58 protein-coding genes (1 of these 58 running past the window's edge) are annotated in these 57,194 nt (G+C 45.7%); 40 read left to right on the top strand and 18 right to left on the bottom strand.

Annotated features, from left to right (window positions below; all coding sequences use genetic code 11):
• The 3 genes from ABGU93_RS02720 to ABGU93_RS02710 all read left to right on the top strand — a co-directional run.
• Window positions 1–233: the end of an EAL domain-containing protein gene (locus ABGU93_RS02720; RefSeq protein ID WP_347411974.1), read on the top strand. 2,839 nt of this gene lie to the left of the window's left edge; 233 of the gene's 3,072 nt are visible here — the last part of the coding sequence; its start codon lies off the left edge, out of view; the stop codon is at window positions 231–233.
• A 27-nt stretch (window positions 234–260) separates the two neighbouring features.
• Window positions 261–827, top strand: a complete 567-nt coding sequence (locus ABGU93_RS02715; RefSeq protein WP_347411973.1) for a TetR/AcrR family transcriptional regulator C-terminal domain-containing protein — start codon at window positions 261–263, stop codon at window positions 825–827.
• Window positions 828–967: 140 nt separating this feature from the next.
• Window positions 968–2,932 carry an oleate hydratase gene (locus ABGU93_RS02710; RefSeq protein WP_347411972.1) on the top strand — a complete coding sequence of 655 codons (1,965 nt, stop codon included), beginning with the start codon at window positions 968–970 and terminating at the stop codon, window positions 2,930–2,932.
• A gap of 129 nt (window positions 2,933–3,061) precedes the next feature.
• On the opposite strand, the gene ABGU93_RS02705 is transcribed toward ABGU93_RS02710, so the two are convergent.
• A complete protein-coding gene (locus ABGU93_RS02705) occupies window positions 3,062–3,385 on the bottom strand; it encodes a hypothetical protein (protein WP_347411971.1) in 324 nt (107 codons plus the stop codon).
• Here ABGU93_RS02705 and ABGU93_RS02700 point away from each other — a divergent pair, their 5' ends adjacent.
• The 7 genes from ABGU93_RS02700 to ABGU93_RS02670 all read left to right on the top strand — a co-directional run bounded on the left by ABGU93_RS02700 (window position 3,386) and on the right by ABGU93_RS02670 (window position 8,602).
• Window positions 3,386–3,589: a hypothetical protein gene (locus ABGU93_RS02700; RefSeq protein ID WP_347411970.1), complete on the top strand. Its 204-nt coding sequence runs from the start codon at window positions 3,386–3,388 to the stop codon at window positions 3,587–3,589.
• A 193-nt stretch (window positions 3,590–3,782) separates the two neighbouring features.
• Entirely contained in the window at window positions 3,783–4,196 is a 414-nt protein-coding gene (locus ABGU93_RS02695; protein WP_347411969.1) for a DUF1810 domain-containing protein, read from the top strand.
• A gap of 216 nt (window positions 4,197–4,412) precedes the next feature.
• Entirely contained in the window at window positions 4,413–5,117 is a 705-nt protein-coding gene (locus tag ABGU93_RS02690) for a lantibiotic protection ABC transporter ATP-binding protein (protein ID WP_347411968.1), read from the top strand.
• Window positions 5,110–5,835, top strand: coding sequence for a lantibiotic immunity ABC transporter MutE/EpiE family permease subunit (locus ABGU93_RS02685; RefSeq protein ID WP_347411967.1), 726 nt, complete (start codon window positions 5,110–5,112; stop codon window positions 5,833–5,835). Before ABGU93_RS02690 ends, ABGU93_RS02685 begins: the two co-directional genes overlap by 8 nt.
• On the top strand, window positions 5,836–6,588 hold the full coding sequence (locus ABGU93_RS02680; RefSeq protein WP_347411966.1) for a lantibiotic immunity ABC transporter MutG family permease subunit: 753 nt from the start codon (window positions 5,836–5,838) through the stop codon (window positions 6,586–6,588).
• An 11-nt stretch (window positions 6,589–6,599) separates the two neighbouring features.
• A complete protein-coding gene (locus tag ABGU93_RS02675; protein ID WP_347411965.1) occupies window positions 6,600–7,259 on the top strand; it encodes a response regulator transcription factor in 660 nt (219 codons plus the stop codon).
• The gene (locus tag ABGU93_RS02670) at window positions 7,250–8,602 is read left to right on the top strand and encodes a HAMP domain-containing sensor histidine kinase (RefSeq protein ID WP_347411964.1); all 1,353 of its coding nucleotides are present in this window, start codon (window positions 7,250–7,252) and stop codon (window positions 8,600–8,602) included. The genes ABGU93_RS02675 and ABGU93_RS02670 overlap by 10 nt, the downstream gene beginning before the upstream one ends.
• On the opposite strand, the gene ABGU93_RS02665 is transcribed toward ABGU93_RS02670, so the two are convergent.
• A complete protein-coding gene (locus ABGU93_RS02665; RefSeq protein WP_347411963.1) occupies window positions 8,583–8,774 on the bottom strand; it encodes a hypothetical protein in 192 nt (63 codons plus the stop codon). The two genes, ABGU93_RS02670 and ABGU93_RS02665, sit on opposite strands and share 20 nt — an antisense overlap.
• Window positions 8,775–8,917: 143 nt before the next feature.
• Between ABGU93_RS02665 and ABGU93_RS02660 the strand changes: the two genes are divergently transcribed.
• Window positions 8,918–10,000: a hypothetical protein gene (locus ABGU93_RS02660; RefSeq protein ID WP_347411962.1), complete on the top strand. Its 1,083-nt coding sequence runs from the start codon at window positions 8,918–8,920 to the stop codon at window positions 9,998–10,000.
• Window positions 10,001–10,111: 111 nt separating this feature from the next.
• Entirely contained in the window at window positions 10,112–10,417 is a 306-nt protein-coding gene (locus ABGU93_RS02655) for an AAA family ATPase (protein WP_347411961.1), read from the top strand.
• A gap of 67 nt (window positions 10,418–10,484) precedes the next feature.
• Here ABGU93_RS02655 and rsgA read toward each other — a convergent pair whose 3' ends face one another.
• Both rsgA and ABGU93_RS02645 read right to left on the bottom strand, forming a co-directional pair.
• Complete coding sequence (gene rsgA / locus ABGU93_RS02650) at window positions 10,485–11,543, bottom strand: ribosome small subunit-dependent GTPase A (protein ID WP_347411960.1); 1,059 nt, start codon at window positions 11,541–11,543, stop codon at window positions 10,485–10,487.
• Complete coding sequence (locus tag ABGU93_RS02645) at window positions 11,530–11,946, bottom strand: RNHCP domain-containing protein (protein ID WP_347411959.1); 417 nt, start codon at window positions 11,944–11,946, stop codon at window positions 11,530–11,532. Before ABGU93_RS02645 ends, rsgA begins: the two co-directional genes overlap by 14 nt.
• 478 nt (window positions 11,947–12,424) lie before the next feature.
• Here ABGU93_RS02645 and ABGU93_RS02640 point away from each other — a divergent pair, with 478 nt between their 5' ends.
• Both ABGU93_RS02640 and ABGU93_RS02635 read left to right on the top strand, forming a co-directional pair.
• A complete protein-coding gene (locus tag ABGU93_RS02640) occupies window positions 12,425–12,916 on the top strand; it encodes a prolyl-tRNA synthetase associated domain-containing protein (protein WP_347411958.1) in 492 nt (163 codons plus the stop codon).
• 112 nt (window positions 12,917–13,028) lie between these two features.
• Window positions 13,029–13,877 (top strand): nitroreductase family protein, encoded by an 849-nt coding sequence (locus tag ABGU93_RS02635; RefSeq protein ID WP_347411957.1) that lies wholly within the window; start codon window positions 13,029–13,031, stop codon window positions 13,875–13,877.
• A gap of 135 nt (window positions 13,878–14,012) precedes the next feature.
• Here the strand turns inward: ABGU93_RS02635 and ABGU93_RS02630 are convergent, their stop codons facing one another.
• Window positions 14,013–15,002, bottom strand: coding sequence for a uroporphyrinogen decarboxylase family protein (locus ABGU93_RS02630; RefSeq protein ID WP_347411956.1), 990 nt, complete (start codon window positions 15,000–15,002; stop codon window positions 14,013–14,015).
• Between the two features lie 532 nt (window positions 15,003–15,534).
• Here ABGU93_RS02630 and ABGU93_RS02625 point away from each other — a divergent pair.
• Window positions 15,535–16,311, top strand: coding sequence for an epoxyqueuosine reductase (locus ABGU93_RS02625; protein WP_347411955.1), 777 nt, complete (start codon window positions 15,535–15,537; stop codon window positions 16,309–16,311).
• Between the two features lie 62 nt (window positions 16,312–16,373).
• Here the strand turns inward: ABGU93_RS02625 and ABGU93_RS02620 are convergent, their stop codons facing one another.
• On the bottom strand, window positions 16,374–17,288 hold the full coding sequence (locus tag ABGU93_RS02620; RefSeq protein WP_347411987.1) for an MFS transporter: 915 nt from the start codon (window positions 17,286–17,288) through the stop codon (window positions 16,374–16,376).
• A gap of 583 nt (window positions 17,289–17,871) precedes the next feature.
• On the opposite strand from ABGU93_RS02620, the gene ABGU93_RS02615 reads away from it, so the two are divergent.
• The 6 genes from ABGU93_RS02615 (at window position 17,872) to ABGU93_RS02590 (ending at window position 24,730) form a co-directional block, all read left to right on the top strand.
• Complete coding sequence (locus ABGU93_RS02615; RefSeq protein ID WP_347411954.1) at window positions 17,872–19,284, top strand: LuxR family transcriptional regulator; 1,413 nt, start codon at window positions 17,872–17,874, stop codon at window positions 19,282–19,284.
• Between the two features lie 141 nt (window positions 19,285–19,425).
• The gene (locus tag ABGU93_RS02610) at window positions 19,426–19,935 is read left to right on the top strand and encodes a hypothetical protein (RefSeq protein ID WP_347411953.1); all 510 of its coding nucleotides are present in this window, start codon (window positions 19,426–19,428) and stop codon (window positions 19,933–19,935) included.
• Between the two features lie 144 nt (window positions 19,936–20,079).
• Window positions 20,080–20,709: a hypothetical protein gene (locus ABGU93_RS02605; RefSeq protein WP_347411952.1), complete on the top strand. Its 630-nt coding sequence runs from the start codon at window positions 20,080–20,082 to the stop codon at window positions 20,707–20,709.
• Between the two features lie 12 nt (window positions 20,710–20,721).
• Window positions 20,722–23,010: a zinc-ribbon domain-containing protein gene (locus ABGU93_RS02600; RefSeq protein ID WP_347411951.1), complete on the top strand. Its 2,289-nt coding sequence runs from the start codon at window positions 20,722–20,724 to the stop codon at window positions 23,008–23,010.
• A gap of 17 nt (window positions 23,011–23,027) precedes the next feature.
• Complete coding sequence (locus ABGU93_RS02595; RefSeq protein WP_347411950.1) at window positions 23,028–24,356, top strand: zinc ribbon domain-containing protein; 1,329 nt, start codon at window positions 23,028–23,030, stop codon at window positions 24,354–24,356.
• A 14-nt stretch (window positions 24,357–24,370) separates the two neighbouring features.
• Window positions 24,371–24,730, top strand: a complete 360-nt coding sequence (locus ABGU93_RS02590; RefSeq protein ID WP_347411949.1) for a zinc ribbon domain-containing protein — start codon at window positions 24,371–24,373, stop codon at window positions 24,728–24,730.
• A gap of 179 nt (window positions 24,731–24,909) precedes the next feature.
• On the opposite strand, the gene ABGU93_RS02585 is transcribed toward ABGU93_RS02590, so the two are convergent.
• From ABGU93_RS02585 to ABGU93_RS02545, 9 genes are all read right to left on the bottom strand, one after another.
• Window positions 24,910–25,257: a phage holin family protein gene (locus ABGU93_RS02585; protein WP_347411948.1), complete on the bottom strand. Its 348-nt coding sequence runs from the start codon at window positions 25,255–25,257 to the stop codon at window positions 24,910–24,912.
• Window positions 25,258–25,276: 19 nt separating this feature from the next.
• The gene (locus tag ABGU93_RS02580) at window positions 25,277–25,591 is read right to left on the bottom strand and encodes a hypothetical protein (protein ID WP_347411947.1); all 315 of its coding nucleotides are present in this window, start codon (window positions 25,589–25,591) and stop codon (window positions 25,277–25,279) included.
• Entirely contained in the window at window positions 25,581–26,018 is a 438-nt protein-coding gene (locus tag ABGU93_RS02575; RefSeq protein ID WP_347411946.1) for a hypothetical protein, read from the bottom strand. The genes ABGU93_RS02580 and ABGU93_RS02575 overlap by 11 nt, the downstream gene beginning before the upstream one ends.
• A 19-nt stretch (window positions 26,019–26,037) precedes the next feature.
• A complete protein-coding gene (locus tag ABGU93_RS02570) occupies window positions 26,038–26,427 on the bottom strand; it encodes a DUF2089 domain-containing protein (protein ID WP_347411945.1) in 390 nt (129 codons plus the stop codon).
• Window positions 26,428–26,848: 421 nt separating this feature from the next.
• Window positions 26,849–27,691 carry a nitroreductase family protein gene (locus ABGU93_RS02565; RefSeq protein WP_347411944.1) on the bottom strand — a complete coding sequence of 281 codons (843 nt, stop codon included), beginning with the start codon at window positions 27,689–27,691 and terminating at the stop codon, window positions 26,849–26,851.
• A gap of 178 nt (window positions 27,692–27,869) precedes the next feature.
• Window positions 27,870–28,946, bottom strand: a complete 1,077-nt coding sequence (locus ABGU93_RS02560) for an alpha/beta hydrolase (RefSeq protein ID WP_347411943.1) — start codon at window positions 28,944–28,946, stop codon at window positions 27,870–27,872.
• Window positions 28,936–29,403, bottom strand: coding sequence for a helix-turn-helix domain-containing protein (locus ABGU93_RS02555; RefSeq protein ID WP_347411942.1), 468 nt, complete (start codon window positions 29,401–29,403; stop codon window positions 28,936–28,938). The genes ABGU93_RS02560 and ABGU93_RS02555 overlap by 11 nt, the downstream gene beginning before the upstream one ends.
• 130 nt (window positions 29,404–29,533) lie before the next feature.
• Entirely contained in the window at window positions 29,534–29,854 is a 321-nt protein-coding gene (locus tag ABGU93_RS02550) for a DUF1048 domain-containing protein (RefSeq protein WP_347411986.1), read from the bottom strand.
• Window positions 29,855–29,883: 29 nt separating this feature from the next.
• Window positions 29,884–30,225, bottom strand: coding sequence for a PadR family transcriptional regulator (locus tag ABGU93_RS02545; RefSeq protein WP_347411941.1), 342 nt, complete (start codon window positions 30,223–30,225; stop codon window positions 29,884–29,886).
• A 227-nt stretch (window positions 30,226–30,452) separates the two neighbouring features.
• On the opposite strand from ABGU93_RS02545, the gene ABGU93_RS02540 reads away from it, so the two are divergent.
• The 8 genes from ABGU93_RS02540 to ABGU93_RS02505 all read left to right on the top strand — a co-directional run bounded on the left by ABGU93_RS02540 (window position 30,453) and on the right by ABGU93_RS02505 (window position 41,089).
• Window positions 30,453–31,274: a pentapeptide repeat-containing protein gene (locus ABGU93_RS02540; RefSeq protein ID WP_347411940.1), complete on the top strand. Its 822-nt coding sequence runs from the start codon at window positions 30,453–30,455 to the stop codon at window positions 31,272–31,274.
• Between the two features lie 39 nt (window positions 31,275–31,313).
• Entirely contained in the window at window positions 31,314–31,880 is a 567-nt protein-coding gene (locus ABGU93_RS02535) for a DUF4256 domain-containing protein (protein ID WP_347411939.1), read from the top strand.
• Window positions 31,881–32,166: 286 nt separating this feature from the next.
• Window positions 32,167–33,054 (top strand): fructose bisphosphate aldolase, encoded by an 888-nt coding sequence (locus ABGU93_RS02530; RefSeq protein WP_347411938.1) that lies wholly within the window; start codon window positions 32,167–32,169, stop codon window positions 33,052–33,054.
• A 688-nt stretch (window positions 33,055–33,742) separates the two neighbouring features.
• Entirely contained in the window at window positions 33,743–34,195 is a 453-nt protein-coding gene (locus ABGU93_RS02525; protein WP_347411937.1) for a DUF3795 domain-containing protein, read from the top strand.
• A gap of 62 nt (window positions 34,196–34,257) precedes the next feature.
• The gene (locus tag ABGU93_RS02520) at window positions 34,258–35,184 is read left to right on the top strand and encodes an alpha/beta hydrolase (protein WP_347411936.1); all 927 of its coding nucleotides are present in this window, start codon (window positions 34,258–34,260) and stop codon (window positions 35,182–35,184) included.
• Between the two features lie 46 nt (window positions 35,185–35,230).
• On the top strand, window positions 35,231–35,851 hold the full coding sequence (locus ABGU93_RS02515) for a dienelactone hydrolase family protein (RefSeq protein ID WP_347411935.1): 621 nt from the start codon (window positions 35,231–35,233) through the stop codon (window positions 35,849–35,851).
• An 808-nt stretch (window positions 35,852–36,659) separates the two neighbouring features.
• On the top strand, window positions 36,660–38,120 hold the full coding sequence (locus tag ABGU93_RS02510; protein ID WP_347411934.1) for an extracellular solute-binding protein: 1,461 nt from the start codon (window positions 36,660–36,662) through the stop codon (window positions 38,118–38,120).
• A gap of 35 nt (window positions 38,121–38,155) precedes the next feature.
• The gene (locus ABGU93_RS02505) at window positions 38,156–41,089 is read left to right on the top strand and encodes a bifunctional diguanylate cyclase/phosphodiesterase (RefSeq protein WP_347411933.1); all 2,934 of its coding nucleotides are present in this window, start codon (window positions 38,156–38,158) and stop codon (window positions 41,087–41,089) included.
• Between the two features lie 73 nt (window positions 41,090–41,162).
• On the opposite strand, the gene ABGU93_RS02500 is transcribed toward ABGU93_RS02505, so the two are convergent.
• Window positions 41,163–42,392 carry a multidrug effflux MFS transporter gene (locus ABGU93_RS02500; RefSeq protein ID WP_347411932.1) on the bottom strand — a complete coding sequence of 410 codons (1,230 nt, stop codon included), beginning with the start codon at window positions 42,390–42,392 and terminating at the stop codon, window positions 41,163–41,165.
• 204 nt (window positions 42,393–42,596) lie between these two features.
• On the opposite strand from ABGU93_RS02500, the gene ABGU93_RS02495 reads away from it, so the two are divergent.
• From ABGU93_RS02495 to ABGU93_RS02460, 8 genes are all read left to right on the top strand, one after another.
• Complete coding sequence (locus ABGU93_RS02495; RefSeq protein ID WP_347411931.1) at window positions 42,597–43,220, top strand: TetR/AcrR family transcriptional regulator; 624 nt, start codon at window positions 42,597–42,599, stop codon at window positions 43,218–43,220.
• 118 nt (window positions 43,221–43,338) lie between these two features.
• The gene (locus ABGU93_RS02490; RefSeq protein ID WP_347411930.1) at window positions 43,339–44,496 is read left to right on the top strand and encodes an MFS transporter; all 1,158 of its coding nucleotides are present in this window, start codon (window positions 43,339–43,341) and stop codon (window positions 44,494–44,496) included.
• Window positions 44,459–46,789 (top strand): FtsX-like permease family protein, encoded by a 2,331-nt coding sequence (locus tag ABGU93_RS02485; protein ID WP_347411929.1) that lies wholly within the window; start codon window positions 44,459–44,461, stop codon window positions 46,787–46,789. Before ABGU93_RS02490 ends, ABGU93_RS02485 begins: the two co-directional genes overlap by 38 nt.
• A 10-nt stretch (window positions 46,790–46,799) precedes the next feature.
• The gene (locus ABGU93_RS02480; protein ID WP_347411928.1) at window positions 46,800–47,546 is read left to right on the top strand and encodes an ABC transporter ATP-binding protein; all 747 of its coding nucleotides are present in this window, start codon (window positions 46,800–46,802) and stop codon (window positions 47,544–47,546) included.
• Between the two features lie 103 nt (window positions 47,547–47,649).
• Complete coding sequence (locus ABGU93_RS02475) at window positions 47,650–48,294, top strand: TetR/AcrR family transcriptional regulator (protein WP_347411927.1); 645 nt, start codon at window positions 47,650–47,652, stop codon at window positions 48,292–48,294.
• Complete coding sequence (locus ABGU93_RS02470; RefSeq protein WP_347411926.1) at window positions 48,291–49,658, top strand: AMP-binding protein; 1,368 nt, start codon at window positions 48,291–48,293, stop codon at window positions 49,656–49,658. Before ABGU93_RS02475 ends, ABGU93_RS02470 begins: the two co-directional genes overlap by 4 nt.
• A 151-nt stretch (window positions 49,659–49,809) precedes the next feature.
• Entirely contained in the window at window positions 49,810–50,445 is a 636-nt protein-coding gene (locus ABGU93_RS02465) for a helix-turn-helix domain-containing protein (RefSeq protein ID WP_347411925.1), read from the top strand.
• On the top strand, window positions 50,445–51,518 hold the full coding sequence (locus ABGU93_RS02460) for a radical SAM/SPASM domain-containing protein (RefSeq protein ID WP_347411924.1): 1,074 nt from the start codon (window positions 50,445–50,447) through the stop codon (window positions 51,516–51,518). Before ABGU93_RS02465 ends, ABGU93_RS02460 begins: the two co-directional genes overlap by 1 nt.
• A 130-nt stretch (window positions 51,519–51,648) precedes the next feature.
• Here the strand turns inward: ABGU93_RS02460 and ABGU93_RS02455 are convergent, their stop codons facing one another.
• On the bottom strand, window positions 51,649–52,335 hold the full coding sequence (locus tag ABGU93_RS02455; protein ID WP_347411923.1) for a P-II family nitrogen regulator: 687 nt from the start codon (window positions 52,333–52,335) through the stop codon (window positions 51,649–51,651).
• A complete protein-coding gene (locus ABGU93_RS02450; RefSeq protein ID WP_347411922.1) occupies window positions 52,322–53,815 on the bottom strand; it encodes a DUF1538 domain-containing protein in 1,494 nt (497 codons plus the stop codon). Before ABGU93_RS02450 ends, ABGU93_RS02455 begins: the two co-directional genes overlap by 14 nt.
• A 287-nt stretch (window positions 53,816–54,102) precedes the next feature.
• Between ABGU93_RS02450 and ABGU93_RS02445 the strand changes: the two genes are divergently transcribed.
• From ABGU93_RS02445 to ABGU93_RS02435, 3 genes are all read left to right on the top strand, one after another.
• Complete coding sequence (locus ABGU93_RS02445) at window positions 54,103–55,254, top strand: GGDEF domain-containing protein (RefSeq protein ID WP_347411921.1); 1,152 nt, start codon at window positions 54,103–54,105, stop codon at window positions 55,252–55,254.
• A 106-nt stretch (window positions 55,255–55,360) separates the two neighbouring features.
• Window positions 55,361–56,035 (top strand): response regulator transcription factor, encoded by a 675-nt coding sequence (locus tag ABGU93_RS02440; RefSeq protein ID WP_347411920.1) that lies wholly within the window; start codon window positions 55,361–55,363, stop codon window positions 56,033–56,035.
• Window positions 56,032–57,093 (top strand): HAMP domain-containing sensor histidine kinase, encoded by a 1,062-nt coding sequence (locus ABGU93_RS02435; protein WP_347411919.1) that lies wholly within the window; start codon window positions 56,032–56,034, stop codon window positions 57,091–57,093. Before ABGU93_RS02440 ends, ABGU93_RS02435 begins: the two co-directional genes overlap by 4 nt.
• The last annotated feature ends 101 nt before the right edge of the window (window positions 57,094–57,194 follow it).

Raw genomic sequence — 57,194 nt, 5'->3', positions numbered from 1 at the left:
TTGATGGGCTGCCCAAAGACGTCAGCAGTATCGGTATTATCCGGGCGATTATTGCCCTGGCCGTTATTTTTGATCTGGAGCTGGTGGCCGAAGGGGTCGAGACCGGAGAACAGCTTGAATTCCTGCTGGCGGCAGGTTGTCGGGTCATTCAGGGCTATTATTTTTATCCGCCGCTTTCGGCGGAAGCGGTGGGGGACCTGCTAAGAACGATACATGAACAAAGAAGAGTTTAAAAAATTACAGAACAGAAGGGACCGATTATGTCAAATTCTACAAAAGCAGATTTGGAAGTGTCTTTAAAAAAACTATTACTCATAAAACCATTTGACAAGATTACAATTAGTGATCTGGCAACGGATTGCGGAATTAGCAGAATGACATTCTACTACCATTTTAAAGACATCTACGATTTAGTGGAATGGAGCTGTGAAGAAGATGGAAAAAGAGCTTTGCAGGGGAAAAAAACATATCAAACCTGGCAGGAAGGTCTGCTGCAGCTGTTTGAAGCGGTTTTAGAGAACAAACCCTTTATCTTGAATGTTTATCGCTCGGTGAGTAGAGAGCAAATAGAAAATTATTTATATCAGTTGACTTATGGACTCCTGGAAGGGGTGGTTAAAGAACAGGTCCGGGATCGGTCAATTACCGAGGCAGAGATGAATTTTATCGCCGAGTTCTACAAATACGGTTTTGTGGGAATGATGCTGGATTGGATTAAAAAAGGCATGAGTGAGGATCCGAATGCCATTGTTGACAAAATGAGCACAACCCTCAGCGGTAATATTGCCAATTCAATTCAAAATTTCGCAGCCAAACATCATGAATAAGTATCTTTTTATCAAAACAGGCAGAGTGATCAATTTTTTATCATTCTGCCTGTTTTGTAAATTGATAAGTCATTAAAAAAGCCTTACCATAAAGAAAAAACCTATTAGCGTTGAAGCGTGATGAAAGGCAGGATCATTTAATGGCAAATAAAAAAGTGAAAGTCGGATTGGCAACAGTGGCAGTGGCTGGCGCCGGGGCCACCGCAATGGTGGTAAAAAACAAGCTGAAAAAAAATAATGAGAAAAAGCAAATACCCCAGGATTCCAATTACCGGAACACCGAACGTGGGAAACATCAAAAAAATAGTAAGGGGATCTATTATACCAATGGTAATTACGAAGCTTTTGCAACCCCCAGAAAACCAGAAGGGGTCGATGACAAAAACGCCTACATTGTCGGTAGTGGCTTAGCGGCACTGGCAACGGCTTGTTTTCTGGTTCGGGATGGACAAATGCCGGGCTCGCACATTCATATTCTGGAGGCGATGGATGTCGCCGGTGGGGCCTGTGATGGAATTGAAGATCCGACCAGAGGATATGTGATGCGGGGCGGCCGGGAAATGGAAAACCATTTCGAGTGTCTGTGGGACTTGTTTCGCAGTATTCCGTCGCTTGAAATCCCGGGTGCCTCAGTTTTGGATGAATTTTATTGGTTAAACAAAGAAGATCCCAATTATTCGTTGTGCCGTGCCACCAGAAATCAGGGCGTTGATGCCCAGACAGATGGGAAATTTAATTTAAGTCAGAAGGGCTGCATGGAAATCATGAAACTCTTCATGACAAAGGATGAAGATTTATATGACAAAACCATTGAGGATGTATTTGATGAAGAGGTGTTCGATTCCACGTTCTGGCTTTACTGGCGAACGATGTTTGCCTTTGAGAACTGGCACAGTGCGCTGGAGATGAAACTGTATTTTCAACGATTTATTCACCACATTGCCGGATTGCCGGATTTTAGCGCCTTGAAATTTACCAAATATAACCAGTATGAATCATTAATTCTACCGATGCAGAAGTATCTGGAAGCAGCCGGTGTAAAATTTGAATTTAATACCGAAGTAACCAATGTCATCTTTGAGATCGCTGATAATAAAAAGGTCGCCAAAGCAATTGAATATAACGTAAACGGAGTTGAGAAAGGGCTGGTGCTGACAGAAAATGATCTGGTTTTTGTGACAAATGGAAGCTGCACCGAAGGAACAATTTACGGCGATCAGAATCATGCGCCAAACGGGGATGCCGAAGTGAGAACCAGTGGCAGCTGGAGCTTGTGGAAAAACATCGCCCAGCAGGATCCGGCATTTGGACATCCGGAAAAGTTCTGCTCTGATATTAAGAAAACAAATTGGGAATCAGCAACGATCACAACCTTAGACGATAAAATAATGCCATATCTCACAAATATCTGTAAAAGAGATCCCAAAAGCGGTAAAGTCGTCACCGGTGGGATTGTCAGCTGTGTGGATTCGTCATGGCTGCTCAGCTGGACCATTAACCGACAAGGACAGTTCAAGGAACAGGATAAAGACAAAGTGTGTGTATGGGTCTATGGCTTATTCTCAGATGTATCGGGAGATTACATAAAAAAACCAATGAAAGATTGTACCGGCAAAGAAATTACTAAAGAATGGTTGTATCATTTGGGTGTGCCAGTCAATCAAATTGATGAACTGGCTGAAAACAGTGCCATCTGTGTACCAACCATGATGCCTTATATTACCGCCTTTTTCATGCCACGAACCAAAGGGGACCGACCCGATGTCATTCCGGATGGCTGCGTTAATTTTGCTTTTCTGGGGCAGTTTGCCGAAACCCCCAGAGATACCGTCTTTACAACCGAGTATTCAGTAAGAACCGCAATGGAATCGGTCTATGGGCTGCTTGGTGTTGATCGAGGTGTGCCGGAAGTTTGGGGGAGTGTCTATGATATCAGAGAGCTGCTTGACAGCAGTGTTAAACTGATGGATGGAAAATCACCATTGGAAATTGAACTGCCGGGCCCGCTGAATCTGATAAAAAAACCAATTATTCATTTTACAAAAGGAACCGTGATTGAAAAAATACTAAAAGACCATGATGTTTTAAAAGCTGAGATGCTTTAAGTCCCCGGCAAGAATAAAAATTAAAAGATGGTATAAAAAAAGAAAAATAGTCGGGAAAAACCCTGTGACGTGAAGGCGCAGGGTCTTTATTAAGTTAGGGATGACAAAGGTAGCCGGAGGCAGGCGTTTTTATTTATTGTCAAATGACAATAAGTAAAAAACAGATATTTGTATGAGCTGTTTTATGGTAAAATCATCGCAGTGAATAAAGAACAAGGAGCCTAGATAGCAGCCCAGCAGGCGGACGGAACGATTTCGGCCCCGGTACTGTTTAAGAATATTCAGCGCACCTGGGCGCAGCGACAGAGTCTTAATAAGATCAAGGTTCCCAATAACTTCAGTGAAGCGGTTGCCGGTGCACTCGACTGGGAATATTACTTCGGTCAGGCGAAAACCCAGTATCTGGAAAATTCGAACGAAAATGTCGAGGTGGTGCTGTTTGGCCATACCCATGTGCCGATTTATCAGGAGCTGGGCGATGGGCAATATTACCTGAACACCGGCACCTGGGTTGATCATAATACCGATTCTCCCGAGGCCGCCCGCACCTTTGCTGTGATTACCACCGGTAAAAAGGATACCACCGCCCTTTACAGCTATGGCGAAGATGGCACGATTAAGGATGTTAGTGCCTTATTCAGCAAGAAAGCCGAATAAGGGCGGCGGGAGCCGCAATATGATATTAAATTAAAGAATTCCTCGGTTAGCAAGAAAAAGGGCCTGATCTTTGCATCGCAATACGCAAGGATCAGGTCACTTTTATTTGAGAAGCCAATGGTAAATACGTTAGGATATGTTATGATAAAATCAGCTTAAAAGTTGGCAAATTAAAAGAAGGAGTGGAAGACTGATGGACACTGTTGAACGCTTTATCAAAGCCCAGGAAGAAAGCTATGGGCAGGCACTAGAGGAAATAAAAAATGGCCACAAGCGTAGCCATTGGATGTGGTATGTTTTTCCCCAGCTTAAAGGATTGGGCCGGAGTGAAACCGCACGGTATTACGGCATCGTCAATCGGACCGAAGCTGAGGCCTATCTGGCCCATCCACTGCTGGGTTCGCGTTTGCTGGAGATTTCCGGAGAATTGTTAAAGCTTGAGTCTTGTGATGCCAGGGAGGTATTTGGCCGGCCCGATGATGTGAAGCTCAAATCGTCAATGACTCTGTTTTATCTGGTTGATGGTAATCTGATCTTTAAAGCGGTTCTGGATAAATTTTTTGCTGGTGAGCTGGATGAAGTTACCGCTGATCAACTTGACAAGTGAGCATAGCAGTATCAAAAATATGTGTTATTTAGGTTTTGTTGATGGGCGCAACCTCAGTTTTATAGCTCTCTTTTCAAATAAACATGTCAACTAACTGCTGTCCATCTTCGTACATGGGATGGTCATAAGATTGGAATTGTCAATAATAGTTCAGTCTTTATACTTTCTTTATAACTGTCGCTTAGCCTAGTTATATCAAAGGAAAAGAGGCTATTTATGGAAAAACTATTGATTACAAAGGATTTGTGCAAAAACTACCGGCATCAGAAAGCGAACGACAGGATTTCAATCACGGTCAGAAAAAACAGTATTTACGGTCTGCTCGGTCCGAATGGCGCGGGGAAATCGACCTTACTCAAAATAATAACCGGCATGATACAGCCATCATCAGGGGAGATTTTTTTTGACGGCAGGAAGTGGGAACGAAAAGATCTGCTGAAGATCGGTGCCTTGATTGAAGAACCACCGGTTTATGAGAATTTAACCGCTTTTGAAAACCTGAAGGCCAGGGCCCTCTTATACAATTTGCCAAACAGCAGGATTGACGAGGTGCTTAAACTTGTCGGACTGACAAATACCGGCAAGAAAAAAGCCGGACAATTTTCAATGGGGATGAAACAACGGCTGGGAATTGCGCTGGCGCTCTTAAATAATCCGACGCTTTTAATTTTAGATGAGCCCACCAATGGCCTTGATCCGATTGGGGTACAGGATTTAAGAAAACTGATTTTATCATTTCCCCCAAAAGGCATAACGGTGATCCTGTCAAGCCATCTCTTATCGGAGGTGGAACAAATCGCTGATGATATTGGCATCATTGCCAATGGCAAACTCTGGTATCAAGAGGCGGTTCATGCCCATGAAAACCTGGAGGATCTGTTTATGGATGTGGTCAGAAAGTCGGTGACTGCCAATGATTAATTGTCTGAAATCCGAATGGTTAAAACAAAAACACCGGTTTTCGTTAAAACTCGTCTGGATCAGTCCGCTTGTTCCCCTTGTCCTGGCGCTTATTCTGATGGGGGGGCGTTATTTTTTTGAAGCCGCTTTCAACTGGTGGTATACACTGCTGCTGCCGGGCACCCTGGCGATGATGGTCGCCTTTACTGTCGCAGCCGAAAAAAGACATAACCGGCACGGCCTTTTTGCTGTTTATATCAATAAAAAAGATTTATGGTTGGCGCAGCTTTTTATGAATACCCTTCAGCTGCTGCTGCTTAATCTGATTTTTTGTATTGATCTGATCCTATTGGGCGCACTTTTGGGCATTACGGTTCCCTTTAGCAAGGCGCTGATCGGGAATCTGGTGTTATTTGTAAGCCTGGCCTGGCAAATCCCCTTTTTTTTATTTATCAGCGAGAAGATGGGCACTTTTTTTACGATTATGCTTAGTTTAATTGGCAACATAGGCTTTGGGATCTTTTTTTCGCCAACAAAACTTTGGATGGTTCCTTTTGCCATTCCTGCTAGACTGATGTGTCCGATCATAAACGTCATGCCCAATGGCTTACCCCTTGAGGCCGGCCACCCCCTGGGGGACGGGCGGGTTGTTTTGCCGGGCATGCTCATCACCATCGCCTTATATTTTATCATTTCATTTATTACGACAATATGGTTTAATAGACGGGAGGTCAAATAAGTGAACGTCTATACAAATCTAAAATCAGATTGTTATAAGATTTTACATACCCCTATCTGGCTGATTCATGTAATCATTCCGTTGATAGGGATTGGCTTATTTATCGGCTACTATTCTATTTCACCATGGGATGAAACAGCTAAACTGTCAGCCTATCTGCAGGCATTAGCGGTTGTTTTTCCAGTATTGATTGGCATTATTACAGCGCTTTTTTCGGAGCTGGAGCAAGGCGCCGGCGGTTTTCAAACGATTTTATCTTGTGCCACCGCAAAGTCGCTGCCACATATAAGTAAGCTTTTGATACTGATTTTATTGGGCTTGTTTTCTGCTTTCTTGGCTTTAGTGGGCTTTGGCACAGTCTTTATAAAAATGGGTTATATCCGGCAGAATATCTTGTTTTACGGCGAAACAGCAGTTCTTTTATGGCTAAGTGTGATGCCGCTGTATTTATTACACTATCTGGTAAGCTTTCGCTTTGGTAAAGGCTTCAGCATCGGCCTTGGCATAGTCGGCACCTTGCTTGGGGCTTTACTCTTAACCGGTCTTGGTGACGTCATATGGCCCTATCTTCCCTGGGGAATTTCGTCACGGTTTGCCGAAATGCTGCTAACCGCCAAGTTATCCAATGGGGCTTTTTTACAAGCCAGGGATGCCATAAACGGCGGCAGTTTTATTTTCATTTATACTTTTCTTTTTACAACAATATTGGTCTTATCATTTAATAAATGGGAGGGCAGAAAATCTGACGATTAGAGGAGAAAACAATGGCTCAGATCCTTGTCATCGACGACGACAAAGCAATTTGCAGGATGATTGAAACCGCTCTGACGCGCGATGGACACCGTGTTCAAATAAAAAATTCGGCAGCCGAGCTTGAAATACAAGCGCTTAAAAAGATCGACCTGATCCTGCTTGATATCATGATGCCGCAACTTGACGGCATCCGCTTTTGCAAAGAAAACCGGCAGGTTATCGATTGTCCCATTTTATTTTTAACCGCCAAAACGATGGAAGGCGATGTGGTTGAGGGCTTTCTGGCAGGTGGCGACGATTATATCAAAAAGCCCTTTGGGATTGCCGAACTGAGAGCCCGGGTGACGGCCCATCTTCGCAGAGAAAGCCGGGACAAGCACCAGCGCCTGATTATAGACCAGTGTGTTTTCGATCTGTCAGAAAGGACCCTGGCCATTAAGGGAGAGTTAACAGGTCTGACAAAAAGTGAGTACGAAATCTGTGAACTGCTGGCCCGAAACAAAGGACAGGTCTTTTCGCTGGAAAGCATTTTAGAAAAAGTCTTTGGCTATCATTCAGAAAGTGATGTGTCATCGATTCGGGTTCATATAAAAAATATCCGCAGTAAAATTGGTGCCCTCATTGACTGTCCGATTGTCACCGTTTGGGGAGTGGGATACAAATGGAAATAAAGAGAACAATTTCAGTATTTGGGCTGTTTTTAGAGCATCTTGTTGGATTTTCGGCGGCTGTTCTGATGATAATAATTGCAGCAATTATAGCAGGTTCCATTGCTTTTCAATCGGGCTTTCTTTTACAGGCGAACGCAACGGAGCTGAAATTGAATCAATTAGAGGAAACGATCAGAACGCGTTTTGATAAAGAGGTGTTACCGGTTCATTGTCAATATATAATCATCGATAGCAGTGGAAGTGTCATTGAAAGCGATATGAGTGATCAGGAACTGGCAAAAACGAAAGCAGCATTATCAACCGGCCAAAAGGCATATTATGATTTTTACAAAGAAATAGCCCAGGACAATGGCAATATCGTGTTAATTAAATACGATATGCTGGCACATTTCAGCAATCCCCTTTTGCACGAAGTCATACCCAATCCAGAACTGTTCTTTATAGTGCTGCTTCTAATCGTCATTATATTGCTGGCGATTATGACAGCATTAAAATTCAGCAGGAAGTTAGCGAAAAACTTAGTTCCCATTAATCTGGCAACGGAAAAAATAAAGGCTCAGGATTTGGATTTTGACATCAGGCCCACAGAAATCACTGAGTTTAATGCATCACTCGATACCATTGATAAATTAAAAGCTGCTTTAGCGGATTCCCTTCATTCACAATGGCATGAGGAAGAGCAAAGAAAGCTACAACTTTCTGCCCTGGCTCACGATATTAAAACGCCTTTGACCATCATTAAAGGCAATACCGAATTACTGCTCGAAGAAGGGCCGACTGAGGCAAATAAAGAATTACTGACTTATATTCTGAGTGGATCCAATAGCATTGAAAAATATCTGGAATTATTGATGGGCGTTGTGATCCATGAGCCGCAGCTGTTTAACAGAGAAGTGGTTCAGTTAAAGGATTTTATCGATGATCTGACCACCGAAATTTTGCCCCTCTGCAAAAGAAAGCAGATTGAGATCAATATCCAAAATGAGGCAAAATGCGATTATTTGTCTATCGACAGGGAGCTGATCAAACGGGCAATCATCAATCTTATCGATAATGCCGTCAGGCACTCGCCGCCGGGCAGCGCAATTGATATCATGATATTAGACCGTGAAAGCCATGTTGTTTTTGAGATAAAAGACGGTGGGACGGGCTTTTCGGAGGAAGGCTTAAAAAGAGCCGCCCAGGAATTTTTCACAGAGGATGCGTCACGTAAAAATCAGCACTATGGTTTAGGCTTGAGCTTTGTCAAAAAAGTGGTTGAAATGCACGATGGCACACTAAAAATTGAAAACAGAAGTGATGAACAAGGGGCCAGGGTATCCTTTAGTCTTGATAAAAGTTAGGGGAGTATCGAGACAGATCCTGAGCGACTTTTTTAGAGCAATGAATTCCGAAGGCGGCACCTTCGTTTATGATACGACAAATGGTATATGGAGCAAAAGCTCTTAATGATAAAAAAACAGTCATTGCGACTGTTTTTTTATCTCTATCGGTCAGTCCTTTGGTTGCTTTCACTTTGAGCCGGTGCCGATTGCTGAATACGGCCATGGCGAAAGCGAAGCATAACGCCCTTTTCCGATAGAAAAAGCATTGAGTGGACAGGGCTTTCCGTTGTATAATGACGTTAATTAGAATTAACCAATCGGGAGGTTACCATAATGAGCCAACATTATTCCAATCCAAAGGATGAATCAATTAATGAAACGGGCAAGAGTAAAGGGCCCGTTTATATCGGCAGTGAATATGGCCGTTTAAAAGAAGTGATCGTCGGTGAAGCAAGTGGTTTTAATCCATCGCTTCAAGCGGCATGGCTTCAGGAAGCCTTAAAGGTCTTGCCGGCAGCGGAACAGAAAATTGCCATCGAGAATGCCGGAAAAAGTTGGGATGCGTGCATCGTTGATGCCGAAAGTGGCGTGACAGAAGCTGAGCTGCTCAGGGCCGAAAATGATGAATTTGTTAAAATATTAGAAAGTCTTGACGTCAAGGTTTATCGCCCGAGGTGGCTTAGCGAAGAGGATGTAAAAATATGCTTTGGCGGCGAGGCTCTGATTAACGGTTATTCACAGGATTTCCCCCGGGATAACCTGATTATCATCGGCAATCAGGTCATCGAAGCCAATTTGCGGACGCCGCTGCGGCGCGTCGATATTGAAGGGCTCCGACCACTGCTGACGGAGAAATGCAATGTGCCGGCGGTTAAGTGGGCCGCAATGCCGCATCTGCCGCTGCTGGGTGACTATGCCAATGATGCACCGTTGCTTGAAGGTGGTGACGTCATGGTCCTGGGTAAAACCATCCTGGTGGGTAATTCAGAGAATGCTGCAGTTGGCTCCAACGAAATGGGCTATTTGTGGCTGAAAAATTATCTGGGACGTGACTACGAGGTGGTCAGGGTGCCCCTTTGCGATACGGTTTTACATCTGGATTGTGCCCTGTCGGTACCACGGAAGGGGCTGGCAATCGTCTGTCCCGACGCCTTCATAGAGGGACTTCCGGAAGCTTTAAAAGATTGGGATTTGATCGAAGTAGGAATCGAAAAGCTGAAGTACCTTGTGATTAATGGATTGCCAATTGACGCCAATACTTATATCATGGGCTATAATGAAAACGAAGACAATCATGAAATCCAAGCAGCACTGGAAAAACGGGGGATCACGGTTTATCCGATTTTCTTTGGCGCCCATAATGCCCAGGGCGGTTCCTTGCGTTGTGCAACCCAGGCGCTATTACGTCAGGATTAAGCGAGGTCACCGACGCCTCAGCAATCCGTAAGCAACAGTGACTATTTATGGGCTGTCCAACTTCAGACAACGCCTTTTTTCGAAGGCTATTCAGCCCGGGAGAATCTGGCCTTGTTCGGGGCCCTATATCGGATCAGGCTCAGTGAAACCGAGCTGCAAACGCGGTTGGAAGCCTGTACCTGGGAGATACCGGGAATACCCCGGCAATCAGATTATCGCTGGGTCAACAAAAGCGCCTTGCTCTGGCTAGTGACGACTCTTCATCAGCCGACGCTAATCGTTCTTGATGAGCCAACAGCCGGTCTTGATCCCCGGGCCAGCCATGAAATCAGGAAGTTGATTCGGAAGATGGCTGGTAACAATCAGACGGTTCTTTTTTACTCACACGATATGGAGGAAGTGGAAAGCTTGGCCTGATCGCAGCATTTTTATAAAAAAGACCTTGCCAGAATATAACCAATTCAGGCAAGGTCTTTTAATAATATTATTTTTTCTTATTCTTTCGATTTAAGCGGGCGATCTGATAGAATTTTTCCTTCTTCTTTTTTAAGAAGGCTGCCTTATTCTCGAAATAGTCATTTTCTGCGGTCAGTTTCTGGTAGGCCTGCCAGCGCTGCTCAGATAAGTGACCAGCCTTTAAAGCGGCATAAATGCCACAACCCGGTTCGTTAGTGTGGGTGCAATTGCGAAACCGGCAGGTGTTGAGGTAGGTTTCCACATCGCTAAAAGTGCGGTCGAACCCTGCTTTGACATCAAGCATGCCAATTTCACGCATACCCGGGGTATCGATCAGCATGCCGCCATCGGCTAACCGGATCAATTCTCGTCTTGTGGTGGTATGACGACCCCTGTCATCATTTCGGATCATCTGGGTAGCTAAGAGTTGGTCACCGCTTAGCCAATTGATCAGGGTTGATTTTCCAACCCCAGATGAGCCGAGTAGAGCGACGGTCTGACCTGCTGACAAATAGGCCATGAGATCCTGAAAGCCTTCATTTTGCAGGGTTGAAATACCGAGGATATCAACGCCGATGGCGATTGCTGCAGCCGCTCGGCATTTGGCCAGCAGATCATCAGTCAAGTCGATTTTGGTCAGGACGACTACCGGGGTTGCGCCGCTTTCCCAGACCAGACTCAAATAGCGCTCCAGCCGACGCAGATTAAAATCGTTGTTGACGGACATGCAGATAAAGATGGAATCGATATTAGCGGCGATCACCTGCGCCTGACTGGATGATCCGGCAGCTTTGCGAATAAAGACGCTTTTGCGGGTCAGCAGATGGTGAATAATGCCATGACCCTGGTCTCCGGAGGGACGATCGAGCATCACAAAATCGCCGACAGCCAGAAAATTGGCGGCCTCAATCCTTTCGTAGCGTAGCCGGCCCGACAATTCAGCGAAAAATTCGCCCTGTTCCGAAATAATCCGGTAGATCCCCTTGGACTGAGACAGAATGCGGGCGACAAAAAGTTCCGGATATTGAGCGGCTTCCAAACGCAAGGATACGCTTAAACCGTACCCGTCCAAATCAATCCTGCTCATTGCTGTCACCTGTGGCGCTAGTTAGGACCTGCGTCATTTCTTCCAGAGGGAAGGGTGGACTGGCCAAAGGGGCTACGGCGATGGACATTAGTTTAAGAGGGGTGTCATCGGCGGCAATTCGGTTGGAGCTAAGCTGCCCACAGCGACGACAGCGATGAATAATTGCCCATTCCTGATTCTTGCGAATCCAGACGCTGATCGGTTCCATCAGACCACTGCAATTGGCTGAGCGGTCACCGGGTAAAATATCAACATGAAGACTGAACAGACAATGGGGACAATGATTACGGTGTTTGGTTCCGGCGCCGGTAAATGAAACGACACGGCCGCAATTCTGGCAGAAGAAACTCTCCTGACAGGATTGACGCTGATAAATGTTTTTTTCTCTATTTGAATATTTCATTATTTTTCCTCCTGAAAGTATGTTGGATACAATGCGGGAGGTTTTGCAGAGATTAGATTTTGCAAACCTCCCGGTCTGCCACACTCTCTGCTTTATTTTGTTTTAACATAAAAACTCCTTTCAATCTGTCGATCAATGCAAACAAGACAGAATGCTAAACGGAGTATTTGACAGCGCGACTTCTAAACGAGGCGCTGATCAAATTCTGTTTATCTCAGTCGATTGCACATTCTTATTCTAATGCTTTCAACCGTTATTTTCAAGTATTTTCTGGAACCAGCTGGATCTGCTGAGTTGTTGTTCTTAATTATGAAGGGAACAATTTCTTGAGGAATGCTGCCGTAATTTGCACGGCTGGCGCACATCACAACTGAAAACAAGGCATAAATCAAAAAACAGCTTATCGTGCTGTTGTTTTGTGGTAAAATCAGCTCATCGATAAAGATCAACTGCGATCAAAAAAGGAAGGTGAACCATCATGTTTGTTGATAAGCAAGCAGTACTGGAGTTGCTGGATGATGCTAAAATTTCTTATCAGTGGGTTGAACACGAAGCGGTATATACCATTGATGAAATGAAGAAATTAAATTTGCCTGACGCCGATTGTATTGCCAAAAATTTATTTGTTCGGGATGATAAAAAGCAGCACTTCTATTTGGTTTCGGTGCAAGAAGAAAAGCCGATAGATTTAAAAAAACTGCGGGAAATAATTGGCTCGCGGCGGCTCAGCTTTGCTTCTGAAAAGGATTTACAGGAAATAATCGGACTGGAAAAAGGTTCAGTCACACCATTTGGAGTTTTAAACGACAAGAATAAAAGGGTTAAAGTTTTTATTGATGAACGCTATAATAATCGCACAATTGCGATTCATCCCAATGAAAATACCATGACGTTATGGTTGAAAACAGAGGCCCTGATTGAGCTGTTGCGGGATCACGGGCGTTCAGTTGAGACAATTAAACTCGGGTAAGCTGCTAAAATAAGAAGTTGTCAAAAGCGCAGATATTGGATGTGGTATGTTTTTCCCCAGTTTAAAGGGCCGGGCCGGAGCGAAATGGCCCGGTATTATGGAGGTACTACAAATGTCAATTACGTTTTCTATTAAAAGTACGATCGATGACAGGCGATCGGCACGCAGTTATCGAATGAAACCAGTTGATCAAGACGTCATGGACGCGATCAAAAACTTTGCCAGGGCAATGCCAATTCCGTTTGATCATCATACTGAGATCCGATTCTTTCATGCCGATCCGACAAAAGTGCTCTATCCGTTTATGAAATCACCGCCGGATAACATTGCGTTTGTGGCAGAAACCGATAGAGTCTCCATTTCAAAGGCGGGTTTCGTCGGGGAGTTACTGATTCTTTACGCCCAGAGCAAAGAACTTGCCTCTTGTTGGTATGGGCACTACAAACTGGCTGAGCTTGAACGCTTGATGCCCCATTTGCAATCGCCCGACCAGTTAAATGAAGCAAACAAGGGGTTTGGGTATTCAAGGGGCGAAACCACCGGGGTGCGGGCGATCTGCATCACGCCACTTGGTTATTATGAGGATAACGGATTGCGACTGATGGACAGGATCACAGAAAAGACGATCAGTCATAAACGGAAAGAAATTATTGAGTTGCTTGAGCATCAGGATGATTTATGTCATCTGTCAGATGACATATTGTATGCGCTTGACTTAGGCAGAAAAGCGCCTTCAGCTGGGAATTCCCAAATGTGGCGCTTCGGCTTTGAAGATTCCTTCAATACAATCACCGTTGCAATGCCGCCGGGATATCAGCACTTTAAATGGGAACACCCGAATGTTGATATTGGCATATGCGCATGCCATGTCTGGCTTGGACTACTTGACAGAGGCTGGCAGCCAACTGTAAAAGTCAGTGAAATCGCCGGCAGAGCGGTGTGGAAGATTTCAATCGCGTAGCTGAAGGCGGCCAGTAGACTTTTTTGGAGGAGCAGATCCGGGCGACCTGCTCCTCCAAAATAGCTGTTTAGGTCAACTACAAGATATGCCTACTACCAGGAGTACAACGTAATTAAAGATAGGTCAGACCTTAAACTATGCGATGGGTTTTTGTTGGGCATATTCCCGGCCATATTTCAACAGTTCGTCGATAAAGATATTATTGTTCCATTCACGGAAGCAGACGCCGTTGGGGATCGACGGATAGAAACGCCCGCCCGGACAGTAGGTATCGACCGCCCGCCGGACTTCTTCGCGAATTTTCTCTTCCGTAATATTTTCCACGTCGATCTTAGGTCCATCAATGCCACCGACCATGGCCAGTTTGCCTTGGGTGAGGGCCTGGATTTTTACGATGTCATTCTGAGCGATGACGCCCTGCCAGATATCGATACCAATCTCCACCAGATCGGTGACAATGGGTTCGAGGATGCAGTCGGCATGATGCATGTAAATCATCCCGCATTCATGGATCGTGTCAGCGATTTCTTTTTGTAGTGGTTTGATGATTTCTCGCCAGACTCGCGGAGGCAGAAACAGGTTTTGTTTGGTGCCCCAGTCGTCATGATAGAAGATGATGTCGGGATGGGTTTCTTCGGCAACTTTCCGGATGTAAGTCATCTTATGATCGGCAATCACCCTCAGCAGCGCTTGCATTTCGTCGGGATATTCCAAATAATTGATTAAGGCAGCTTCCATACCCATCAAAAAATGGCTGCGTTCAAAAAGGCCGCCGGGATAAAAGAAGCAGGCCAATTTTTCATTTCGGTCAATTTGAGCGGCTACTTCTCGGGCCACTGTCCAGTCCAGATCATCGATGGAAGGAACGACCAGCTGCTCTTGCCATTTTTCAATGTCTGTGATGACGACGTTTTCCCGGGTAATGTGGGGGTGGGGGCCGGGTGCTCCGGGCAGGAAGACCCGTACGGTTCCCCAGGAATCCTTGTATTCCTGGCCGTCCTGAGGAAGCAGGGCATCTCGAATAAACAGCGGATCGGGGATAAATTCGACCGCGGCCATCAAATCTCCATAGTAATCTGGCTGTTCGCCGCGATATACTGCCATAACATTTTCTCTCAGATTCATTGAAAAATCTCCTTTTCATTATCAGAATACTGTAAGCGATTGCAAGCAAGGCGATGACCCCACAATATCCTTTTGTAAATATATCAGGAACTGGGATTAAATATTACTTGCAATTAAAATATAACATGGATTATTTGTAAAATCCAGTATTTTATGAAAAAAAGCAAAGAAAGGTTTTTTCGTTCGGGAGAAATATCCTTTTATAAAGCTATTTATTAGGATCTAGTAGAAGACTTCAAGATGAATCATCTCGCATAAAAAAAAGCAATAAAAATTAAATGCGGATAAATAATAAAACAAAAAACAAAGAATGTTAGAGTGCGTCGAGGTAATCAGAAAATCTCCTGCAAACATCTTTGCAGAGCAAATGGGCGGAGCAGTCGTCATGCAATCAAAAATGTGGTATACTGCCAATAATTTCATTGCCAACATTGGCGATCAGGTTTAACCGGAAACAGAGCCATGAAGCGCAATATTTCGATGAATGGATATGTACCTTATAAAGGTTGACATATGCCAGAAAGGGAACAAAATGAACAAAAAGATAATCGGCTTAATTCGTGAATATATTGAAAACTATAAAAAATTGAAACCTGTCGAAACGAGTTGGCGAGAACCGGTGATTGGATTTGCCGATGCTGAAGATCCTCTTTTTTCGGAGTTAAAAAAAATCATTGGACCAAACCATGTCCTGCCCACAGATATTGTCCCGCATGCCAAATCAGTGATTGTTTTTTTTCTGCCTTTTTCCAAAGAAATTGTTAAAAGCAATATCAGCGGGGAAGAAAGTTCTAAAGAATGGGACTACGCCTGTATTGAAACAAATAATCTGATCAATGATCTAAGTAAATATCTGCATGAAACGATAACGGAGATGGGTTTTAATGCCTCATTGCTGCCGTCGACCTATAATTATGATGAAGAAAAACTGATCAGTGACTGGTCCCATCGAAGTGTCGCCTATATAGCTGGGATCGGGAAATTTGGTATCCATAACATGCTCATAACAAGGAGCGGTTGTTGCGGCAGATTAGGAAGTGTGATAACGGATATGGAATTAACGCCTTCGTTAAGAACAAACGAGGAGTACTGTCTTTATAAGGTTAATGGAACATGTAAAAAATGTATTGAGAAATGCGTTAATCAGGCGTTTGAATGGCAGGATGATCAGGTCGTTTTCAACCGTCAAAGCTGTAATGAACAAATCTATGAAAAGATCGTGCCAGAATACCCGATTGGTTTGGGCGATGCTTGTGGCAAATGTATGTGTGGAATGCCATGTTCATATGGCATTCCCGGAAGTATTTGATGACTGAGCCAAACAACAACGTCTACGCGTCATTGTCAGGAGAGCGCATCGTTGGACAGAACCTACGGTACGCGGTCAAGCTCGACAGGTTTTGTGGCACTTTGGTATCCCAGGCTGATGATACCGCAAATGACCAGAATGAAGGCGGATAACATAAACACCGGAATCAATGAGAGCTGTTCGATTAAGATACCTGACAGTGCGGTGCCGATCAGAATCCCAGCAATCATCAACGGTGTGATCAGGCCGTTGATTCTGCCGATATAATCTTCCTGAACATTTTGAATCAAGGGCACACTGATAGCGACTTGAATAAAAGTGATGGTGGCGGCGGCAAAAGCAATCATCCCAAAGAATAAGATTGTTCTGGTTTTGTATTTACTGACGATTGACATGGCGATAATTGCGCCAATCAGAAGCTCCACGCCGGATAATGAATAGAACCACTGGAGGCTTTCACTTTCAATGCATAGTCGATCGGTCAGGATAAAAATGGTTAACGGTTGAATCAGACCTTGAGCTAAACCAAACAAGCTCAGCAATCCACAAAGCACCGTCAACCCCTTATCATAACTGATATAGAGCAAGCCTTCTTTCATTTGAGAGAAGAGCCTGGGCTTAGTATAATCAGCCTTTCTGGAGCTGGCGGGCAATAAGAATTGTACCAGTGTTGAGCATAAAAACAGGACGGCAATGATTGTCAGCGAAAAGGTAATGCCGAGGATTTGATAGAGCACGGTACCAATAATCGGTCCAATGATAAGATAGAGGGATTGCAGCGCTTGAGAGAGCGAAATCACCGGGGTGATGAGTGTTTCATCAATATTTCGTTTGAACATGATAACCGATGAAGGGGCTGAAAACTGACTGACCATCGAAGAGACGAGGGTAGCGGCAAAAACGGTTTGCCACAAACCTTGATGGATGAGCAAAAGAATAAAAACAACCGAAATACTGTTTAAGAAGTCCCCGGCAATAAGCCGCCAGTTCTGCCTGGTTCATTGTGACAGTTACAAGAACGATTAAAAATTTATCTTCGCTTGACCAGCGTTCCGATGGTGATTCACCGGCTGGGGCTGCAATAGCAGCTGATTTAGCAGCCCGTTTCCATGCGTATAGGGGGTATGTTCTGAAACACCGGTTTCGGCGGTAAGCTGGTTAACTGATTTATTGGTTGGGGGCATCATCTGTCTGATAATATTATCTTTGAATTCCTTACTGTGTCATGTCATCTGGTGGATCCTTCATCTTTGTTAATTACTATAGTAAAGTATTTTTCTCTACCTGAAAACTATCCTAAACGCCCCAATGCATATCTGGAAAGTTTTACAATACAACCCGTACACACAGTCATTGCAATTATATGTTGCCGGATAGTTTTGAAAAACTTTTTGCTAAAATACAAAACGAAAATTTGTGAATAGCAGGTAAAGATGTGAGTATCAAATGCTCATTTTAATTTGTACTAAATCTTGACATAGGCCCATTTTTAACGTTAAAATCAATGAAATAGAATGCGTCACGAACGAAAGCGGCGTAGAAAAGAGAGGAGGCTATCACATGAACGGCCATAAACCAATAAATGCCGGCAGGCTTTCTGTTGCCGGATTTTCATTTCTCTTTGCCTATATTCTGTCGTTTCAGTTCGAGGGACAGGTGCTGTATAGCCTGCTGGAAATGCGTGGGATCAATGCCTCTGCCTACATATTGGCCGCCATGATTGTACATTTCATGGGGCTTCTCACCTGCGGTCTCTTGGTCAGGTCCGGGGCGGCAGCGAAAAGGATAATGCTCGGCGGTATGGGCCTATGCATTGTTGCTACTGTCCCCTTCTTTTTTGCTCCCTCCTATCGATGGATGGGCGGACTGATTATCAGCGGATACTTTAGCGGCTGCGCGGTGGCGGCATGGGGATTTTTTCTCAGGGACTTTACGCCCAAGAACGAACGCATTAAATCCTGTGCAGATGTTCTGATTTATTCCAATCTGCTGATGATTGCAGTCAACGTGGTTGCCATGAACCGCTCACCGTTTATCGGGCTAAGTCTAGCTATGCTTTGCCTTGTGATCGGTATTGCCTTCATCTGGATGCTGCCCTTGGAGCAGGAGAATGAGCAGAACAAAACATTTAAAAATAAGGCACACGGCAGCATTAAAAACCCGCTAATATTACTGTGCCTTTTTGTCTTTATCATTACAATTATTTCTGGACTGATGTATCAGGTCATCAATCCTTCTTTTGAGCATCTGACAGGATTGACGAGCTGGTATTGGGCCGTGCCTTATATTGTAGCGCTTGTTATTATGCGAAATTTACCCAAGAAAGCAAAGCGTTCCAGAATTTTGTATATCGGGATGGCAATGCTTATAGGAGCATTCATCAGCTTTATGCTATTAGGGCGAAACACTTCCGACTATCTGATTGTGGATACACTGATGCTCGGTGCTTGCGGTATTTTTGATCTCTTTTGGTGGAGCATTCTTGGAGAAATGGTGGATTATAGCGACAACCCCACACAAACCTTTGGCATTGGGCTTTCTGCCAATGTATTTGGCGTCCTTTGCGGAGACTTCTTAGGAATGGCGGTAACATCCATTGGGCTTCTCAGTGCGGAGGTTGCTGTGATTGCCCTTACTGTGGTTTGCGTTACACTGGTTATGTTGCCGCCACTGAACCACCAGCTTGTTTTACTGCTGAAAAGCCATACCTACCTTGCCGTTTATGACAATATGAATCAGTCACAGCAAACGGACATTGTTCGTCAAATTAAAACACTTGGTCCGCTAACCGTCCGAGAGCAAGAGGTATTGCAGCTTATCCTTTCCGGCAAATCCAACCGCGAAATTGCTGGGGCTTTGTTTATCAGTGAGAGTACTGTAAAAACACATGCAAGGAATATTTTTTCAAAATATGATGTAGGTAGTCGTGCAGAACTCATCAGCACCCTGCTGAAGAATCATGGGATTGAATGATACATAAAACTCCATAAATAAAGGGTTTAACTGGCCTCTCATACTAAAGTATGAGGGGCTTTTTAAGCAGAATCATCCTTTCGAACGATGCTTTTTGAGGTATCCTACCTTAAAATTTATACAAAAGGAGGGTTGGTGCATATGAAATTAATCCGCAAACGTCGCAATGGTTATGCCTTATTGTTCGCAGCTAGTATTTGTTTGGCGGTGTGGCTCGGCATGGCATTCATGGTAGAAGCGGTTTTCACCCTTGGAGTGATCAGCCTTATCTCTCTCGTGTTATTGGTGAGGCAGAGTCGTCTGCTCTATGACGCAACACTCATTTGGGATAATCGCATCCTTGCGGTGCCATCGGCTCTTATTTCAACAGAAGACAGCCTTAAGCAAGCTGACACGGAGGAAACTGTGGTATCTACTTTTGGTATCTTAATTGGTAGCACAATCTACCGATGGGGTCTCGACGGGGTACATGGTGTGCGTCTGAGCATCGTTCAAATTGATCAGGAACGAATGTATCTGATCTTTGGCGATAAGAATCAGTCCATGCGGGTAGAGCTGCTACACGGTATGCTTCATAAACAGACGGTTGTGGAGTCCGCACAAAAGCTGTGGCATGAAACAGGCATAAAGGCGGAAATCTGTGATTGGTAACGAAAGTGTCGGCTCGTTGATACTTATATTTGTTGTTACTTCTGAGTATGAGAGAATTTATGTTTCTGGAACTGCTGATTTAATCGGAGAAAAAGGTGCAGCAAGGATTACTCCGTTCGGCGCGAAGTAAATCAAGGAGGATTGATGAAATTGAAGAAAGGTTTGATTGCCGTGCTTATCGCGGCCAACCTGCTGATGCTTGTGATAGGCGTTCTCACGATACCGCCTAATCTGCAGTCAGCAGAAAAAAAGGAACCGTCTGTGCCGAGGGCAGAGCAAACAGAGTCCGTCACACCGTCGCCGGAGGAAACAGGCGTGAGCTTATCCACGGAGGAACGGCCCGGTTTGGAGGACTTTCTCTGGTACACAGAGGGCGTGGCTTACGACGGCGTTCCAGCCGATGCGAGTATCATCGATAAGATCGGCCCGCTGACCGGGAGCTGGAAAGCGCTGATTTTCTATGACCCCAACAACGAATACGATGCGGTCGCTATGGAGTTTCTCAATATCGCCCTTGCGGGTACTGCTGAGAGTCTGAACCTCACCCTTGACTGGTATCAGATTTTTTGGGCAAATGAGGGAGAGAGCTTTGATGAGACGGAGATGGAGGACGGCCGATTCAGCGGTAAGTGGGAAAACGGCGGCTTGTGGGCGTCCAGCGGGGGAACAATTCGCCTGACGCAGTTCTACGAGCTTAACGGAAAGCAATACGCCGTCGGCACGATGGATACGCCCGGCGGGATACCGGCGCTTGTGGCGCTGGTGCGGCCATAAGGAGGTGCGGACATGGGGAAATATTGTACGAATTGCGGCAATGAACTTTATAGCGGCGCTCACTTCTGCGCCAAATGCGGCGCGGGGGTACTTGAAGCGGCCGCAAATCCTGTGGCTGCAGCACAGCCAAAACCTGTGCCACAGCCAATCACCGAGGCCTTGCCACAAAAACGGACTCCGCCTGCTGCGACGTCGAAAAGAAAAAGCGCCACAGCACCAAAAAGAAGCAAAGGGCGCAATACGCTGTGTATTGTGCTGTCCGCCTTACTCGTCATACAGAGTGTAACAGTGGCCCTCTACGGCTGGCCGGGGTTTATGGTCGGCGGTGGGTTTAAGCGCCCATCTGTACAGAAAAGTGATAGCTTTACCTTGCAGGAGGGGCAGACCGCAGTTTCAACCGACAGCGGCGTGACAGTGGATTTTGGCCCATACAACGTGATGGATGGAGAAAGGGTATCGGTCAAGGAGCTGTCAGCCGACAGTGACACCATAGAGGGCGCCATACGCACGGCCTATGACATTTCAGCTAGTGAACGCACTGTATTTGACGGCCTTTTGACGATCACGCTGCCCTATGACGAAAGCGAAACCGATTCTGCTGACGAGGGTGGCTCCGTGCTAGCGGAGTATTTTAACCCCGAAACCGGTGAATGGGAGCTGGTTGACTATACCGTAAACACCGCCGATAACACCCTTACCATCACCACCGATCATCTTTCGGAATACTGCACCGTCACCTTGCGGGACGCCGGTTCGCCCTACGCGCTGCTGTCCAAATTCAGCAGCAGGCGGCTAGACGATGAAACTGCGATGGCGATCCTGCGTGAGTATGAACAGACCGGGCAGCCCGGCGAGGTAGGCGACAGTCTCTTGAGCGAGTTCTATGAACAGCTCTTATACATTCCAAATCTTGGTGACGCTGAAGCGGGGCTGCTTCATGAGGTCTTGGGCTGGCTGACCGACGTGTTTGAGCTGGCAGAACAGGGCGTCGGAAACAAAGAAATGGCAAGTGTTTGGGAGAAAAGCGGTTATATGTTGTTGGGACTTTCTGCATTATCGCTGGGCGACACCATGATCGACGCATATAAAGGCAACGAGTCAGCCGAAACCGTGGCGGCTGAGGCGTATAAGCTGTCATACAATGTGGGCGTGGCAATGCTGGACTATAAAAGGATAAGCACCGGCATGATACAGCTCTCCATGCTGGGGGTCATCGCCCTCGACTATTCTCTGAACAAGTTCATGGTGGCAGCCGACCAGACTTATAAGGACGCCCTGTTTAAGGTGGTCATCGCCTACAACGAGGAAATCCACCCGTGGACGGAGGCCGAATGGTACGCTCGTATTATGGGTCTGTATAAAACCCGTGGCGATGACCCGGAGAAGTTCAACGCCGCCCTGCGCGGTATCATGGAGAATTACAGCTCCCGCTACTTCTACGACAATCCGGAGGAACAGCTTGTAGCCACTAACGAAGCTGGGCTGCACACTTACACGACGGGACTCCTGCCCGCAACAGATGCCGCCAGGGAGTATTGCATCGAGCAGTATATGGTGCGTTTGAGTGAAAGTCTCCAGCCGGTGCTGGAAGACGTTATGAAGAAGATCCGCTACGACAACCGAAAGGCATACAGTGAAAACGCCACGGAGCTGCGGAAAGCGCTCAACGCACCGCTGGAGTTTGAAATCATTGAGGAAATTCCCGATGGTGAAAAGAGCAAATACGCGGGCTGTACCATTGATATCTGCCGCCCCGATGCCCTCGTCGATGAAAATTGGACGACGGTTCTGGATAAGGATGGGCGTGCAGCCATAGACGCCACCATCTTGGGGTATATGCAGGCAGGCATCCCCACTCAGCTTCGTTTATGGAACAAGGGCGATGACGAGTTTGAGGACGACCCGATACTGACACAAACCTTCAAGGTGACGGAAAAGGTTACGGTGATTTTGTTGGGTGACACGGGCATCACCCCAAAATGGTTTGAGGGAAACTGGAAAAGCGTGGAATATGACACGATCATTCGTTTAGGCATCCCGGACGACAAAACATTGGATTATACAGCATTCATCAACGGAGCGGATTTAACTACCCGGACAGCCATTACCTTTGACCCGAAAACAGCTTCGATTACGACGGAATACGCCTCCGACCTCGTATCATTACGCGCAACTACCTATTACGGTTATGTAGAGGACGGCAAAGACTATATCCGTAGTGGCCCATATAGTGGGGAAAGGATTCCGGGCAAGGAATTTATGTATTCCGAAAATGAGCATTTATATGTGCGGGTGGATTGAACAAAAGGAGGAATATCATGGCAAAGAAGAAAACAAATAAAAACATCCCCCTGCCCATTCTCATCCTTATCTGTGCTGTACTGCTGTTTGCTATGTATTTGAGCCTCTCTACGCTGGCGCTGGCAATATGGGGCGATTCCGTTATGGGTACAGTGGACAGCTATCAGGCGCGACTGGATGATACGGGCGCGGGGCAAAACCGATCCCGAACCGTTTCCAAGGGCTATTGGTTTGTGGCAAACAGCAAGGAGTATCGCGGCTATGTGATGTATGGCAGCGACGAGGCGTGGCCGAGCTTAGACGAGGGCGAAACGCGCTCCGAGCGCATCCGCTACCTTGACCTTTTCCCCTATGTCAACAAGCCCGCCGCGCTGTGCGAATTTGATGAGATGGGCGAGGTGGCGATCATTTACCATATCCTCGCCCCCATCGGTTATCTGCTTTTGCTTTTGCTTGTCATACGCACAGCCAGACGGGGAAAAAAGAATAAAACAGCGGCGATGAAACCCGCCGCACCTCAAACAATCAAAGCAAGGAGTGATAAAGATATGTTTTGTCCTAACTGTGGAAATAAACTGTCGGAGGGTTCAGCTTTCTGTTCGGCCTGCGGCGCAAAAACACAGGACAGCGCCTCTGGCGTGTGTGCGGCCTGCGGCGCAAAGTTGCCGGAGGGAGCCGAATTTTGCATCGGCTGTGGAGCGGCAGTGAGTCCGGCAGTGCCGCAGCCGATGGAGCCGAGCCGTTCGGCAGCTCCCGCACGATCACAGGGTGGTACGGGGCTGTTCGGATTTTCCGACAGGTATAACTGCCCTGAGATACTGGCAGCAGCACAGAAAAACAAAAAATTCTCCATTGGCTGTATGTGGATTTTGGTTTTTGTGCCGCTCATCGGCTTTCCCGTCGCCGGTCTGCTGATGGACGATTTCCCCTTTGGAGAATCCCTTGTCATCGGTGTGGGCATCGCTGCTGTCATGCTGGTCATTAACCTGCTGGCACTGCGAAAGACCAAGCAGCCCATGTTGGAGGGCGTAGTCGTCAATAAGTACAGCAAGGAAAAAAGCGAGCATAGAGGCGGCGAGGATGATAACTGGCGAACCTATACGGAATATACCACAATCATCAACACCGACACGGGCAAGAAAAAGACCATCGTGGAAAAGGGCAGTGGGCGGCATATGTACGACTATCTTTCCGTTGGAGATAGGGTGCGGTTTCACCCAAGATTCGGTACATACGAGAAATACGATAAATCCAAAGACCGCATCATCTACTGCAACGTCTGCTCTATGATGAACCCCATACAAAACGACCGCTGCAAGCGGTGTAATAATCTGTTGTTCAAATAAGGAGGATTGCTGAAATGGAGAGATTTAACACCATGTTGGAGGCGGCTGAGTTTGCTGCCACAGTCTGCGGAAGCTGGAGCTTTTCCGCTTCCAATGATAGATACGATGTAAAAGACTTGCTGGTACTTGCCGAAACAGGCGATAGCGAAGACCCCATCGATGAAGACAACTTTTTTGTAGTTTCGCCCGCCGGAGCCATCGGTTTATGCGAGGACGGAGAGGGCATCGACTGGCTGTTTCTGTCCGATGATGTGTCGAATGAGGATTTGCCGCTGTCATACCAAGACGTTCCGCAGATGAAGTTCTGCTCGAAATGTGGCTCCGGCGTTGTTCCCGGTGCTCGATTTTGCGGTCAGTGCGGAACTGCGCTATGAAAATAAAAGGCTAATTTGGATGTGGTTTTAGTTTTCCGTATTCAGTGTGCGTTGCGATATGGTACCACTAGCGCAGATGATTTCTATCTGAAGTTCATCCAAGGTATCTAAAGAAACAGCAAGATACAGGTCCCATACGTCCCTTCGTCATGGTCCGGCTTAATTAGAGATGATAGCGCCTAACAAGATTCCTTATTCATCCCGGTCAAGAGATGATTGAATAAAACAATGATGAAAGCGGCAATTAATGAATTAAGAAAACCACCCATGCTGATATCGGCGACAAAATGGTCTGCAATCATAATCATCCAGGCATTGACAATGAAACTAAATAAGCCCAGGGTGAGAAGACTGAGGGGTAGTGTAATTAGCAGCAGAATCGGCTTTAACACTAAATTTACGCCCAATAATACCAAACCCATAATCAGCAGGGCTGAAATGCTGTCGATATGGATGCTGTATAAAACGAGTGACAGCAAGTAAATCGTCGCAAGGATCGATAGATATTTCATGAACAGTTTTTTCATTTTTACCTCCCAAAACAGTTTATCTGATTTTAATTAAAACCTTGACCTTGTCGGTGGCAACATCGACAAGGTCGTAGGGCTCATCGCTGTTTAAAGACCGTAGCAGGCTCATCACAGCGACAACAAGCTCTTTCACTAAATGGACTGAGACCCGGGAAGATGGATTCGGAGCGGGTGTCTTTGGGGCGAAAAAACATGCGATGATCAGAACATCCAGAAAACTGTCCAGTAAATCTTCAAAAATATATAAGGGGATCGGAAAAGGAATCGTTATGAACCGTTTGTCCTCAATCTGGAGCCGGATCCATAAGCTGCGAAAACCCTTATTCGACATAGACCCGTACCTTTATCATGGTCTGACTGTTTTCGTCCCAGGCTTCCACGTCAACGATATTCGGTTCATCCAGGGTACCACTGATCACCTCTTCGACGATTTTAGCAAAATCGATGCCGGAAAGATCAATTCCCTTTGATTCCATATCTTTTCTGGCATCTGGAGGAAGCACTGCCGTCATGCGATCAGCAATTTCGCCAATAGTCGTCAGCAGCCGGATCGGGATATTGATGTTGACATTGACCGAGTTATTATCCGAGGTCACTTTAACCTTAAAGAATTTATAACCATGGTTGCCAGTTGTGGCAACCGTCTGAATGGTGGCCACGTTACTGGTCATCGTCAGAGCTTCCAGCAATTCCATTCCTTCGGTAGCTGTGATTTGGCCACTTTCGATCATTTCCAATATTTTCTGTTGTTCGTTCATTGTCTAATCTCCCTTTTCTTTATAAATTTTTTATCCGTTCGGTTGCTTCCTTTGAGGTGATTTCACCGTTTGATAGCTGGTCCAGGATTTCATTTCGGGCGGCTGTTTTATTTTCGTTTTCCTTAATCAGTTCCTTTGAGGGCACTTCATAGCCCAGACCTCTGATAACCGTATCCAGTTTACCGCGTACTGTCGGATAAGAGATGCCCAGTTCTTTTTCAACATCCTTAATATTCCCCCTGCACTTGATGAATATTTTGATAAATTCAAGATCTTCGTCTGGCAGACGGCAGAATTCACAAGGCTCAAAATGACCTTCAATGGTGGTGGCACACTTTGAACAACTTAGTTTGGTAATGGAAAGTTTTTCACCACAGATGGGACATCTGCCGGGAGCTTTGTACTTCATTCTTTTCACCAGTCCTATGTTTATTTGATTATAATATACTACCAAAAATTAAATATGTCAAAAATTAAATTAATAATATTAATACATTGATTAATATTATTAATTTAATTATGATAATTGATCAGCTTTTATGAAAAGTGTGAGTTAAGTCAGAAAAACAGCTTAGTATCAGCTGTGTACCGATGGTCTCATGATTAACATAGTTATCATGCTAAGAATTTAAAGACGGAATTACATAAGAAAGAGGAATTATGGACGGAATCGAACGTTTTATCAAAACACGGGAACAGCGTTAAGAAGAGGCATTGCAGGATATAAAAAATGGCCGCAAGCGCAGCCATTGGATGTAGTACATTTTTCTCAGAGTAAAACTTAGGATATAGTTCCGCCGCAAAGTATTGTGCGATCCAAAAGTGGAGGACTATGCCCTGATCCACGAAAAGACATATTCCATATGCTTAGGCAAATCAATCAGTGGTTGGGCCGAGGTGATAAAATGCCCGTCAATTTTCCGTTCTTTCATGGCAAAATCAAAATGGGCGGCAGCAATGCCCAGGTCGACCCGTTGGATATCGTAGGAAAAAGCTTTGCTATAGCCGGGTTCCTTGGCCTCATAAAAATGACAGTTGCCATTGATTAAGACAATGCGCCAGGGTTGTTTATTGGATGCTGATGGTCCCAATCGCACCATTTCCAGAGCAAAGGCCAGGTCGCCAGCCGCAGCGGCCGTCAGTGGTGACTGAAAATCATTGTTAAAAAACAATTGCGGCCACTCTTTCCGTTGATCAGCTTTGATCAGTTTGCGCATCGCTTTTTCTTTAAAATGCTTATGGTCGGCCGCATACCCAACGGGGGTGATGATTGGGAAAATTTCACCAGCTTCGATTTGCATCGCATTGGAAAAACTCTGCCGGTCAAAGGTGCCACCCAGCCAACACGTGCCGAGACCAAGATCGGCCAGATAGAGGACCAGGGCTTCAAATTCATAGCCCAAAGCTTCCAGGGCCAGCGGTTCCGGGGTGATCGTCGTACCAATATAGTGGCTGGCACCTTTGATGACCCCATAGGTACCAAGCTTTTGGGTGTTTGGCCCGGTTTTGATATCAAGGGTATGAAACTTGATGTTGGGACCAAAGGGGTTTTCCAATGAAGCAATAAAAACTTCAATGGCTTTTAGTTTATCGGATTCAATCGCCTGATCCTGATAGTTTCTGACGCTATATCGCTTTTTTACGGTTTCTTCAACGGGAAAATTTATATTCATTGTGATTCTCCTTAGGATAATAATCCGCGTAAATTTTAGACAATTGTATTTTACACAACGCAATCGCCATTGTCAATGAAAAGATATCATTGCTGCCAAACAAGCAGAACCAACAGAAATTTTCTGTTGGTTCTGCTTGTTTGGGTGAAATAGCAGCCAGGCTGGTAAGGCTGGTAAATTATTTTGTTCTATTTTCCAGGTTTTTTACTGCGGAAATGAAAAAGTCGGGATGCTCATAATGAATGTCATGACCGGATTTGATGGTCATGGTTTCGCAAGCGGAGAGGCATGCCTGAACCTTGTGGGCATCTTCATCGCTGTTGGCAGCGTACAAAACCCCGTCCTGACCGTAATTCGTTTCGGCTTTGAGATAAATTGTCGGAGCCGAAATCATTTTTAGCATTGCTTCCTGATCGATCCCGTTCATCCATGAACCATCGTAAAAGGTCTCGCCAAAGGCCAGATCATAGTGGTCAAAGGTGTTCATCAGTCGCAGCCAGGAATAGGGGATCCAGTAGATTCGGGGCCCCTGACCGGGATGTTCAGCGCGGAAGGTCGCAACGGCCGCTGCCACCGGCTCTTTTAGGCCACCAAAAAGGGAAATCATATAGCCATGCTTAAAATAATAAACAACAAAATCGGTTTCATCCGTTTGATTTTGAAAGCTATGAATGGTCGTGAAGGTATCCTGCCAGGCAAAGCAGCCCGATCCTTCCTGCATTTCCGCTGGGGTCACGGAAAAGAGTGGGGGGTCTTCAAGTAGAACGCCGCAGACCAGCTCCGGTGCGTTGGCCCCAAGCCAGGCAGCCAGAATACCACCGGAAGAATGACCAGAGACAAAGCATGTTTCACCGATAACACGCTCCATAAATGCGATCAGCGCCTGGCCGTTGGCCGCACAGGAATAAAGCGCCGGATCATGACTGGATTGACCGTGGCCAAAGCAGTCCACTGCAAAAACATGATAGTTTTTCGATAATTCCGGCAGAACTGCGGCATAATCCTCCCAGGAAACGCCCTGTCCGTGGATTAACAGCAGGGCGGGGCCGTTATCGGGTCCCTCACCATAATTAATAACTGAACCATTATCCAGCGCGGCGGTTTGTTCAGTAAAACCAGCGGCGAGGGTCTGTTGGAGATAACGATCATCGATCGGATGTAAATTGCGATAAAAAAAGTAACCAAGGACGGCGACGCTGCCGATTACTAAAAAAGCCAAAACAATCAGGACTACTTGCATTTTTTTAATCTTCACTTTCGTTACCCTTAACGGTTTGATCGGCATAGCCCAAACCTTGTTTAACAAATTCAAACTGACTGATAAATCGATTGGCGTCAATCAGCGCCAGCCCGCCCTGATTCTCATCACCGAGAATTATCAGACTGTCGCCGGGATTGATCTGGAAGACTTCCCGGGCTTTTTTGGGAATGACAATTTGCCCCCGCTCGCCAACAATCACCGTACCAAAAACGTGCTTGCCTTTTGGCGGCAAGGGTACGCCGGCTGTTTCGGTGCCATTGACGAGGGTATCAAGGGAAATGTTATAAAGCTGAGCCAGGGCAATGCATTTATTCATATCCGGTAAGCTCTCGCCGTTTTCCCATTTAGCAACGGACTGCCGGGAAACCGCGATCTTTTCGGCCACATCTTCCTGCGTGTATTGATGGGTTTTTCGTAGGGTCTGTAAATTCATACTAATCACATTTTTCATATTTTCACCACCTGTGCCTATTTTAGCAGGTTTTGGCAATGACATCCATCAATTGATGTTAACATAATGGCACAAAAAATGTCAGCATTGGTTGCGTTAAGGGGATTATGAGGTATCGCTTTTGCCGCTTTTAGATTTTCGTAATCTTTTTCATGGCCTGATTGACTTCTTGAGCAACTGATGCTTGGTAGATGTCCGCGTATGTTTTTGAATCTTTGATTAGATCGTCACAGAAAGCCGCTACGTCACGGCCGGTCACTTCGAGTACGCCTTTCCCCAGAGCCACGCCGTCTTCAAAAAGATCGACAATCCCCGAGAGCAATTCCGTTCCCTCGGTTAGCTCAACCGGACCGACCTTAAAGAGATATTTTTGAATCTCTTTATAAACAATCTGATAATCTTTCGGCAGCTTTTGGGCCCGGGATTCAAAAATCTGCAATTCTTTAGTCATGTCATTACCGGTAATTTTTTCCCAAAAAGTCATGGTTTGGTCTCCTTTAACTCGTATATTTTTGATGATACGAACGCCCATTTTTCCCAGAACTGCTGCAGTTCTCTGCGTCCCGCGTCGTTGAGCACATAAAACTTGCGCGGTGGCCCCATATCGGACGGTTTCTTCTCGATATCGACGAGGTTATTCTTTTCAAGCCGCACCAAAATGGTGTAGATCGTTCCATCGACAACATCGGTAAAGCCTAGCGCATTCAATCGCCGCGTGATTTTATAGCCATAGGTTTCGCCGCCACTAATAATCTCAAGGACACAGCCCTCAAGCAGGCCTTTGAACATCTCCGTTAAGTTTTCCAGGATAATCACCTCCATACTACTTAGTATTACTTACTACAGCTATATAGTAACGCTATATAGCTGATTTGTCAATAGTAGTTAAAAAATAATTAAAAAATGAATTTAATGAAGGCAAATAATTTGATGTGATCAGTTCGGGAGTTGCGATATAATAAGAATAATATTAAAAAACAGGCGATGAAATCTGAACAGATAACATGATCAAAAAAATTTGGCAGGATAAGATGTAAGGATAGGATAAGATGAAGAATAACAACTACGCTGATTTAGAGGCAGCACTAAAGATTGATTGTGAAAAATGTAGTGGCTTATGTTGCGTCGCATTATATTGTATGAAGACGGATGGGTTTCCCGAAAATAAGCAAGCTGGGGTACCCTGTAAACACTTAATGCCAGATTTTTGTTGCGACATCCATGCGCAGCTGGCAAACAAAAAGATGAAAGGCTGTCTGGCATATGATTGTTTTGGGGCTGGCCAAAAAGTGACCCAAAGCGGTTATGTCAATGTAAACTGGAAAACCAATCCGGAAAAGGCCAATGAAATCTTCCGGGTCTTTAGGATTGTTTTTCAACTTCATCAGATGGCCTGGTATTTATTGGAAGCGGCGTCTTTAAACACTGATAAACGGATCGGTGCGGAGGTTGAGGTGCTGATTGCCCAAAACAGTCAAATGACCGCATTGGCTCCGGCTGAAATTCTGCAGATGGATATAACAAATTATCAAATCGGTGTTAATCAGGTGTTAAAAAAGGTAAGTAATCAACTGGCAGCCGATTCTTTTGACAAAATGGAGCGCCAAGATTATTTTGGTAAAAATTTTAAACGGGCTAATCTTAATGGCCGCAATTTTAGTATGGCGTTGATGATTGCGGCAAATCTGGAAGGCTGCAGCCTGACAGGAACCAATTTTCTCGGTGCCGATTTGCGGGATGCCAACATCAAGAACACCGATTTAAGGGGCAGTCTTTTTTTAACACAAATGCAGATCAACGCCGCCCAGGGAAATGCTAAAACCAAGCTTCCGCCGAATTTATCATCTCCTATCAGTTGGCAAAGCAGGTAACCAGTACACAGCGTTAAATTTTTACAAGGAGGTTTCATGATGAAAAATGCAAACAAAGAATTGTCCTCAGAACAGTGTGAAGAGCTACTCGGTCTTTTGAGCGCCCGTTTCGAAAAGAATATGAATCGTCATCAAGGGTTAACCTGGACTGAGATTCAGGCAAAACTGGAAACTAAGCCAGAAAAACTATGGTCCCTCAATGAAATGGAAAAAACCGGCGGTGAACCGGATGTGGTCGGCTATGATCAGGATAGGAAGGAATACATCTTTTGTGATTGCTCGGCCGAAAGTCCGCACGGCCGTAGAAATGTTTGTTATGATCGCGAAGGATTGGTGGCTCGGAAGGAACATAAACCGGAGAATAGCGCCATTGATATGGCGACCGCCATGGGCATTGAGCTTTTAACGGAAGAACAATATCGGGAATTACAGAAGCTGGGACATTTTGATACGAAAACATCAAGCTGGGTGAAAACGCCGGTTGAGATCAGAAAACTCGGCGGGGCGCTCTTTGGCGATCGCCGTTATGACCACGTCTTTATCTATCATAACAGCGCACCCTCTTATTATGGCGTCAGAGGCTTCCGGGGTCAGCTGAGAGTCTGAGTTTAAGACTGGCTGGATTCACAGTCACAGTTATTGTAAGCAATCTGTTGGATAGGCTTAAGTAGTGCTTAGAATGCTGCAAAATATCATTAAAAGAAAATACGCAGTAGTGATAAAATCGAAAAACAGGGATAAAAGGTTGTAAAATGCAGAAAAGATCGGCGCGTAAATGGGGTCATAAAAGTCCCACTAAAAATTCTTTTTAAAAGTTTGGCTCTGGGGTGGTGCTAAAAGCTTCGAAAAGGTGTATAATACAATGAAAACATATAATAAGCGGAGGTTAGTTATGAATATCTTACAATTGGAGCGAATGAAAAATGACAAAGGTTTTATTGCAGCCCTGGATCAAAGTGGGGGTAGTACACCAAAAGCACTGGCTAGCTATGGAATTCCTAAAGAAGCCTATGCTGATGAAACGGAGATGTTTCAAATGGTTCACGAGATGCGCTCAAGGATTATGAAGAGTCCTGCTTTTACGAAAGATCGGATCCTGGCAGCAATCTTATTTGAAAAAACAATGGATCTGAAAGTAGATGGAAAATATAGTGCGGATTATCTCTGGGAGACGAAAGGTATCGTGCCGATTCTAAAAGTGGATAAAGGTTTATTGGATTTAGAGAATGGCGTTCAATTAATGAAACCGATTTCGGACCTTGATGCCTTACTCGTTCGTGCAAAAGACCGACATATTTTCGGGACAAAAATGCGTTCTGTCATCAAAGAAGCCAATCCAACTGGGATCAAAGCGATTGTTGAACAACAATTTGAACTGGGCAAAATGATTGTTGCGGCTGGATTTATTCCAATTTTAGAGCCGGAGGTTGATATTCATACACCCAATAAGGCTGAAGCGGAAGCCATCCTCAAACAAGAAATCCTTGGGTACCTGAAAACTGTGGATGCGAGCTGTCAGGTTATGTTTAAGCTGACCATTCCAGAGGTTGATAATTTTTATCAAGAGATTATTGCGCATCCAAATGTTGTTAGAACAGTTGCCTTATCGGGAGGCTATTCCCGCGAAGAATCAAATCAAAAACTGGCTAAGAATCCGAAACTGATTGCCAGTTTCTCAAGAGCCCTAACCGAAGGACTTAATGCGAACCAAAGTGATGAAGAATTTAACAAGATGTTAGATGAATCGATCCAATCGATTTACGCGGCCTCGATTAAATAGATTAGCTACACATTAATAACAAAAAACAGGAAGCGTGAGATCAACTGACGAGATTACGCTTCCTGTTTTTTATTTCATACATTTTTAAATCGGTTAATTATGACAAGGCGACGTTTTGTTTGTCATCGCTGCAGCGACATGATACAATAAAAAAAACGGTTGGTTTGGTTATCGTACGATAACCGGATAAAACGGGTGTTGTTACTAAAAAAGCGATCGAAAGGGGCGGTCAGGAAATGAATGATTTATTGCTATTGAGTGGATCGGCAAGCATAGTTTGTTGCTTGATCGTGTTATCAAGAACGACCAAAAATAGTGAACGATCAATCAGGATTTCGAATGCTTTCGTTGCTTGGGCCTGTTTTTTAATCTGTATTTCACACTCAAGTTATATCAATATTATCACCCAGTCCTGGGAAAGCATCAATTTTCGGGCATTATTCTTCAATTTTGGCTTAGTAGCCTTCCTGGTCGGTTTTTTCATTATGTTTATACAGCTGCTAAAAGATCCGATCTACAAGTATTCGCCATACGTTATTATAATTGGAATGAGCCTACTGACCATGTACGGAAACATGGCCATGCCGAGCGGATGAGGGCGATGGGCGTGGTTATGGCAGTTAGTTTATTTGAAAGAAGGCGCTTATTTTTACAGATACTGCTCACTTAATAATTGGAGGTGTTCGTGATGGACAAAAATCTGATGGCCCCCTGTGGTATGAATTGTAGTTTGTGTGTCCACTATCAAATGATGAAAAACGATTTAAAGAAGCAGGGATTTAATCGGAAATATTGTCCCGGCTGTATCCCCAGAGGTGAAAACTGCACCCATATGGGTGATCAGTGTGAGCTGCTAAAAAACGGCCGGATTCGTTTTTGTTATGAATGCAGTGATTTTCCCTGCCGGCGTTTAAAGGGACTGGATAAGCGTTATCGCACCAAATATCATATGAGTATGATTGAAAACCTGAAAGATATTCAGCGAAATGGCATCGATGCTTTTTTGAAAAGCGAAACGGAAAAATGGGCATGTCCTAAATGCGGTGAACCAATCTGTTGTCATAACGGGCTATGTTTGCATTGTGAGCTTGAGACTTTACGAACAAATAAGCGATACCGCTGGAATGAAGAGAACCATTGATTACAATAGAATGTAGCGAAAATTTAGCGCAAAAAATTTAATGATTTATCAGGAGGCCCATTTTGACGAAATACCCGATCCATCCGGACTTTGTAAAATATGAAAAGATGAAAACACCGATAGCACCAGGCTTATTACCGCTGATGAATGGGATTATAGAGCGAGGCTTTAATAAACGCTTGCCGAATCAAGGAGTGCGTGAAATCAGAAAAAGAATTCCCGGCTATCTTCATGAACCAGTGGAGATTATCATCTACGAACCGGAGGAGATAGCGGCGCCCTTGCCCTGTCTGATCTATCTCCACGGTGGCGCCTTTGTGTTGAAGTCGGCCGCCTTTCATAAGCATCTGATCTGTGAATATGCTAAGCATACCCCCTGTAAGGTGGTTTTCGTTGACTATCGGCTGGCACCCAAACATGCTTTCCCGGTGGGGGTGGAAGATTGTTATGCTGCTTTTAATTGGGTCCATCACAATGCGGCAGAAATCGGCATTGATCCCGAAAAAATTGCCGTGGGGGGTGACAGTGCCGGCGGCGCCCTGGCGGCGGCAGTCTGTTTGATGGCGCGGGATCGCAAGGCACCGAAAATCAGTTTTCAGATGCTCATCTATCCGGTCACTGATGCCCGGCAGATAACTGACTCAATCAAGGAATTTGTCGACACCCCGCTCTGGAATGCCCGACAGAATCAGAAAATGTGGCAGCTTTACCTGGGTGATCAGGTTCATCGTGACAAGGCTTACGCGTCGCCGATGGAAGCAACATCCTTTGACAACCTGCCCCCCGCTTATGTTGAAGTGGCCGAGTTTGACTGTCTCCGGGACGAAGGGATTCTTTTCACTGAAGCGCTGCAGCAAAGCCGGGTTGCGGTTGAGTTGAATCAGACCAGAGGAACCATTCATGGGTTTGAAATAGCCGAAACAAGTGAAATAGTCAAAGGCAGCCTAATCCGGCGTGTCGACGCCTTGAAGCGGGCGTTTGGGGATTAGCTGCATCCACCGGCGGTAACACCGCGTTAAGTGTAAAGGGAGACAGATGAATAAGATCGATAATAACCACCAGGCCGCCATCATTATTCTCCATGAAATATATGGGATCAATCCCTTTATTAAAACCCTGGCAGCGGAGTATCAACAACAGGGCTTTGCCGTGTATTGTCCCAACCTCCTGAAGCGGGAGGCTTTTTCATATGCCGAGGCGCAATCTGCCTATGACTATTTTAACCGTGAGGTCGGTTTTGCCTGCTATCAGACGATTGTAGCACAGCTGCGACAACTCAAGCAGACTTACCGACAGGTCTTTATCATGGGTTTTAGTGTTGGGGCAACCATCGCCTGGCGTTGCAGCGAAACGCCGTGGTGTGATGGCATTATCGGCTGTTATGGGTCCCGGATTCGGGATTACTTAGAGCTTCAGCCGGCCTGTCCGGTACTGTTATTGTTTGCTGAACAGGATTCCTTTGATGTGCCGGCAGTGGTCGGCCAAATCAGCGAAAAGACGAGGGTGCAGGTTTATCAATTTCAGGCAAGGCATGGTTATCTTGATCACGGATCGGCGTTTTACGATGAGGAACAAAGCCAAAAGTCGAAGATGAAGATCCAGGAATTTTTAAACAACATTCAGAATGCGTCGGATGAAGGATTCGTAAAGCCCTGATCTTAATGGCTCCTTCACGGTTTATACAAGTTGGCAACCCTTTTTACAAAATTTATATTGAGTTCAACAAAATATATACAAACGTTTACAAAAAAAACTATTTACTTATTAGTAGAAGGTGCTATAATATAGATAAATCAAAGATCAACTAATTCTTTTTAGAATTTAATGATTCTGATCATTGAAAAGTAAAGACTAATCAACCAGCCAATAAAGTTAACGATACGTCAATATCAGGATAATAACTGAAACGGACAAAATCAATTAGTTTATCGGTAAAAAAGAGTTTTTAAAATTCCCATGAAATTAAGAAACGCAGGCAAACTCACAAGAATTAAATGAACGATCATTGAAAGATATTCTTGAAACAAGAAAAGTTCTCACGGTTTCTGAAAACCACATCCAAAGAAAAATTGGAACAGAGAAAAAGTTCCCAATCAAAAATAACAAGTAAAAGTCTAGTAAATAAGCATCTGGTGAGTATAAAACAAAACAAGTCTTAAAAGTAAACGGTTGATGAAATTTACGATAAAAAGAGAAAAAGAAGATTTTTGATAAAAAATCAATAGGAGGAATCCAAACGGATGACAACAGAGATTTTGGACTGAGCCGGTTCTACAGAATAAAATGTGGAATCGGCTCCAGTCTTTTTTTGCGTTGATCCCATTACTCAAGCAAAGGGGGAAGTGATGAGTGCTGATAAAATTGAAAACAGCAGCAGTTTTACTAATAATTCTTTTCATCGATGGAAACCTCTGTTAAAATAGCTATTAGAAGACAATGATTGTTTTTAAAAGAGAGGGAAACGATGAAAAGAAAGTTTTTATTGACCGGACTGGTTTTAAGTGTGCTGATCTTGTTGACGGCCTGCTCGGCGGGGGAAAAAACCGCTCTGAACCCGAAAAATCCGGTGTCCATTACCTTATGGCATTATTATGTGGGAGACAATAAGATTGCCCTGGAAACCGCAGTGGATAGCTTTAATAAAAGTGTCGGTTCAGAAAAAGGGGTTGTTGTCAATGCGGTAGCCAAAGGCAGTGTTGCGGAGTTGGAAAAAGCCGTCACCGACGCGGCTAAAGGGGTCATAAATGCTGAAGCGATGCCAGATCTGTTTTCCAGTTATCCGGACAAAGCGTTGGAAATAGATGAACTCGGCAAGCTCTGTGACTTAAACGATTACTTCACTGAAACTGAGACGGCCCTGTATATAAAAGAATTTCTGAATGACGGCCAGTTTGATGGCGAGCGGCTGCTGATTCTGCCGATTGTCAAAAGTACCGAACTGCTTTATGTTAATGAAACGGCTTGGAACGAATTTGCGGTGGCCACCGGGATCGACGCCAATAAGCTTAATACCTGGGAAGGGGTTTATGCGGCGGCGCAGGCCTATTATCAGTGGACCGATGCTCAAACGCCGGAAACGGTCGGGGATGGAAAAAGCCTGATGGGCGTTGATTCGGTTGCCAATTATGTCATTATCGGCAATAAACAATTAGGGGTTGAAGTCATTGATGGCCAAAACCAGCAGGTGGTTTTAGATCGAGCCGCGATGAAGAAGATCTTTGATACTTATTATGGGGGCATCAGCCTGGGCTATTTCAATGCCGTGGGCAAATTCCGGTCGGATGATATTAAGGCTGGCGATCTGGCCGCCTATGTGGGTTCATCGTCGGGAGCCGCCTATTTTCCAACCTGGATTGAAAAGGATAATACCCAACAGCCGATTGACTTTCAGGCACTGTCCTATCCGGTCTTTGACGGGGGCAGTCCTTACGCAATCCAGCAGGGCGCTGGAATGAGTGTGGCCAATTCGACGCCAGAAAAGCAGGAAGGGGCAGTTGTTTTTCTAAAATGGTTTACCTCAGAAGCTGAAAATATTGATTTTGCTATAACCACGGGTTATCTGCCGGTGCAATCCGGCGCTTACGACAACGCTGAATTTACGGCATCCCTGGAAAAGTTGCAGGCTGGCGAGGCCGCCCAAAAGAATATTGCTGAAGTCTATGATGTTGCCCTGAATCAGATCCGGGAACGTGATACCTATGCCTCCTTGCCGTTTAAAGGGAGCTATGAAGTACGAACCACCCTGGCCGAATCGCTGACGACCATGGGTGAAACCGGGCGTCAAAATGTCGCGGCCTTAAAGGAACAGGGGCTATCAGAAGCCGAAATATTAGCAGCGCTGGATTTAAATGCCCGCTTTGAAGAGTGGCTGACAGCTATTCGCAGCCGACTGGATCAGTCTGGCATAACTTATGTAGAAAAATAATTGGACGAATCGAAATCGTTGATAAGGAATATTGCATGAAAAAAACCTGGACACTCCGAAGACAGCTAAATATTCTATTGGCCTTGATTGTATTTTTTCAAAGTCTGGCCTTACTATCGGCACTATGGGTATCTCAGGTATTTTTCATGCTGGATGCAGAAGCGGTCCGATTACTAAACAATACTACCGAAACCCGAATGGAAAAATTTAATACATCGGTGGGTCAGACGATTACCAATATGGCTGATCAGACCGAACAACTGAATTCAGCATTGATATTATTAGCCCGACAACAGGGCAGTAGCCCGGAAAGTCTGTATCTTAACGATTCAGCATATAATGAGGCCGCGTTACTGGCCAGTGATTCGTTGGTATCAATCCTGAAAGAAAATCGGGTGACTGGGGCTTTCTTTGTTTTGAATGGATCGAATTCAAACAAAGGAGATCCAGCGGCCCATTCGGCCGTATATATTCGCAATACTACACCAGATAGTCGCGGTACATCAAATTATCTACTGGAAATTGGTCCCATCGCGGTGTCCCGGCAATACACCATGGCGACCAGCATCCGTTGGAATCTGGATATCCGCTCAGGCAGTGAAGACGGGGAGTTTGATTTTTATGAAAAACCGATCTGGGCCAGTACTCAGTTTAAAAACTCGGAAATTGAGCGCTATGGCTATTGGACACCGCCCCGGGATCTGTTAAACGATAATCAACAGGTCGTCTGCTACACCATACCGGTTCTTGATGAAAATGGGAATGGTTATGGGGTAGTGGGAATCGAAATTGATATGCCCTATTTTGCTCAACACTACCTGCCAGATTCAGATCTCCTTTATCATAACAGTTTCTATGTAATTGCCGGAATGCAGGATCAGACCTTGGACCTCGACTGGTTTATTCCCAGTGGGGTATTGGCCGAAACTTATTTAAAAAGCGGGGAGCAGCTTGAATTCAGAAGTCAAAAAGACGAAGGGATTTTTGCAACAAAACTGGGCGAATTGGGAGCGATGGTTGCTTCCGTGCGGGAATTGAAGGTTTATAGTGACAACTCACCCTTTGCAGCACAGAACTGGACTCTGGCCTGTTTTGTCCCCAGTGAAGTTTTGTCAGAGAATTCCGCATCAGTTAGAGCGAAGCTGGTTTACAGCATACTGCTGACAACTATCCTGGCCTTTGTGGCAGTTTTGGTACTGGTCTACTTTTTTACCCGCAAGATCTCGCGGTTATCAAAATATGTCCGGGAGCTTTCGCCATATGACGAAATTCACTTCAAGCCTACCGGAATGCTCGAGGTCGATGACTTGACCGCAGCGGTTCAATTGTTAAACCAGCGCTTGCGGAATGTTACCAAAACCACCTCTAAAATTCTGGAACTGAGTTTATTGCCCATTGGGGGCTACGAAGTGATGGACGGGGATCAGGTGATTCTCACTGATTTTGTTTATTGGTTGCTGCACCTGGATCCCGGGAGTCTGATTGCCCAGGAGGACTGGCGCCGTTACTACCAGAAACTTACCCAAAAGCCGCTGGAAGATCAGGAAAATATCTATGAGTATTACGACGAATATACCGAAAAACTGATGTGGCTGCGGATTCTTGAAGCCAAGTCGCCCAGCGGGGTGGTTGGGGTAATCCAGGATGTCACCGATGATATCGAAGAAAAACGGCGACTTACCAATGAGCTGGATTATGATGCCTTGACGGGGCTGTTCAGCAACACCGCCTTAAAGCGGGAGTCAACCCGGAGAATAACAGAAAAACCAAATCAGATCGGGGCGATGATTTTCATTGATCTGGATAATCTCAAATATATCAATGACAATTTCGGACATGATGTCGGGGATCGGTTGATTATTCGGGCCAGTGAAATTTTCCGTTATTTTGAACAATATGGCGGCATTGTCTCCCGGATTTCAGGCGATGAATTTGCCATTTACCTGCACGGCTATGATGACCAGGAGGGGCTTCGCAAAATTATCAATAACCTGTATGAATATGGCCGGTCCTTTTCGCTGACGACACCGGATGGCCGGGACAACCAGATCCGCTTTTCAGCCGGCGTTGCCTGGTATCCTCAGGATGCAACCGCGGTCATGGATTTACTGAAATTATCAGATTTTGCCATGTATGAGGCTAAACACAAGGAAAAAGGCCGGTTGTTTGAATTTAATCGGGCGTATTATCAGCAGATGTCCTATCTGCTGGAAAATCGGGAAGCTATCAATCGCTTGTTGGATGAACAGCTGATTCGCTTTGCCTTTCAGCCGATTGTTGATTTAAAAACCGCTGAGATTAGTGGGTATGAGGCTTTAATGCGTCCCTTATTGGAAACCTTCAAAAATCCGAGCGAAGTTTTGGCCGTTGCCGCCGCCCAGTCAAAACTGGCGCAACTGGAACGGATGATCATTTTGATGGCCTTTCAGACCATTGCTGAGCATGCTCAGGAGATTGGTGAGTGTAAAATATTTATCAACAGTATCCCCAGCCAGATGCTGAACCATGAAGATTATTTAATCCTGGAGACGCAATACGCTCAGCATTTTAAACGGGTGGTTTTTGAGGTGACCGAGGAAGAGAGTCGAAACGCTGAAGGTCTGGCTAAAAAAATCAACTATATCAGAAAAGATGGGATCCAGATTGCCCTGGATGATTTTGGCAGCGGTTATTCCAATGAGATTCGAATTTTATCGTTGTTGCCGGATATCATCAAGATTGATATGGAGATGATTCAGGGCATCCACAATAATGTCGATAAACAAAACCTGGTCGCGAATCTGGTGAGTTTTTGTCATAACAAGGGTGTTAAGGTGGTGGCCGAAGGTATCGAAACATCAGCGGATCTGGTTACGGTGATTGAGATGGGCGTTGACTATGCCCAGGGTTATTATTTGGGCCGACCGGCATTTGAGTTTTCTGCGATCAATCCGGAGTTGCAAAAAGAAATCCGGGATCGGCAAAAGTGATCAAAAAAACTTCCTTATCCACAGCATTGTCGATAAGGAAGTTTTAATTTGCCCCAAAAGTCGATGATAAAAATCAGGCTTCTCTGATTTTGCTGAGCAGAGGTGTTTTGGTAACGGCCAGCCACAAGCCACCGGACAGCAATCCCAGAATGATGTTGAGTCCGCCAATAACAGGAATCAGATGATCCATGTTGAAGGAAATAATAATCATCCCACAGCTGCCCATAATGGTGGCAAAGGAGCCCATTAACGAGGAGGCCGAACCGGCATCCTCAGCTTGCTGATCCAGCATCAGGTAGGCACTGGGTGGCCGCGAACAGCTCTGCGCCAGGGTAGCCGGGAATAAGGCCAGAGCAAAGATAAAGGGATTACTCTGGCCCAACAGAACAATGGCCAGACCACTTAAAATGGTAATGCCAAAACAAAGATTAATAATCGAAAAGCGCTTGAAATGGTTGGACAGTTTAATATAAATCAAGGGGCCCAACAGCATCGCCAGGGCGTTAAAGGCAAAAAAGTAACTGTAAATCTGGCTGCTCGTCCCAAAATCATTTTGATAAATATAAGAGGATGATGAAATAAAGGCCAGGCCAGAGATGCTGGAAAGCGAAAAAATCAGCAGCAGGGAAGTAAAACCGGGATTTTTCAGGACCACCCCCAGCCGTCCCAAAGTATGGAGAATATTTCCGGAACCCCGGTGTTCAATGGTTTCCTGGAAAACGATGGAACCCGTCAGGATGATCACGCCCAATATGCCCTGGATGATAAAAACCCCCCGCCAGGAGGTGAAGCTCAGCAGTAGCGCCCCAATCACCGGCGCAACTGCGGGGACAATAATGACCATTGATTGAACCAAGGCCAGGGTTTTCTCGCGCCGTCGTTCCTGGTAGACATCCTTAACGATAGCGGTGGCCACCGCACTGGCCGAACCGCCGCCGATGGCCTGCAGAACCCGGAAAAAGATCAACTGATAAATACTGCCTGATACCGCACAGAGCAGGCTGGCGATGGCATAGCCGGTAATCCCGACCAGCAAAATCGGACGCCGGCCATACTTGTCACTGAGCGGTCCCCAAATTAGAATACCGGCACTGAAAAAGATAAAAAACAAAATCAGGGTCAGGTTTGTCAGATATTCAGGAACATTGAAATAAGTGGTCATCGTCGGCAGGGCCGGCAGATAAAGATCTGTAGACAGCGGAGCAAAGGCACTTAAAAAAACCAGGAAGATCAGCAGGCCCCGATCACCCAGATATTTTTGATGGGTGACACCTTTTTTAGTAGAATTCGTTGGTGTATTCATTTATTTCTCTCGTTTCTTAGGGATTTAGATGTTAGCTTTATTTAATATTATCATAGATAATTGTTACATTGCAAGTGAGGTGCTGGGATAGCCAAAAATTATTAGCATGGGATCATGGGGGCGAATAAAAAAAACTTGACAGATGAGCAGATTTGCTTTAAGATACATCTATCGACCGCTGGTCGAGAGATCGGGAGGTGCTCAATGAAGACAGTCAAAGAAGGCGAGGTTCGCCGACAGGAAATCCTGATGGTAGCCCGGGAACTCTTTGTCACCAAGGGTTATGAACAGACCTCAGTGAATGATATTTTAAAAATTGTGGACATTGCTAAAGGGACCTTTTATTATTATTTTGCTTCCAAGGAAGAGGTGCTGGCCGCCATCATTCTGGATATTGTTGAGGAAGGCGCCAAACGGGCCGAGCAGATTCTGAAGGACAAATCAGTACCATTGATTAACCGGATCATGATGGCGATTATGGCCCAATCCCCGGAGTTTGAAGGAGCAGAGGAGATCAGAGACGAAATGCACAAGGTCGATAATGCCAAACTGGAACAGCTATACACTAAAACCATGCTCAAGCGGATGACCCCGCTGCTGGAAGTAGCGGTAGCCGAAGGCGTAGCAACCGATCTTTTTCATCTGGATTATCCCCGGGAAACGATTGAGTCGATTTTGCTGCTGGGCCATATGTTGTTTGACGGCAATATCATGGACTGGGAAATGGCCGACTATCCGGTCAAGATCCAGGGCTTTCTGGCCAATATGGAAAGAATGCTGGGGACTAAAGCAGGAGCACTGGAGGACTTTTTACAAATGTTTGCCTGACTAACACGGGGCGGCATTTGTAAAATTTTTTTACCCGCTTACCGACCAACGGTCGATGAGCGGGGTTGATGAGAAATGCCCGATTGAAGAAAAAAATAAAAAAATTGGAGGAACCCCAATGAAACAACAACAGACAATTAAGGGTATCGCAAAACAGAATACTGCCATGAAAAAATTTATGGTCCTGGTGGTTGGCGCCTTTATCTCCAGCATTGGTAGCGGCCTGACGGATTTTGGCTTGGCGATCTATATTTTAAAGCTAACCGGTTCGGTCGGCGCCACCGGCATTTTTGCCATCTGCGCCTTTCTGCCCGCGATCATGCTGGCCCCGGTGGGAGGGGTTTTGGCCGAAGACTTTGCCCGGGCCGGCGGTATGGTTCAGCTGGCGGGAAGTGCCAAACTGCTGATTTCCCCAGCCATAGCCGGTCTGATGCTACAAGTGACAACAGTCGGCACCCTGATCATGCTGGATATGGTGACTTTTTTCACTACGGTTCTGATCATCGCATTTGTCAGAAAAGGGTTGGTCAGCAAAAAAAACGCAGCGACCAGTTCGGTTTTTTGCCGTGAAATCAGTGAAGGCATCAGCGCCATCCGGGGCAAAAAGGGGATCATGACGATGATCATGACGATGACGATCGCCACCTTCTGTCTGGGGTTTGTGCAGATGTTAAGTAAGCCCCTGGTTCTGGCCATTGCCGGGGAACGGGAGCTAGGCATTCTGACAACTGTTATTGCCCTGGGGATGATGGCCGGAAGCATCGTCATCAGTATGGTCAAGCAGCCAAAATCCTATCTGCGGATGTTGTCGCTTGGGTTGGTTGGCTGTGGAGTTTTTATGGCTCTGATTGGGGTCAGTGAAAATCTGGTTTTGATCGCTGGCTTTGGATTTTTGATGTTTGTCTTTATGCCGGCCATTCAGATTGGGGCCGAGGTGCTGATTCGCGCCAATCTGGATAATCGCGTTCAGGGTCGGGCCTTTGGTCTGATCAGTTTGATTACTCAGATGGGTTATATCCTGGCCTTTATCGCGGCCGGCATTTTAGCAGATCTGGTCTTTGAACCCTTGATGCAAGGTAATACCGCGTTGGCGACATGCATTGGCACAGTAATCGGTGCTGGGGTTGGCCGCGGCAATGCTCTGCTGATCATCATTACCGGAATCAGTCTGGCCGTGGCCGGGCTGGTGGCAGCCCGCTTAAAAAGTGTCAGAACCCTGGAAGAGAAGGAGGTTACTAATGAAACTTTTACTGAATCTTGTCCGCAAGGACTTTAAGCGAAATCCGGCTATTACCACGGCACTGACCGTTTTTCTGATCATGGCGGCACTGCTGATGGCCGGCGGACTGCGGGTGGCGGGCACGATGATCTCCGCCTATGACGAGCTTAACCACAAGGCACTGCCGCCGGATTATCTGCAGATGCATAAGGGCGAGTATCAAGCCGCCGCCCTGGAAGGTTTTGTGGCAAGCCAGGACGGCATTGCCGATTTTCTGACCGTCAGGATGCTGACGATTCATAATGCCAACATCGTCTATCAGGGCGAAACCCTGGAAAAGGTGCTGATGGATAACAGCTTTGTAGTTCAGAATCAGGGCTTTGATTATCTGCTGGATATGGATAACCAGATCGCCACGGTTAAGGACGGGGAGATTGGGGTGCCGGTTTATTATGCCGAAACCCTGGGGGTTGCAACCGGAGATGTGATCACCCTGAAAAAAGATAATTATATGAAAGAATTTAAGGTCGCCACGATTATCCGGGATGCCCAGATGAATGTAGCGATGACCTCTTCCAAACGCTTCCTGATCAGCCCGGCTGATCAGGAAGCGCTCAGTCAGCAGTTGGGAGAATGGGAGTACAGCTTTGAATTTCTATTAAAAGAAGGGGTCGATAGCGGGGTTATTTCGCAAGCCTACGCGGCTGCTAAGCTGCCCGCCAATGGGGTGGACATCACGGCTGATCTACTGAATTTATTCAATGTCTTTTCTTATGGCCTGGTGGCGATGATCATCATCGTTATCAGCCTGCTGTTGATTTTTATGGCAATGCTCTGTCTGTCGTTTATTATCCGGGCCACCATGGCTGATGAGCAGGTAGCCATTGGCGAGATGAAGGCCATCGGTTTTCCGGGTAAAGCCATTGCGACCCTGTACCAGATGAAGTATCTGATCTTGATGGGGGTCGCTGGGATCTTCGGTTATCTGGGTGCTATCCCCTTCGGGAATTTCTTTGCGGCTGCGGTGGTCCGTTATTGTGGAACGGGAAGCAATCCGGGGCTGAAATGGGGGCTGCCGTTTCTCGGCCTGCTGCTCTTAAGCGGGATGGTGGCTTGGGGGTGCCATCGGGTAGTCAAAAAAAATCTCCACAGTACCGTAGTAGAACTGCTTCGGGGTTCCGGCGGCCGGCGCCGGGAGGGCCACTATACGCTGCCATCGTCGGGCTTCAAATATTCCAATCTAACCATCGCCCTGGGGGAACTGGTCTGCAAATGGCGGGAATATCGGGTAATCTTACTGGTTTTTATTTTCTCGGCATTTTTGCTGCTGTTGCCGATGAATATGAAACAGACCATTCAGGATCCGTCTTTTATTACCTATATGGGAGTGGGTGAAGCAGATATCCGGATCGATATTCAGTATTCACCGCAGCTTACCCAGCAACAGGAGCGGGTTTTGGCAGTACTGGAAAATGATTCGGATATTGATAAATATGCCATTTATAAAAATGGCTATGTTCAGGCTGAAAACAGCCAGGGTGAAGAGACAAAGATCCGGGTGGAAAGCGGTGATGAAGCGATTTTTCCGCTTGTCTATCTGGCCGGACAGGCGCCGGTTGGCAAAAACGAAATCGCTTTGTCGTCAATGAATGCTGGGGAGCTGGGCAAAAAAGTTGGCGATAAACTCGCGGTGGTCTATGACGGTGAAACCATGGAGCTTACCGTCGCCGGAATTTATCAGGATATTACCTACGGCGGAAAAACGGCCAAGGCCGCCATTAATTTTAACAATGAGGATGTAGAGGTTTATATTCTGTATCTGAGTTTGGCGGATGGCGTTGACTTTGAGGCCAAAACTGACGAACTGCGGGGGGCGCTGCCGGAAATCAAGGTCACCCCGGTACCCAGTTTTATAGCTCAGACCCTGGGGGGAATTGTTGATAACCTGAGCCGGGTGGAAGCGGCGGCGATGGTGATCGCGTTACTGTTAAGCGCACTGGTCACGGTGATGTTTTTACAACTGGTAATGGCCCGGGAGCACCGCGATATTGCCGTCAAAAAAGCGCTTGGCTTGACCAACCGGGATATCCGGATCCAGTTGGGGATTCGGCTGCTGGTGATTCAGGGTCTTGGGATTCTGATCGGCACGGTGCTGGCCAATACCCTGGGGGAAGGGATCTTCAGCCTGATGCTGTCATCGATGGGGGCAACGCGAATGACCTTATTAATCCAGCCGTTGAAAGCCTATCTGATTTGTCCCGCCATTCAGCTGCTGGTGGTCACCATCACCGCTATTGGCGGCACCCGGGCAGTCAAGCATTATCATATTAAAGAACAAATAATGGAATAGGGAGACAGTCATGATAAAAGTAGAACAGATCAGTAAATCCGTTAGGGAGAAATCCCCGGCTGGCAATAGGGCAATCGAAACAAGCATTCTAAAAGGGATCTCTTTTGCGATCGGTAGGGGCGATTTCGTCGCTGTGATGGGGCCTTCGGGGTCAGGAAAATCCACCCTGCTTTACAGTGTCAGTGGCATGGATCAGGTAACCGCGGGACGGGTCGTCTTTGCTGGGATCAACCTGACCGAAATGAATGAGGAAAGCCAGGCCGGGTTGCGGCTTCACAAAATGGGCTTTGTGTTTCAGCAGGCCCAGATGTTAAAAAACCTGTCGCTTTTCGACAACTTGATTCTCCCGGGAATGGTGGCGAAAAAAGAAAAACCACAAGTCATCAGAAACCGGGCCCGGGATTTGATGAAGCGGATGGATATTGAGGAGCTTGGCGGCCGGGATATCCGGGAAGTTTCCGGGGGACAGCTGCAACGGGCGTCGATTTGTCGGGCGCTGATCAATAAACCGGAGGTGCTGTTTCTGGACGAACCCACCGGCGCCCTGAATTCTGAAGCCACCGATCAGGTCCTGAATATCCTGGCAGCGTTAAATGACGAAGGAATGACGATCGTGACGGTTACCCATGATTCCCGGGTGGCCGTCCGGGCTAAAAAAGTCATCTATCTCCGCGACGGTGAGATCGCCGGCGGAAAAGAACTACCGGCTGGGGCAAATCGGGAGCAGGAGCTGGATGACTGGCTGAAGCGTGTTTAACATAGCCTGAATATTGGAAATAATAGGGACGCCCTGTTGACTTGCCAGTCAATAGGGTGTATGCTTAGCTCATGCATTGACTGACGAGTCAAAGGAGGGTTTTATGTCAATTGATTCTTTTGAAAAAATATCGGACGAAAAACAAGCGGCCATCATCCAGACTGGAATGGCGGAATTCTCGAAAAAATCCTATATGGATGCCAGCACCGATGAGATTACTAAAAACTGTGGGATCTCTAAAGGGCTCCTGTTTCACTATTTTGGCAATAAGAAAAATTTCTATCTTTATTGTCTGGAGCTGGCCTTAAAACAACTGCTCATAGATGTTCCCCAGCCGGATCAGACCGATTTTTATGGAATTATCTTTTCCTATGCTGATGAAAAATTTAAATTATGCGAAAAATATCCCAGCGAAATGCGCCTGGTCAATATGGCCGCCCGGGAAATGAGCACCAAGGTGCTTAACGAAAAGAATGAGCTGATCGTGCGGTATATGGTCAGCACCCGTGAAAAATCCCAGCAGATTATCGAAAAAGCCATCGCGGCCCTTGAACTCAAAGATGTCAACACAGAAAAACTAAAAGACGCCATAACGATATATCTGGGGGTGATTCTAAACAAATATCTGGAACGGTATAAAGAGACCCCGGAATTATTTTTTGAGCGTTCCGCAGAGATTAAAACAGAAATAAAAGAGTATCTTGATTTCATGTTAAATGGGGTTGTCAAGGAAGGAGTATCATCATGAAACCAATCAGCTTAATGAAGGCGATCTGGCTTTGTTATCGCGATAAAAAAATAAGCGATTCAGAAAAAACCGAAATCAGAGCAGAGCGGCTTAACCGGCTGGTGGCATATGCCAAGCAGAACAGCCCGTACTATCGCGAGCACTATCAAAACATAGGCGAGAATTTTAATCTGAATGATTTGCCAGCAACGAACAAGGTCGATCTGATGGCGCATTTTGATGAATGGATAACCGCAAAAGATATCACCTTGAAAGAAGTGGAAACTTTTATGACGGATTTGGACAATATCGGGCGAAAAATCAAGGGGAAATATCTGGTGTTTACTACCAGCGGTTCCACCGGCAACCCCCTGGTAGCACTATGCGACCAATCCACCAATAATGTTATGGCTGCAATCAATATGATGCGAAGCTTTGCCAGAAAAGCAGATTTTATGGCCTTTCTAAAAGGGGGCGGAAAAACCATGGGGGTTTTTGCAACCGGTGGTTTTTATTTGGGAAATAGTTCGGTCCGGGCCCGCTTATTGGCGATGCCCTGGAAAAAAAGACAGTTCGGCGTGACCAGTGCCCTTTATCCAATCGCCCGGATCGTCGATGACCTGAATGCTTTTAAACCGACGATGCTGGGTGGCTATCCGACCATCCTTGAACTGCTCATTGATGAACAGAAAAACGGGCGGCTACAGATCGCTCCGGTAATCATTATGACAGGCGGTGAATACCTGAGTGATCAGCTTAGAGAGGCCTTGGAAGCGGCATTTGGATGCCCGGTTCAAACCTCATATTCCTGTACCGAAGGCGGCACTATTGCCTGTGAATGTCCGGAACAGCACTTTCATATCAATGATGATTGGATCATTGTAGAGCCGGTTGACCATCAGAATCAGCCGGTACCGGATGGGGTGCAGTCGGATAAGATCCTGATTACTAACCTTTACAATTATACCCAGCCATTCATTCGCTACGAGGTTACTGACCGGGTGGTGATGCATCATGAACCTTGCCCCTGCAACAATCCGTCACCCTGGCTGACTCTTGAGGGACGTACCGATGATATCCTGATCTTTTATGAAGATGGAAAGATCATCAAAATTCCGCCTCTGGCGATTTACGCAACGCTGAAAGAAATCCATGGGATCATCCGGTTTCAGCTGATTGCCCATGGAGAGAATCAGCTTGAATTGAGAATCACCCCCGGGAGCGGGTACGATCTACGGCGCTTATTTGAAGCAGCACAGAAGAACTTATCGGCTTTTCTGGCCAGCCATGGGGTGACAACTGCCGATATCTCTTTTTCTGATTTGACGCCGATACAGCATCCGCAAAGCGGAAAGTTTAAGCACATCATCAATAGAACCGAGTGATTTTGAAGTGGCGTGCTGGCAGGATTAGTTGATAGCAATATCCGGATCTAAAAAATTCGCAAAACATAACTTGACAGGCTAGCGTTCATTAGCTACAATAAGGCTAACGAACGCTAGCTTTTAGTTTTTTGCAGAAATTTAAGGAGAAATGATGACAAAACGCAATACCAGGGAAATAATATTAGAGGAAGCATTGAATCTGTTTTCGGTAAAAGGTTATCAGAGTGTGACCGTTAAAGAAATTGCCCAGGCGGTGGGCATCAAGGACAGCTCACTTTATAAACATTTTGACAGTAAGCAGGCCATTTATGATACCTTGCTTACGTGGATGAATCAGAAGTTTGAAGAAACCGTGACGTTTTACCGGTTGCCCCAGGGCGAGATGGAAAGTGTCGCCCGGGAATATGGCCGTCATGATCTGATCTGGCTTAAGAAAGCCTGCGAGGCCGTTTTTCTGTTTTTCCTGAAAGATCCGCAGGCATCGAAGTTCCGCCGGATGTTGACCATCGAACAGTATAAAAGTGATGATGCCGCCAAGACCTTGTACAACTGGTTTTTTAACGACGCGATTTTATTTCAGACCGACTTATTTAGTGAGATGATCAGGCAGGGAAGCTTCAGAGCAGGCCCGCCGCAGATCATCGCTTTGCAGTTTTACGGTCCCTTCTACACCCTTTTATGTCAATATGACAAGCTGCCGGAAAAAGAAGATGAAGCGATGGCCCTGCTGATGGCGCATATCGAACAGTTTGCGTCAATTTATCAAATAAGAAATGAGGAAAGCTGATGAATTTAAATAAAATGATGGATCAGGGCATTGCCCAAATTATGACAACCGCCGGCCGATTCTATCTCAACAATAGCAAAGGCCGGGCCTTTTTGATGGGTGTACTGCCGGAGCTGGCCAAAAGCAGTGCCCGCCGAAAGCAGCAGGAAAAAGAAGGCCTGCACGTACCGCCATTTCTGATTGCCAGTATCGCCTCCCAATGTAATCTCCACTGTGCCGGATGTTATGCCCGGGCTGGTGGCGGCTGTGGCCCTACCAGCGGCAAAACGGATATGGATGCCGGTCAATGGGGGAATGTTTTCGATCAGGCGGCAAGACTTGGTGTTGCCTTTATGCTGCTGGCCGGCGGTGAGCCCTTTTTACGCCGGGATATTCTGGAGCTGGCCGGGGCATACCCAAATGTGATCTTTCCAATTTTTACCAATGGCACAATGCTGGATCAGGAGACCATTGAATTTCTCGACAACCATCGCAATCTGATCCCCATTCTCAGCATAGAAGGCAATGCAAAAGAAACTGATGCCCGCCGCGGGGCGGGTACCCATGTGCAGATTGAAGCCGCCATGGCCGCTTTAAAAAAGCGCAAAATCCTGTTCGGGGCAGCCATTACCGTTACCAGGGAAAACATGGCGCTGGTGACCAGAAATGACTTTCTTGAAGCACTGGAGGATAAAGGTTGTGGCGTGAACCTGTATGTGGAATATGTTCCGGCGGAACCAGGAACCGACTATCTGGTCATTACGCAAAGCGAAATCAAGCAACTTCAGGCGATTTGTCTTAAACTGCGAAAATCCTTTCGGCGCATGGTGATCTTGTCCTTCCCCGGCGACGAGGAGGAAATGGGCGGCTGTCTGGCTTCCGGGCGGGGATTTTTTCATATCAATCCCTATGGTGATGCCGAACCCTGTCCCTTTTCACCCCATGCCAAACAGAACCTGACCAGTGATTCGGTGGAAGCCGTGCTCCGCTCCCAATATTTTGCTGATCTCCGGGAAATTGCCGTAAAGGCCGGAAACCATGGCGGGTGTACCTTGTTTGAGGTAAACGATCAGGTCGAGAAATTGTTAGCATAACCTTTTTTACAGACGATTAAAGACGTCAAAATAAGCCAGCCCGGTGTGTTTGCCGAAAACACATCGGGCTGGCTTGCAGTCTAGAAAAAACAGTAAAAAAATCGTTAATCAGGATCAGATGCGGTTCATATCAATGGTTGTGTTGATACAATCCATAGGTTCTATTCACGCCGATGGTGAAGATTATGCCATTTCCCGGCTTGTCCATTTCGGTAGCATCCTGGATGGCATTGACAACTGCTTCGGTTTTAGCGCTTTCCAGGATCATCATCACCACTTCTTTTTCCGGCTCAATATCCATGGCAAAGAGTTTTGCGTATTCATGAACACCCGAGCCCCGGGCATTAATAATGGTTCCGCCATTGGCACCGGCGGCTTCAGCTGCACCGACAACCGTTTCCGCATTGCCGCGATCGACAATCACAAATATCGCCTCATACATTGTTTTATTGACTCCTTTTTCTTCATGAGTTTTATCATAGGCACAATTCCGAACCCCTAAAAAATTATTTAACGTAGCCGTAAAGGCAATCCCATGATGGGCCTTGGCAAATTTGAATTTACGGCTGATTTCCTCGGCAGCTGATTCTATTTTTCCGGTCTGGGCAATCATCAGAACCACTTCGACCCGTTCATCACAAATGTCCAGAAAATCATTGATCAGGCAATGCTGGGTGCCCTTTCCTAAAAAGATGGTACCACCGGAAATTCCGCATTTTTTTCCCAGCTGCAGAATTTTGGAACCAACACCGAAATTGACAATGACAGCTAATATTTCATAGCTCTTTTTTTCTGTTACATTTTCATGAGTATCCATTTTCGGAGATTCCCCCTTTAACAGTTTTGATTTTAAAGATCAGGCCCAGAATTTGCAGGGCAATAATCGGCATCAGGGCAACCATGGCAATCAGTCCAAAACCATCGACCAGCACATTTGCGCCTTCGATGGATTCGGCTGCACCCTGGGCAAAAGCAAGAATAAAAGTCGCCGTCATCGGGCCGGAAGAGACCCCGCCGGAATCAAAAGACATCCCCACAAATAACTTTGGCACTAGATAGCTTAAAACAATGGCAAGGATATAACCGGGCAGCAGATAATGCCAGAGTTTGATTTCCGGAACGATGATCCGCAGCATCGATAAGCCCACAGCCAGAGATACCCCCAGTGATAAGGCAACCAAAACGACCTTTCGTTTTAAGTAGCCGCTGGTGACATCTTCAATTTGCTTGGTCAACACATAAACCGCTGGCTCAGCCAGAATAACCACCAGACCTAATAGCGCCCCAATGGCGATCAGCACCGCTTTATTGTCGATACTGGCAATATTATAACCTACCAGGGTTCCGACGTCCATAAATCCGGCATTAACTCCGGTTAAAAAAAGAACCAGACCAATCAGGGTATAAAGCAGACCCTTGATAATTCGTTTTAGCGGTTTCTTTTTTAATTTAAAGGAGATCATCTGAAAAACAACAAAGATGACGACAATCGGCAACAGGGCCAGAACGACCTCATAAAGTATCGTGGGCAGTTTATTAATAAAAGGCAGGATCACAGCGGTTGATTCGGACAGACCACTGTCAAGACTGCCGCTGATTTCTTTGGTACCCTTTAAAACACTCATAATCATCACTGCCAGGATGGCACCAGTAGAGGCAATGCCAACCAGACCAAAACTGTCATCTTCCGACGCGCTCCCCTTTTTTAATGAAGAAATCCCTATCGACAAAGCCAGAATAAAAGGAACCGTCAGCGCTCCAGTAGTGGCTCCAGAGGCATCAAAAGAAATGGCCAGAAATTCCTGGGAAGTAAATAAAGAAATAATCAGAATGACGCCATAGATGATCGTCAGGAGCAGGTTTAGGGACTTGTTATAAATAACGCGTAAAAAACCAACGGTCAGCAGTAGGGCGATCCCAACGGAAACACAGAGAATAATTTCGGTTTTTGTGATAACATTGGCAGAAACAAGTGCCACCTGGCCCGCTAGAATATGGAGATCCGGCTCAGCCACCGAGATGAAAAAACCGAGTACCAATCCTGAAATGATGACGATCGAGACCTTGTTACTTTTAGTAATATGGGTCCCCATCAGATTACCGATGGGCGCAATGCCCAGATCGACCCCGAAGAGGAAAATGGTCAGTCCAACAACAATCAGTAAAGCCCCTAGCAGAAAGCGCATCATGACATAGTTATCAATCGGAACAAGGGTAAGGCTTAAAATGACAACAAGTAGTGTAATCGGTAATACCGAAACCAGAACGTCTTTGAATTTTTCAAAAAGAATGCTCACAATAACAAACCCCCTTTCTAAATTTTATGGTTGGTTGACTGAGATGAAAAGTCAGCTACCGATGATAACGATACATCAGCTAATCAATGGCAAAGAAAAACGCCATGTCTAACAATTACATTCATTATACTAGAAAAATATGATCAAATCAATCTCAGTCTCGTATTTAACAAATGGCCGCAATTATGGTATAATTTACCACATCGTCAATTTAGACAACGTTTTTTGACATAAAATCAAACGGACTTTGGGTTTGTCAATTTCAGAAGAGCAGAGGAGGGATACTAATGCATCAGTTGCTAAACATCAATAATGAACTGCATGAAAAATGGCGAAAAATTATGTTTCGCACCTGTGTAATAATCGGTATCATCATTTTTATTGTTGAAATTTTCATCTTTATTTTTAATAAACACAGCCAGACCTTTTCGCCAGCCATCATCCGCTATCTTTTGCTCTATCTGGTACTGCCATCGGTGTTGAACCTAATTTTTATTTTAGGGGCGTATTTTATGCTAAAAACAGAAAAAACCAGTGAAAAAACCAAAAATCATACGGTTGCGATCCTGTTTTTTCTGATTTGCGCCTGTGTTCAATGCTTTCATCACACCTTTCCGCCGATCTTGTGTGTGCCCTGTATTGCGGTGTTTATGACGATTATCTTTGCTGACTTAAAACTGACGCGTCTTGTCTTCGGGTTGAGCTATATCTCTCTGATTCTGGCTTTCCAGATTGCCAGTTTTGAAGGCGATCGCGATGTAAAAGCGATCTTTTTGGATTGTATCGTGGCTGGGATTATGATCTTTTGCTCCTATCTGGGGGCCAAGGTACTGACCCGTTATACCAATGAACAGGCACAGAGCATCCACAACAGCTACTTAAAACAAATGGAGCTAATCCAGGAAGCCAAAACAGAACCGCTGACCGGACTTTTAAATCGCCGGGCGATGGTCGATATTCTGGGGCAGGCGGTTTATCAGGAGGGGGTGACCAGAACCCCGTTGATTCTGGCCGTTATTGATCTGGACGATTTTAAGCTGATTAATGATAGCTATGGTCATAGTAAAGGTGACGAAGTATTAGTAACATTGGCGGACATCTTATCTCAGAATACACCGGGTAATGAAAATGTCTTTCGCTATGGTGGGGAAGAATTTGTTTTGTTGTTTAGCGGTCATCCCATCGCAGCTGTTGTCGAAATGATTGATAAAATGCACCAGGAATTCAGGGAGCACCATTTTGATTTTCTTAAGGGATCTCAGATAACCTTCAGCTGTGGGATTGCGGAATATGCCAATTCCGGCTGGTCAACCAGTGAGTTTTTTGAAAAGGCCGATCAGGCTCTTTATCTGGCCAAAAGCGAAGGGAAAAATCAGAACCAGATATATGAAAAACGGCTGGAGGAGCACAAGCTTACTCAGTGCTATGCGTCCGGTTGACGGGAATCAATCGGGCGTTTTTAGTATAAAATTGTTGACTTAACAAATCTTTAACATCATCAGGATATGATATCATGCAGTAGAATCCAGCAGGGGAGGAAAGATAATGATCAATATTTTAGTAATTGAAGACGACGAGAAACTGAACTATATTGTCTGCTCATTTTTAAATAATAAGGGCTACCGGGCGATCAGCTGTAAAAATGGCAGTGAAGCCTTTGACCGGATCCTGGAAGAACCGGTGAATCTGATCATCTCGGATATTATGATGCCGGAGATGGACGGATTTGAACTGGCCGCAGAGATCCGCCGCCAGGATAAGAGCATCCCGATTCTGTTCATGACGGCCCGGGATGACATGTCTGCCAAACAAAAAGGCTACAGCCTGGGCATTGACGATTATATGGTAAAACCGATCGAGATGGATGAACTGCTCTTACGGGTGTCAGCCTTATTGCGACGGGCCAATATCCGCAATGAGCGAAAACTGGAAGCGGGTTCGCTGATCTTAAATGAAGAGGAAACTACCGCGTATCTCAATGGAGAGGAAGTTTCGCTGACGGTAAGGGAATTTAATATTCTATTTAAGCTGTTATCCTATCCTAAACGCACCTTTACTCGGGCTCAGCTGATGGATGAGTTTTGGGGATATGATACCGAAAGCACGCCCCGAACTGTGGATGTTTCGATCACCAAACTGCGTGACAAACTTTCAGACTGTGACGATGTGGAAATTGTGACAGTCCGGGGCCTGGGATACAAGGCGGTGATTAAAGGATGAAGTTTCGCTATGAAAATCTGGAAGATAAGCGGATCAATGCCAAGCGCCCTTTCTGGAAAGAGTTTTTAATTGTCTTTGGGGTGGTATTAATCTGCAGTGCCGGAGAAGTGCTAATTTTCAATCAGCAGATGCTGGATCAGACCAATCCCTGGATCATGGCACTGGTGGGCATGTCCTATGCGCTGTTTATGGGACTGATTGTCAGTCTTGGGACCCGCTTTATTATGTATACCGGATTTCAAAGGCCATTGACGGAAATCGGTCAGGCAGCCCGAAAAGTGGCCGCTGGCGATTTCACTGTTCACGTGCACTCCCAACGAAAAGACCATAAAAAGGATGACCTGGAGGTGCTAATCGATGATTTTAACAAGATGGTCGAGGAACTGGCTACCATTGAAACCTTAAAAAGCGATTTCATCACTAATGTATCTCATGAGATGAAAACACCGCTGGCGATTATCCAAAGCTATGCCTCAGCGCTCAGAAAAGAGGCATTGCCCCAGGAAGAAAAACAGGAATATATTGATACCATTGTCGAGGCCTCAAAAAAACTATCTACCTTAGTAACCAATATTCTAAAATTGAACAAGCTGGAAAATCAGGAAATTATCCAGACCGAAAGCTACGCCCTGGATGAACAGCTGCGCTGCTGCATGCTGGCGCTGGAAGATAAATTTGACGAAAAAAAAATCGAATTTGACGCCGATCTGGACGAGGTAACCATTATCACCGATGAAAGCTTGCTAGAAATTGTCTGGAATAATCTGCTGACCAATGCCATCAAGTTTACTAAAAGGGGTGGTTTGGTAAAAATTGAGTTGCGAAAAGAAGATGATCAGGTCATTGTCAAGGTCAGCGATAGTGGCTGTGGTATGAGTGAAGAAACCTGCCGCCGCATCTTTGACCGCTTCTATCAGGGCGATACCTCCCATTCAGAAGAAGGCAACGGACTGGGACTGGCCCTGGTTAAACGGGTAGTGGATCTGGTGGATGGAACCATAACGGCTGAAAGTGAGCTGGGTCAGGGTACCACGTTTACCGTAATTTTGAAATTATAGAGAATGAAGAACTTATATAAATCTCTCGTATCAACGATGCGAGGGATTTTTTTATGTGCGCCCGGCATGGGCGCAATCTAACGGGTGAAAGTCCCGAGCAC

This window comes from Acetobacterium sp., assembly GCF_039830195.1.
Lineage (GTDB): Bacteria > Bacillota > Clostridia > Eubacteriales > Eubacteriaceae > Acetobacterium.
Note: the sequence above shows the minus strand (reverse complement) of the source record. Positions and strands in the feature narration are given on the sequence as shown.

Excerpts from the sequence above, each read along its gene's own strand:
- ABGU93_RS02715 (WP_347411973.1), top strand. The coding sequence starts at position 261 with ATGTCAAATTCTACAAAAGCAGATTTGGAAGTGTCTTTAAAAAAACTA.
- ABGU93_RS02710 (WP_347411972.1), top strand. The coding sequence starts at position 968 with ATGGCAAATAAAAAAGTGAAAGTCGGATTGGCAACAGTGGCAGTGGCT.
- ABGU93_RS02705 (WP_347411971.1), bottom strand. The coding sequence starts at position 3,385 with ATGGGTATGGCCAAACAGCACCACCTCGACATTTTCGTTCGAATTTTC.
- ABGU93_RS02695 (WP_347411969.1), top strand. The coding sequence starts at position 3,783 with ATGGACACTGTTGAACGCTTTATCAAAGCCCAGGAAGAAAGCTATGGG.
- ABGU93_RS02690 (WP_347411968.1), top strand. The coding sequence starts at position 4,413 with ATGGAAAAACTATTGATTACAAAGGATTTGTGCAAAAACTACCGGCAT.
- ABGU93_RS02685 (WP_347411967.1), top strand. The coding sequence starts at position 5,110 with ATGATTAATTGTCTGAAATCCGAATGGTTAAAACAAAAACACCGGTTT.
- ABGU93_RS02675 (WP_347411965.1), top strand. The coding sequence starts at position 6,600 with ATGGCTCAGATCCTTGTCATCGACGACGACAAAGCAATTTGCAGGATG.
- ABGU93_RS02670 (WP_347411964.1), top strand. The coding sequence starts at position 7,250 with ATGGAAATAAAGAGAACAATTTCAGTATTTGGGCTGTTTTTAGAGCAT.
- ABGU93_RS02660 (WP_347411962.1), top strand. The coding sequence starts at position 8,918 with ATGAGCCAACATTATTCCAATCCAAAGGATGAATCAATTAATGAAACG.
- rsgA (WP_347411960.1), bottom strand. The coding sequence starts at position 11,543 with ATGAGCAGGATTGATTTGGACGGGTACGGTTTAAGCGTATCCTTGCGT.
- ABGU93_RS02645 (WP_347411959.1), bottom strand. The coding sequence starts at position 11,946 with ATGAAATATTCAAATAGAGAAAAAAACATTTATCAGCGTCAATCCTGT.
- ABGU93_RS02640 (WP_347411958.1), top strand. The coding sequence starts at position 12,425 with ATGTTTGTTGATAAGCAAGCAGTACTGGAGTTGCTGGATGATGCTAAA.
- ABGU93_RS02635 (WP_347411957.1), top strand. The coding sequence starts at position 13,029 with ATGTCAATTACGTTTTCTATTAAAAGTACGATCGATGACAGGCGATCG.
- ABGU93_RS02630 (WP_347411956.1), bottom strand. The coding sequence starts at position 15,002 with ATGAATCTGAGAGAAAATGTTATGGCAGTATATCGCGGCGAACAGCCA.
- ABGU93_RS02625 (WP_347411955.1), top strand. The coding sequence starts at position 15,535 with ATGAACAAAAAGATAATCGGCTTAATTCGTGAATATATTGAAAACTAT.
- ABGU93_RS02615 (WP_347411954.1), top strand. The coding sequence starts at position 17,872 with ATGAACGGCCATAAACCAATAAATGCCGGCAGGCTTTCTGTTGCCGGA.
- ABGU93_RS02610 (WP_347411953.1), top strand. The coding sequence starts at position 19,426 with ATGAAATTAATCCGCAAACGTCGCAATGGTTATGCCTTATTGTTCGCA.
- ABGU93_RS02605 (WP_347411952.1), top strand. The coding sequence starts at position 20,080 with ATGAAATTGAAGAAAGGTTTGATTGCCGTGCTTATCGCGGCCAACCTG.
- ABGU93_RS02600 (WP_347411951.1), top strand. The coding sequence starts at position 20,722 with ATGGGGAAATATTGTACGAATTGCGGCAATGAACTTTATAGCGGCGCT.
- ABGU93_RS02595 (WP_347411950.1), top strand. The coding sequence starts at position 23,028 with ATGGCAAAGAAGAAAACAAATAAAAACATCCCCCTGCCCATTCTCATC.
- ABGU93_RS02590 (WP_347411949.1), top strand. The coding sequence starts at position 24,371 with ATGGAGAGATTTAACACCATGTTGGAGGCGGCTGAGTTTGCTGCCACA.
- ABGU93_RS02585 (WP_347411948.1), bottom strand. The coding sequence starts at position 25,257 with ATGAAAAAACTGTTCATGAAATATCTATCGATCCTTGCGACGATTTAC.
- ABGU93_RS02580 (WP_347411947.1), bottom strand. The coding sequence starts at position 25,591 with ATGTCGAATAAGGGTTTTCGCAGCTTATGGATCCGGCTCCAGATTGAG.
- ABGU93_RS02575 (WP_347411946.1), bottom strand. The coding sequence starts at position 26,018 with ATGAACGAACAACAGAAAATATTGGAAATGATCGAAAGTGGCCAAATC.
- ABGU93_RS02570 (WP_347411945.1), bottom strand. The coding sequence starts at position 26,427 with ATGAAGTACAAAGCTCCCGGCAGATGTCCCATCTGTGGTGAAAAACTT.
- ABGU93_RS02565 (WP_347411944.1), bottom strand. The coding sequence starts at position 27,691 with ATGAATATAAATTTTCCCGTTGAAGAAACCGTAAAAAAGCGATATAGC.
- ABGU93_RS02555 (WP_347411942.1), bottom strand. The coding sequence starts at position 29,403 with ATGAAAAATGTGATTAGTATGAATTTACAGACCCTACGAAAAACCCAT.
- ABGU93_RS02550 (WP_347411986.1), bottom strand. The coding sequence starts at position 29,854 with ATGACTAAAGAATTGCAGATTTTTGAATCCCGGGCCCAAAAGCTGCCG.
- ABGU93_RS02545 (WP_347411941.1), bottom strand. The coding sequence starts at position 30,225 with ATGGAGGTGATTATCCTGGAAAACTTAACGGAGATGTTCAAAGGCCTG.
- ABGU93_RS02540 (WP_347411940.1), top strand. The coding sequence starts at position 30,453 with ATGAAGAATAACAACTACGCTGATTTAGAGGCAGCACTAAAGATTGAT.
- ABGU93_RS02535 (WP_347411939.1), top strand. The coding sequence starts at position 31,314 with ATGAAAAATGCAAACAAAGAATTGTCCTCAGAACAGTGTGAAGAGCTA.
- ABGU93_RS02530 (WP_347411938.1), top strand. The coding sequence starts at position 32,167 with ATGAATATCTTACAATTGGAGCGAATGAAAAATGACAAAGGTTTTATT.
- ABGU93_RS02525 (WP_347411937.1), top strand. The coding sequence starts at position 33,743 with ATGGACAAAAATCTGATGGCCCCCTGTGGTATGAATTGTAGTTTGTGT.
- ABGU93_RS02515 (WP_347411935.1), top strand. The coding sequence starts at position 35,231 with ATGAATAAGATCGATAATAACCACCAGGCCGCCATCATTATTCTCCAT.
- ABGU93_RS02510 (WP_347411934.1), top strand. The coding sequence starts at position 36,660 with ATGAAAAGAAAGTTTTTATTGACCGGACTGGTTTTAAGTGTGCTGATC.
- ABGU93_RS02505 (WP_347411933.1), top strand. The coding sequence starts at position 38,156 with ATGAAAAAAACCTGGACACTCCGAAGACAGCTAAATATTCTATTGGCC.
- ABGU93_RS02500 (WP_347411932.1), bottom strand. The coding sequence starts at position 42,392 with ATGAATACACCAACGAATTCTACTAAAAAAGGTGTCACCCATCAAAAA.
- ABGU93_RS02495 (WP_347411931.1), top strand. The coding sequence starts at position 42,597 with ATGAAGACAGTCAAAGAAGGCGAGGTTCGCCGACAGGAAATCCTGATG.
- ABGU93_RS02490 (WP_347411930.1), top strand. The coding sequence starts at position 43,339 with ATGAAACAACAACAGACAATTAAGGGTATCGCAAAACAGAATACTGCC.
- ABGU93_RS02485 (WP_347411929.1), top strand. The coding sequence starts at position 44,459 with ATGAAACTTTTACTGAATCTTGTCCGCAAGGACTTTAAGCGAAATCCG.
- ABGU93_RS02480 (WP_347411928.1), top strand. The coding sequence starts at position 46,800 with ATGATAAAAGTAGAACAGATCAGTAAATCCGTTAGGGAGAAATCCCCG.
- ABGU93_RS02475 (WP_347411927.1), top strand. The coding sequence starts at position 47,650 with ATGTCAATTGATTCTTTTGAAAAAATATCGGACGAAAAACAAGCGGCC.
- ABGU93_RS02470 (WP_347411926.1), top strand. The coding sequence starts at position 48,291 with ATGAAACCAATCAGCTTAATGAAGGCGATCTGGCTTTGTTATCGCGAT.
- ABGU93_RS02465 (WP_347411925.1), top strand. The coding sequence starts at position 49,810 with ATGACAAAACGCAATACCAGGGAAATAATATTAGAGGAAGCATTGAAT.
- ABGU93_RS02460 (WP_347411924.1), top strand. The coding sequence starts at position 50,445 with ATGAATTTAAATAAAATGATGGATCAGGGCATTGCCCAAATTATGACA.
- ABGU93_RS02455 (WP_347411923.1), bottom strand. The coding sequence starts at position 52,335 with ATGGATACTCATGAAAATGTAACAGAAAAAAAGAGCTATGAAATATTA.
- ABGU93_RS02445 (WP_347411921.1), top strand. The coding sequence starts at position 54,103 with ATGCATCAGTTGCTAAACATCAATAATGAACTGCATGAAAAATGGCGA.
- ABGU93_RS02440 (WP_347411920.1), top strand. The coding sequence starts at position 55,361 with ATGATCAATATTTTAGTAATTGAAGACGACGAGAAACTGAACTATATT.
- ABGU93_RS02435 (WP_347411919.1), top strand. The coding sequence starts at position 56,032 with ATGAAGTTTCGCTATGAAAATCTGGAAGATAAGCGGATCAATGCCAAG.